35 protein-coding genes and 1 pseudogene are annotated in these 42765 nt (G+C 54.7%); 30 read left to right on the top strand and 6 right to left on the bottom strand.

Annotated features, from left to right (window positions below; translation table 11 throughout):
- Window positions 1–204: 204 nt before the first annotated feature.
- Window positions 205–1407 carry an MGDG synthase family glycosyltransferase gene (locus DQX05_RS26620; RefSeq protein ID WP_119796324.1) on the bottom strand — a complete coding sequence of 401 codons (1203 nt, stop codon included), beginning with the start codon at window positions 1405–1407 and terminating at the stop codon, window positions 205–207.
- 351 nt (window positions 1408–1758) lie between these two features.
- Complete coding sequence (locus tag DQX05_RS26615) at window positions 1759–2331, bottom strand: hypothetical protein (protein WP_259392247.1); 573 nt, start codon at window positions 2329–2331, stop codon at window positions 1759–1761.
- Window positions 2332–2787: 456 nt separating this feature from the next.
- Between DQX05_RS26615 and DQX05_RS26610 the strand changes: the two genes are divergently transcribed.
- From DQX05_RS26610 to DQX05_RS26580, 7 genes are all read left to right on the top strand, one after another.
- Window positions 2788–3771 carry a helix-turn-helix domain-containing protein gene (locus tag DQX05_RS26610; protein WP_119796323.1) on the top strand — a complete coding sequence of 328 codons (984 nt, stop codon included), beginning with the start codon at window positions 2788–2790 and terminating at the stop codon, window positions 3769–3771.
- Between the two features lie 110 nt (window positions 3772–3881).
- Window positions 3882–5192, top strand: a complete 1311-nt coding sequence (locus tag DQX05_RS26605) for an ABC transporter substrate-binding protein (protein ID WP_397336107.1) — start codon at window positions 3882–3884, stop codon at window positions 5190–5192.
- Between the two features lie 145 nt (window positions 5193–5337).
- Window positions 5338–6291: a carbohydrate ABC transporter permease gene (locus DQX05_RS26600; RefSeq protein ID WP_119796321.1), complete on the top strand. Its 954-nt coding sequence runs from the start codon at window positions 5338–5340 to the stop codon at window positions 6289–6291.
- A gap of 1 nt (window position 6292) precedes the next feature.
- Window positions 6293–7120: a carbohydrate ABC transporter permease gene (locus tag DQX05_RS26595; RefSeq protein WP_119796320.1), complete on the top strand. Its 828-nt coding sequence runs from the start codon at window positions 6293–6295 to the stop codon at window positions 7118–7120.
- Between the two features lie 16 nt (window positions 7121–7136).
- A complete protein-coding gene (locus tag DQX05_RS26590; protein ID WP_119796319.1) occupies window positions 7137–8216 on the top strand; it encodes a Gfo/Idh/MocA family protein in 1080 nt (359 codons plus the stop codon).
- Entirely contained in the window at window positions 8213–9049 is an 837-nt protein-coding gene (locus tag DQX05_RS26585) for a Gfo/Idh/MocA family oxidoreductase (RefSeq protein WP_119796318.1), read from the top strand. The genes DQX05_RS26590 and DQX05_RS26585 overlap by 4 nt, the downstream gene beginning before the upstream one ends.
- Window positions 9050–9096: 47 nt before the next feature.
- On the top strand, window positions 9097–10599 hold the full coding sequence (locus DQX05_RS26580; RefSeq protein ID WP_119796317.1) for an N-acyl-D-glucosamine 2-epimerase: 1503 nt from the start codon (window positions 9097–9099) through the stop codon (window positions 10597–10599).
- A gap of 330 nt (window positions 10600–10929) precedes the next feature.
- On the opposite strand, the gene DQX05_RS26575 is transcribed toward DQX05_RS26580, so the two are convergent.
- Window positions 10930–12243 carry a helix-turn-helix domain-containing protein gene (locus tag DQX05_RS26575; RefSeq protein WP_119796316.1) on the bottom strand — a complete coding sequence of 438 codons (1314 nt, stop codon included), beginning with the start codon at window positions 12241–12243 and terminating at the stop codon, window positions 10930–10932.
- A gap of 139 nt (window positions 12244–12382) precedes the next feature.
- Here DQX05_RS26575 and DQX05_RS33470 point away from each other — a divergent pair.
- From DQX05_RS33470 to DQX05_RS31155, 8 genes and pseudogenes are all read left to right on the top strand, one after another.
- A pseudogene (locus tag DQX05_RS33470) lies at window positions 12383–12646 on the top strand (IS4 family transposase); the annotation flags it as partial.
- Window positions 12647–12782: 136 nt separating this feature from the next.
- Window positions 12783–13478 carry a hypothetical protein gene (locus DQX05_RS26565; RefSeq protein ID WP_119796315.1) on the top strand — a complete coding sequence of 232 codons (696 nt, stop codon included), beginning with the start codon at window positions 12783–12785 and terminating at the stop codon, window positions 13476–13478.
- Window positions 13479–13583: 105 nt separating this feature from the next.
- Entirely contained in the window at window positions 13584–13817 is a 234-nt protein-coding gene (locus tag DQX05_RS26560; RefSeq protein WP_119796314.1) for a hypothetical protein, read from the top strand.
- A 535-nt stretch (window positions 13818–14352) separates the two neighbouring features.
- A complete protein-coding gene (locus DQX05_RS26555) occupies window positions 14353–15756 on the top strand; it encodes a cytochrome ubiquinol oxidase subunit I (RefSeq protein WP_119796313.1) in 1404 nt (467 codons plus the stop codon).
- Complete coding sequence (gene cydB, locus DQX05_RS26550) at window positions 15740–16756, top strand: cytochrome d ubiquinol oxidase subunit II (protein ID WP_119796312.1); 1017 nt, start codon at window positions 15740–15742, stop codon at window positions 16754–16756. Before DQX05_RS26555 ends, cydB begins: the two co-directional genes overlap by 17 nt.
- Window positions 16756–18483: a thiol reductant ABC exporter subunit CydD gene (cydD, locus tag DQX05_RS26545; protein WP_119796311.1), complete on the top strand. Its 1728-nt coding sequence runs from the start codon at window positions 16756–16758 to the stop codon at window positions 18481–18483. Before cydB ends, cydD begins: the two co-directional genes overlap by 1 nt.
- Window positions 18480–20237, top strand: a complete 1758-nt coding sequence (cydC, locus tag DQX05_RS26540) for a thiol reductant ABC exporter subunit CydC (protein WP_119796310.1) — start codon at window positions 18480–18482, stop codon at window positions 20235–20237. Before cydD ends, cydC begins: the two co-directional genes overlap by 4 nt.
- A gap of 125 nt (window positions 20238–20362) precedes the next feature.
- Window positions 20363–20500: a hypothetical protein gene (locus DQX05_RS31155; protein WP_182914914.1), complete on the top strand. Its 138-nt coding sequence runs from the start codon at window positions 20363–20365 to the stop codon at window positions 20498–20500.
- Between the two features lie 825 nt (window positions 20501–21325).
- On the opposite strand, the gene DQX05_RS26535 is transcribed toward DQX05_RS31155, so the two are convergent.
- On the bottom strand, window positions 21326–21904 hold the full coding sequence (locus DQX05_RS26535; RefSeq protein WP_119796309.1) for a GNAT family N-acetyltransferase: 579 nt from the start codon (window positions 21902–21904) through the stop codon (window positions 21326–21328).
- A 248-nt stretch (window positions 21905–22152) separates the two neighbouring features.
- On the opposite strand from DQX05_RS26535, the gene DQX05_RS26530 reads away from it, so the two are divergent.
- On the top strand, window positions 22153–23370 hold the full coding sequence (locus tag DQX05_RS26530) for a multidrug effflux MFS transporter (RefSeq protein ID WP_119796308.1): 1218 nt from the start codon (window positions 22153–22155) through the stop codon (window positions 23368–23370).
- Window positions 23371–23645: 275 nt separating this feature from the next.
- Here DQX05_RS26530 and DQX05_RS32590 read toward each other — a convergent pair whose 3' ends face one another.
- Entirely contained in the window at window positions 23646–23855 is a 210-nt protein-coding gene (locus DQX05_RS32590) for an amidase (protein ID WP_259392245.1), read from the bottom strand.
- A 174-nt stretch (window positions 23856–24029) separates the two neighbouring features.
- Between DQX05_RS32590 and DQX05_RS31145 the strand changes: the two genes are divergently transcribed.
- The 12 genes from DQX05_RS31145 (at window position 24030) to DQX05_RS26465 (ending at window position 39495) form a co-directional block, all read left to right on the top strand.
- Window positions 24030–24170 (top strand): hypothetical protein, encoded by a 141-nt coding sequence (locus DQX05_RS31145; RefSeq protein ID WP_182914913.1) that lies wholly within the window; start codon window positions 24030–24032, stop codon window positions 24168–24170.
- Window positions 24171–24242: 72 nt separating this feature from the next.
- Window positions 24243–24488 (top strand): hypothetical protein, encoded by a 246-nt coding sequence (locus tag DQX05_RS26520; RefSeq protein WP_119796307.1) that lies wholly within the window; start codon window positions 24243–24245, stop codon window positions 24486–24488.
- Window positions 24489–26219 carry an ABC transporter ATP-binding protein gene (locus DQX05_RS26515; RefSeq protein WP_119796306.1) on the top strand — a complete coding sequence of 577 codons (1731 nt, stop codon included), beginning with the start codon at window positions 24489–24491 and terminating at the stop codon, window positions 26217–26219.
- Window positions 26213–28054: an ABC transporter ATP-binding protein gene (locus DQX05_RS26510; protein ID WP_119796305.1), complete on the top strand. Its 1842-nt coding sequence runs from the start codon at window positions 26213–26215 to the stop codon at window positions 28052–28054. Before DQX05_RS26515 ends, DQX05_RS26510 begins: the two co-directional genes overlap by 7 nt.
- 182 nt (window positions 28055–28236) lie before the next feature.
- The gene (locus tag DQX05_RS26505; RefSeq protein WP_147385234.1) at window positions 28237–28614 is read left to right on the top strand and encodes a hypothetical protein; all 378 of its coding nucleotides are present in this window, start codon (window positions 28237–28239) and stop codon (window positions 28612–28614) included.
- 317 nt (window positions 28615–28931) lie between these two features.
- The gene (locus tag DQX05_RS26495; protein WP_147385233.1) at window positions 28932–29960 is read left to right on the top strand and encodes an aminotransferase-like domain-containing protein; all 1029 of its coding nucleotides are present in this window, start codon (window positions 28932–28934) and stop codon (window positions 29958–29960) included.
- A 236-nt stretch (window positions 29961–30196) separates the two neighbouring features.
- On the top strand, window positions 30197–31015 hold the full coding sequence (locus DQX05_RS26490) for an MIP/aquaporin family protein (RefSeq protein WP_119796301.1): 819 nt from the start codon (window positions 30197–30199) through the stop codon (window positions 31013–31015).
- Window positions 31016–31069: 54 nt separating this feature from the next.
- The gene (gene glpK / locus DQX05_RS26485; protein ID WP_119796300.1) at window positions 31070–32560 is read left to right on the top strand and encodes a glycerol kinase GlpK; all 1491 of its coding nucleotides are present in this window, start codon (window positions 31070–31072) and stop codon (window positions 32558–32560) included.
- A gap of 270 nt (window positions 32561–32830) precedes the next feature.
- Window positions 32831–34513, top strand: coding sequence for a glycerol-3-phosphate dehydrogenase/oxidase (locus DQX05_RS26480; protein WP_119796299.1), 1683 nt, complete (start codon window positions 32831–32833; stop codon window positions 34511–34513).
- Between the two features lie 1090 nt (window positions 34514–35603).
- Window positions 35604–36338 carry an MBL fold metallo-hydrolase gene (locus tag DQX05_RS26475; protein ID WP_119796298.1) on the top strand — a complete coding sequence of 245 codons (735 nt, stop codon included), beginning with the start codon at window positions 35604–35606 and terminating at the stop codon, window positions 36336–36338.
- Complete coding sequence (locus DQX05_RS26470; protein WP_119796297.1) at window positions 36319–36894, top strand: TetR/AcrR family transcriptional regulator; 576 nt, start codon at window positions 36319–36321, stop codon at window positions 36892–36894. The genes DQX05_RS26475 and DQX05_RS26470 overlap by 20 nt, the downstream gene beginning before the upstream one ends.
- A 288-nt stretch (window positions 36895–37182) precedes the next feature.
- Entirely contained in the window at window positions 37183–39495 is a 2313-nt protein-coding gene (locus DQX05_RS26465) for an ATP-dependent DNA helicase (protein WP_119796296.1), read from the top strand.
- A 70-nt stretch (window positions 39496–39565) separates the two neighbouring features.
- On the opposite strand, the gene DQX05_RS26460 is transcribed toward DQX05_RS26465, so the two are convergent.
- Window positions 39566–40273, bottom strand: coding sequence for an SGNH/GDSL hydrolase family protein (locus tag DQX05_RS26460; RefSeq protein ID WP_119796295.1), 708 nt, complete (start codon window positions 40271–40273; stop codon window positions 39566–39568).
- Window positions 40274–40543: 270 nt separating this feature from the next.
- Here DQX05_RS26460 and DQX05_RS26455 point away from each other — a divergent pair, with 270 nt between their 5' ends.
- Window positions 40544–41155, top strand: a complete 612-nt coding sequence (locus DQX05_RS26455) for a DUF1836 domain-containing protein (protein WP_119796294.1) — start codon at window positions 40544–40546, stop codon at window positions 41153–41155.
- A gap of 71 nt (window positions 41156–41226) precedes the next feature.
- Window positions 41227–42327: an AI-2E family transporter gene (locus DQX05_RS26450; RefSeq protein ID WP_119796293.1), complete on the top strand. Its 1101-nt coding sequence runs from the start codon at window positions 41227–41229 to the stop codon at window positions 42325–42327.
- Window positions 42328–42765: the final 438 nt, after the last annotated feature.

The raw sequence follows: 42765 nt of genomic DNA, 5'->3' as shown, positions 1-42765 counted from the left end.
AGCAGACACCCGCCACACCAGCGAACACCAGCAGACCGTATCAAACACTAGAAATAGCTAGTTCAAACGAGACCCGACTACTCCCAACAACTCCACACGACGCCCGACTAGCCCACTTTGAACCGCCTCAACCCGCGCGAAAAACCGCCAGGGCGAGGAGCCCTGACGGCTGTTTTTTACTTACTAGGTTGTTACACGTAGTTATTACACGTAATTGCGGCGGAAGCGGAGTCTTGCCGTCTTGCGCGGCACAATCGGGTGCCGTTCAACCTGCAGAATCGCTTCCAGCACGCGGGCTTGCGTATGCTGGCGTTCCGCCTGGGCACGGACGCTCATCCATTGCAGCGCTTCAGGCCGGGAAGCGAAGGACGAGAGCTGGGACACGAGATCCTCCGGGTCCTCGGCTTGGCAGGCCAGTCCCTTGCGGACGAGATAGCGGATGTTGTCCTGCTCTTGGCCCGGCAGCGGCTTGTAGACGAGCAGCGGCAGCCGCTGGACAACCGCCTCGGTCGTCGTCACTCCGCCTGGCTTCGTAATCAGCAGATCGGACATCGCCATATATTCATGGACCGGCTGCACGTAGCCTTCCACCCGGATTTGAAGCGGGGACGAGGCCGCCCATTCCTCGAGGTGGCGCTGCAGCCGCTCGTTCCGCCCGCAGATGACGATGAACTGCATGTCGGCCGCCCAGTCGGCTTCTTCCATAGCGCGGAAGAAATCGGGATCGAGCAGGCCGCAGCCGCCGCCCATCAGCAATACGGTCATGCGATTCGGATCCAGACCGTAGCGGCTGCGAAGCGCTGCTTTGTCATAGCTTCCGTAGAACTCCGGACGAACCGGAATGCCGGATACTTCGATCCGGCAGGCGGGAATGCCCTGTCCGGCCAGCTTGGCCCGGGCTTCCTCCGAGCCGACGAGATAGCGGTCGGTATGTGGGTGAATCCAGAAGCTGTGATCGGTATGGTCGGTAATGACCGTCACCAGGCCGCATTGCACAGCTCCGCGCTCCTTCAGGCGGGATACCGCCGCGCTAGCCGCCGGGAATGTGCTGACGATAATCGTCGGCTGCACCTCGCGAATCAGCTTGATGAGCGGACGCAGACTCGTCAGCGGCACATTTTTAATCAGCTGGGAGAAGCGATGATCCCGGCGTGTCATCTCGAACAGAAAGCCGTACATATTCGGGAACATTTTCAACCATTGCACGAAGCAGTACGAACCGACCGTGTGCAGATGCGGCGACACCTGTTCCAAGTAATCGACGACATGCACTTCTGCTTCCTGCGGGCACCAGGTGCGGGCCGCTTCCCGAATCGCGTGAGCCGCCTGCAGATGGCCGTGGCCGAGCGATCCTGCGAGAACGAGCACCTTCTCCTTCGGCTGTTTACCGTAACCCCGATCATACATGTTTCCTAACATCTCCCTTTATTTATAACTTCACCATCTCTGGCTACTTCTTCTCTCTGAATTTGTTACTCTTATCGTATCCGAAAAGGGACGGACTGGAAATGGACTGGAGTGCGGTTGTGATCCTAGACCTTTGGCGGGTCTTGGACCTAGCTATAATGCAAACAAACTCCATCATAGAATAAAAATGATGAGAAAAGGTTGAAAATTCATAAATATTTTCAAAGGAGATCATCAAAAGGACCGTAAGCCCGCCTATTTTATACTATATAAAGATGATTGGGACATCTCCCTAGATAACTATATTCGATGTAGTAGAGACGTATGCAGCCACTAGTGCCACGAGTTCTCTCAATCCATCCCAACTGTTCGCTCCCCCTGTACGGCGCGTCGCCGCTTCGCAGGGCCGAACAGCTGCTCGCTCCATCGCGAGAGCAGGACCAGCGTCTTGGCATCGACGAACCGCTCGAAGAGATGAGATGGGCCGCAGCGAAGATGAACGGCAGCGTAATCAGCACTGTCAGCAGGACGCTCATCCCGTAAGGCAGTACAGAATGGAGCTGGAAGAAGATATAGCTGCCGAGGGAACAAATAATAGTAAAATGCATGAGATACAGCGAGAACGATATTTTGCCCAAATAGGCTGAATGGCTTGCGCTTCCCAAGCAGCAGCAGGAATGCAAAGATCAAAAAGGACCCGAACAACTCGTACGTCATCGTCCAGAGCACGGGATTGTATTGCGAACCATAGGTGAAGAAGGTATGGAACAGGCTCTCCTTAATCATCGCCCATACGCCGGTATCGGCCGCGAACGGATCGGGCATGGAGGATAAGGTGATTCCCTGAATGTCGTCATAGAATTCGAATCCGCCAATGATGGCCAGATAAGCCAGGGCAACGGACAGAACAGCGGGTATGGCCAAGCGGAAGTATCTTCGAACCGCAGAAAAGTATACATGCAGACGGTCTTTGGTCTGAAAATAACGATAGCTCAGTACTTAACCGCTCAGCACGAAGAACAGGCATACAGAAAAGTTACCGTTAAACAGAAGATTAATCGGCGTCCGCGCGGCTGCGCCCTCGAAGGCGAAATGCGCCATCTCCGACCCTCAAAGACAGCGGAAGAAACACCTGAAAGAAGTGGCATACCACCACGATGCAAGCCGCCAATCCCCTTACGCCATCCAAGTATACGATTTTCGGCTTCATGGGCATCTCCACTTTTCCATCGGCATTCCTCCTCTTCCTTACTTTCATTGTAATCCTATATTGGAGGGAGATGTTTAAATTTTTCATGAGATCATAGGAAAACGGTTCCAAGGAGGAGAAGTAGTCGAGAGGCAGAGCATATATGGCGGGATACGAAGGAGTGAATAGCATTGGCACTTCAATGGAACATCGCTGATATTGATGAATTGACTCGTTCCGGCATTATTTATTTTAATTCCAGGATGGAAATGTTGGAGGGCTTGCCCTGCAAAATGTATCGATTGACGGCCCAACCGAGCTTAATGACCCATTGCCATGATTATTTTCAGATCTGGTATGTGGCCAAAGGAGCCTTCCATCATACGGTGAGCGGCGAGCGGTTCGCGATTGCTGCGGGAGATATTTTTATCGTCTCTCCGTTTACATTGCATAGCGTAGAGATACTGCCGGAGCAGGAGCTTGAGATCTATGGTTGTGAATTTATGCCTTCCTTTATCAACGAACGGTTGGAAGAGAAGCCGGTGGATCGTTCCTTTTTTGATGTAGCCTATGTAGAGTATTTTTTGCGAAGGGAGAGCAGCATTCAGTCCAAGCTTACGCTGGAGAACGTGATCGAGGTCCGGGTTCGAAATCTGATGAGGGAGATGCTGGCGGAGTATGAGAGGCGATCTCCCTTTTATCAGATCTTATTGAAAGCGAACCTGCTTCTGCTGCTGTCCATCCTGGTTCGGCAGGTGAACCGGGAGTTGGTCGATGCGGGATTCGAGAAATCGGAAAAATATAAAAAAATTATGACCGGGGTAATCGAGTACATCCATATGAATTATCATGAAAATTTGAAGCTCGATACGCTGTGCTCTCTCGCGAATCTGTCACGGTCAACCTTCTGCGGACTGTTCAAGGAATGGACAGGCAAGACGTTCAACCGCTATGTCACCGATCTTCGCATTTTTCATGCCATCGGCATGTTAATGCGGCCGGAGCTATCCGTAACGGATGTGTGCTATTCTACGAGCTTCAACGAGCTCTCTTATTTTTGCAGGATCTTCAAAAAATATACGGGTATCTCTCCTACCTATTTCCGCAAGCAAGCGGTGCAGCCAAAGAATGACAATCATACGATAATCCCACTTATACAGACAAAAGTGAAATGAAATAAAGCGTTTACATGCTACCATATGGGTACTTGTTAGCCTAACAGGGTCGCAGTCGGTTGTTCGATTCAACCATTACGGGGGGATGAAGTGTGAGAAGAAAATCGGTGATGTGGTGTCTTGCTCTCGTTCTTATGATCTCGATTGTATCGGGATGCTCTGGCGGCAATCCGCAAAATGCGGACGGCAGCTCCCGCAACAAGGGGAGCGAAGCCGGCGCGACAGACAACAGTTCTTCCGCAGACGCGGTAGAGCTCAGCTTCTGGTACGGATGGACCGGGCCGGAGGGCGAAGCGATTGAGAAGCTGATCGCCAAGTGGAATGCGGCCAATCCCGGCATCCAGGTGAAGGGGCTGTCCCAGAGCGATTATCAGAAGCAGCTTACGGCGATTACTGGCGGCAATCCTCCGGACATCGCCTCGCAATTTGGCCAGAACGTCGTGCCTTGGGGTCTGCGCGGCGCCATGATGACGCTGGATGATTATATTGCGCAGGATGGCGTCGATCTGCAAGATTTCGTTCCGGCTGCATTAAGCACGTCGCAGTATGAAGACAAGACCTACGCCATCCCGGTTGCGATGCATGTATCGATGTTGTTCTATAACAAAGATATATTGGCCGAGGCAGGCTTCGACGGTCCTCCGGCCACGATCGGCGAGCTGAAGGAGTGTCTCAAGGCGCTGAGCATCGTGGAGGATGGAGGACGTCTCCAGCGTCTCGGATTATGGCCGGGAATGGATGCGTACACCTTCGCCTATGCTTACAACGGTTCGTTCTATGATGCCGAAGCGAAGCAGGTGACGCCGGATCATGCGGGCGTGAAAGCGGCCATTGAGCTGTCCAAGAGCATCTGGGATCAATACGGCTCAGACAATCTGGATCGGTTCTCTTCGGGTCTTGGCCAATATATGTCCGCGCAGAATCCGTTCTTCTCCGGCAAGTATGCGATGACGATCGACGGCGAATGGCTGCCGACCTTCATTAAGCAGTTCGCGCCGAATCTGAATTACGGCATTGCGCCGATTCCGTATGATGAAAATAACCCGGATCTGAAGAATCCGGGGAATGTCGCGACGAGCGTGTTCTATATTCCGAAGGGCGCGAAGCATCCGGATACCTCCTGGAAGTTCCTGAAGTGGATGACCGAGCCGGAGCAAATGGCTGAATTCACGGGGGCGATCGGGAATCTCCCGACGAGAGCATCCGCGTTCACGAATCCGGTCTATGCCGAAGTGCCGGGCTTCAAGGAGTTCCTCGATTACTCGTCCAGCAGCAATCTGAAGTCCTTCCCTGCCACTTCCTTCGCGAATGAGTATATGACCGAGTTCGGCGTCCAGTATGACGCCATTCTGCGAGGCAGCATCAGCCTGGAGGAAGGCTTGAAGAAGGTCAAGGACAAGATTCAGCCGCTGGTAAAATAGATTCCGCTTGCATGGCTCCGATCCGCTGCAGCAATCCGTCGGGTTCATATCGGATCGGAGTCTGCCCGGGCTGCCTAAGCCTGGCGAGACATGCTGCGAGACATGCTGATGAGAAGACATGCTTGACGAAAGGAGAGCCGCGAAGATGAGAGTCTCCACGCCCGTTATGCGACAAGGGAAGAGAGCCGGTTGGTCGAAGAAGGAGCGTCATTATGTCTATCTTGGCCTGGCATTCGCTTCCCCTTGGATTATCGGATTTCTCGTATTTACCGTCTACCCGTTCTTCGGATCTCTTTATTTCAGTCTGACCGATTACGATCTGTTCAGTCCGCCGAGATGGGTCGGTCTGGACAATTATAAGCACATCATTGCTGACAGCGGCTTCTACAAGTCGCTGGGCAACACATTGTTCATGGCGTTTATTTCCGTGCCGATTACGTTAACGTGCTCCCTGCTGATCGCGCTGCTCCTGAATACGAAGGTGAAGGGCATCAACTATTACCGGACGATTTTTTATTTGCCGTCGGTCATTCCGATCGTCGCCAGCGCGCTGCTGTGGACGTGGATGCTCAATCCGGACTTCGGCCTGATCAATATGGTGCTGCGCTCGCTTGGTCTCCCCGATCCCGCTTGGCTGCTCGATCCGCGGTATACGAAGCCGTCACTGATTCTGATGAGCTTGTGGGGCTCCGGGGCAGGCGCCTTGATATTCCTGGCGGCCCTACAAGGGGTTCCGAAGCAATATTATGAAGCGGCGCAAGTGGACGGCGCCAACTGGTGGCACCGGTTTTGGAGAATCACCATTCCCGCCCTGTCGCCGATTATTCTGTTCCAGCTCATTATGGGCCTGATTGGCGCATTCCAGATCTTTACCGAGTCATATATTTTGGCCGGGGGCAAGGTGGACGGAGGCAAATCGCTGGGCGGACCGGATCAGTCCTTGCTGTTCTACGCGGTCAATCTGTATCAGGAAGCGTTCATTTATCTCAAGATGGGCTACGCTTCGGCGCTTGCCTGGATTTTATTCCTGATCGTATTGCTGATTACATTCGTGCTTTTGAAGACATCGGGCCGCTGGGTCTATTACGGAGGTGATTAAGATGGCGATCCGGTTGCGGAAGCATATTTTGCCTCATGCCGTGCTGATTCTGTTCTCCATCCTCTTTCTGTTTCCGTTTTTGTGGCTGGTGATGACCTCGTTGAAGACGCCGGACGAGATCTTTCAACTTCCTCCGCGCATTTTACCGGAGACCTTTCAATGGTCCAATTATAAAGCGGCATTCGAGGCGATTCCGTTCACCCGCTATATGATGAACACGTTCCTCATCTGCGCCCTGAATATTATCGGGCAATTGTTCTCGGCCCCGCTGGTGGCGTATTCGATATCCCGGATCCCGTGGCGCGGGCGGAACATCATTTTCTCGATCGTGGTCGCCACGATGATTTTGCCGGCACAGGTGCAGATGATTCCGCAGTATATCATTTTTACGAAGCTGGGCTGGGTGAATACGATTCTCCCGCTTACGATCGGAGCGTTCTTCGGGGCGCCGTTCTTCATCTTCCTGCTCCGCCAGTTCCTGATGGGGGTGCCGGCGGAGCTGTCCGAGGCGGCGAAGATTGACGGGGCTTCCGAACTTCGCATTTACGCGAGGATTATCCTGCCGATCCTGAAGCCAGCCCTGGTCACCGTGGCCTTGTTTTCCTTTGTCTGGTCCTATATTGATTTTATGGGGCCGCTCATCTATCTGAATGACTCTGCCAAATGGACGATTACCGTCGGATTGCAGAGCTTCCAGCAGGATCACGGGGCCCAGTGGGAGAAGCTGATGGCGGCTTCCACGATTATGGCGGTGCCGATGATTCTTCTCTATTTCTTCGGCCAGAAATACTTCATGCAATCCGGTTCAGCCTTAACCGGCTTCAAATAATAGGAGGGATGTCGAAATGAGTAAAACCATCGTCGCGATCATCGGCTGCGGAACGATTGCCAACAGCGCCCATATTCCGGCGTATCTTGCCAACCCGGTCGCCGAGATCAAATATTTTTGCGATATTCGCAAAGAACGGGCGGAGCAAGCGGTCGAGAAATACGGCTGCGGCATCGCAATTGAAGATTACCGCGTTATCCTGGACGATCCGGATGTCGAAGCCGTCTCCATATGTACCCCGAACCATTGCCACGCCCCGATCGCGATCGACTGTATGCGTGCAGGGAAGCATGTGCTCTGCGAGAAGCCGGCCGCCCGCACGTACGAGGAGGCGCTGGAGATGCAGAAGGCGCAGCATGAGACCGGGATGACGCTGAATATCGGCGTCGTGAATCGGTTCAACACGGGAGTAAATATAGTTAAGCAAATGATCGAGGACGGAGAACTGGGCGAACTGTACCATGTGTACGTCAGCTTCCGTGCGCAGCGCTCGATTCCCGGACTGGGGGGCGACTTCACGACCAAGGCTGTGGCCGGCGGGGGCGCGCTGATTGACTGGGGCGTCCACTTTCTCGACATCGTCATGTATTGCGCAGGAGATCCGGAGCCGCAGACGGTAACGGGGCAGACCTATTGCAAGCTGGGCAAGGATATGAAAAATTACGCCTACCTCAACATGTGGGCAGGGCCGCCCAATTATGAGGGGACATACGACGTCGATGATTTCGTCACGGCGATGATCCGGACAGCGGGGCCTTCGATTACGGTCAACGGCGCCTGGGCGCAAAATATCGGGGTCGACGAGATGTATATCGACTTCCTGGGGGACAAGGCGGGAATTCGGCTGCAGTATGGCGCCGAGTTCACGATCTACAGCGCCAAGCATGGCGCTCTGCTGGAGAGCACCCCGAAGTTCACGAAGACCGATCATTTCCGGAACGAGATCAACAGCTTCCTTTCTTGCGTCAAGTCGGGCGAGCGGCTGCCGTCCCATATTGATACGGTCATCCTGACGGCCAAAATGATTCAGGCCATCTATGATTCTTCGGAGCAAGGGCGAGAGATTTCATTCGTGAAAGAGGGAGCGCGGGCATGAAGAAGATCGGGTTCATCGATTATTATTTGGACGAATGGCATGCGAACAAATACCCGGACTGGATTCGAGCCGCTTCCGGCGGAACGATGGAGGTTGCTTATGCCTACGGCATGAAGGATGCCGAACGCGGGTTGAGCAACGCGGCATGGTGCGAGAAGCACGGCATGGCCTTGCGCCATACGGTGGAGGAGGTCGTGGCGGAGAGCGATTATCTCATCGTGCTGTCGCCCGACAACCCGGAGCATCACGAAGCGCTCGCCCAGCAGCCGCTGGCCTCGGGGAAGCCGACGTACATCGACAAGACCTTCGCCCCGGATCGGGCGACGGCGCTGCGCCTGTTCGAGCGCGCGGCCCGGCACGGGACGCCGATGTACTCCTCGTCGGCCTTGCGGTTCGCGACGGAATACCGCGAAGCCGAGCGCTCGGGAATCGAGACAATCTGCAGCTGGGGTCCCGGCATGTTCGAGAATTATTCCATTCACCAGATCGAACCGATCGTCTCGCTGATGGGAACGGAAGCGAAGCGCATCATGTTCATCGGGACCGGGCTTGCCCCCGCGCTCTTGATCGAATTCAAGGATGGCCGGCAGGCGACGATGCATCATCTGGGCGGCGATTGTCCGTTCACGACCGCGGTTGCATACGATTCGGGGAACTGCCGAATCCTAAAGCCGGAATCGGATTTCTTCCAGCTGTTCATTCAAGATCTGGTTGCCTTCTTCGAGTCGGGGCAGGTCACAGTTCCTTCTGCCCAGACCGTCGCCGTCATCACCATCATCGAGCATGGATTGCTGGCGGCCAAGCGGCCTAATGAGTGGGTCGAACTGCCATAGTTGCAGAACAGGGAGCAGCTGGAGATCCGTTAGAGGAGGTGTTCAATATGTTCCGGTTTCGCCAGCGGGGATGGCATCGCCAAGCGGGTATTTGCTTGGCCGCTCTAACTGTTCTCTTTTATGTGCTCCCTTCCGGCAGCGGGCAGGCCGCCGAGCAAGGGGAACAGGGGGCAGGAGCAGCTCTCGGCACAGGCAAGGCCTCAGCTTTATCGGGCCCGACCATTCAGGTCGATCCGGGGTTCCGTTATTATCAAAATCGCTCGGCAGCGAGCATCGCCGATGAGATTGTGCAGAACGGGTACAAGTCCGTCCGCTATTTCGTCGTCAATGAGAACCAAGTCAACCGCGAGCTTGTCGAGGCTTTTCAGGAGAGAGGCTTGTTCGTCTGGGCGCTGGTCCTCGGCAACGGATCATACTCTGTCGAAGGCTTTCCCGCCGATTGGCCGAGCTGGCAGATGGAGCTGTTGACCCCGGTCAATGACGGGTATTACCGCTTCTCCCCGCATAGCGAAGCTTATGTTCAGTGGAAAAAAGAGAAGCTGGCCGGCCTGGTCCGGGATATCCCGTTCGACGGCATTGAAGTCGCAGAGCCATACTTTCCGGAATGGGACGGCATCGATCGCGGCGTGTACGGCGATGTCGGTCCGCTGGCCCAAGCGGCTTTTCGCGAACAGTATGGACATGACCGCATTCCGAATTTCACCGATCCGGATGATCCGGACTTCTATCTGACGAATGTCGAGCTGTACGAGGATTGGATCGAGTTCCGGGTCGAGGCCGTCAACCGCTTCCTCGATGAACTGATGAACGGGACAGGCGGGGTGCGGGACGCGAGAAAGGATATTCTCGTCGCGACCTGGTCGCTCGCAATCGATGCTGGCCCGGATTCCGTGGATACGCTGCGCGAGATGCAGGGCCTCGATGCCGCAGAGATGATAGCGGCGGCCCGGCCGGATCTGCATATCCTGCAGACGCATTGGCCCGACTGGATTAAGCCCCAGGACGCGCTTCCGCCGCCGTATATCCGCAGCTATCAGCGCTTCGTCGATCAGATTCGCGCCGTTCATCCGAACATTCCGCTTGGCGTGCAGGCCGACATCGGATCGTCGCTGGCCATGGTGAAGGACCGGGCTTGGTACGACTCGTTCGGCCACGAGGCCGCGAAGATGGGATTCCGTACGTGGACGGCCTATGAATATCATATCGGCAAGTATATGTATGAGGAAGCGCCCGTTCCGGTCACCGTTGCCCGTCCGCGGCATGATAAGACAGTCATTTCGTTCCAGAAGCGAATCGACGAGTCCTCCGCCAAGCTTCCCGGCAGCCTGCATATGATGACCGAAGAGGGGGAGACGCCCGTTCCTCCGGAGCATATTGCCGTCGATGGCAATATGCTTACTATCGAATGGGATCAACTGCCGAAGAAGGAATTCCGCCTGCGGATTGAACAAGTGGCGGATACGCCGTCCTACTGGCTGTATCACAAGGATCAGCCGGCCAATGCAATCAAGAGCGGCACGGTTGTGGAGGTCGGCAAGAAAAGTCATTAACGTCTATGGGGAGATGGCGCGTTAGCTGCTCGATTGTGTATGAAGATGGAAGTTCGATGTTTTCGAAAGTGGTTATCAAGACCAAAAAGGAAGCATTCTGATGTATGCTTCCTTTATTACATTTCATATTTATGAAATACTTCATTCAGACAAAGCTCGAATCCAATATCTTTCCCAAATAGAAAGAGGATTGCTACAGTGAGCCTATTTTCCTAATCATCATATTTACTTACCAAGGATTAATCGTACCACCAAGCATCGCTATATTTTGGCCTGTAATGACAAGAGTCAAAGCTGTACTAACAATAATCTGTGCAACATATTTTTTTCTCACGCTACATCTCCCTTTCTGAATTTATCTTTGTGACTCTTTAGATAAGCAGCTACCATTTTAAGCTTGTCTAAAATCTCACTGTCTTCATTCAGAACATTTGCATGATTACATATTTTGTCGATTAACATTCCGACACATTTAGTGGCTTCACGATATCGGTCAACAGAAATGAACATCATAATGCTTTTTAGCAAATAGTGAAAGGATTGTTTGTGATCTTGTGTTAATTCGAAATACTCACTCTTTTTCGCAAAATAATTCGCATATTCTGCAATAAGTGCAGGATTATTATTTTGTTCCACATCCACAAAATCGGCTTCCCATTGAAATAGTTTTTCTATTGCATTTAGGTTCTTTTGTTTTAGATACAACTCAAGAAGATCATCCATTATGGTTACTTTATAGGAGTGATTTTCTAAACATTTTTCTAATTGTTGAACAGCTAAGTCTACATTCCCCTTTTTTTCGTTTAATTTTGCTGTCATAAAATCTATCTTTTCCTTAATAAAAGGAAATTTGAACTTGCTTAACATTTGGATATATTTTTCCGCCATGTCAAACTGACCTATGAAATAATAACAGAAGGAAATGAAATCTGTCGCATATGCCTTCAAAGCACTATCCGACTTTTCCAGAGATACAACTTCTTTGCAATAGTCAATGCATTCACTGTATTTTCCTAAGTGGTAAGCGTGAGCACCGAGCTTGTAATAGAAGGTAAGTTGTTCTTCCGGGGAGAGAAAGCGAGCATGCGGCAAGGCCTCCTTACCTATCTCATATGTTTCGCGCAATTTTTCGAAATCATCACGTTTTAACAAGTAATACTGGAATAACGATTTTGCCCAAAATGGCCTAACACTATGGCTATCAGCAAACGCAATGATAATTTGAAGTAACGTTAGTTTATATGCAGTGTCGGTTAATCCGATGGTAAATGAATATAATCGCTCTACGGAGTCTTCTGTTGTTGCACGTTCTGATTCGAGGAATTTATTGGCGATTTTTTCAATCAATGAAGACGGTGATGATTTTGAGATGGCTTCCGTTAAAATTTCCATTAAAGCTTCGGGATTTGGGTTAATCTCAATATATTTCTCTACGATGTCTTGAAAAGAAATACCTAATTCTAATGAAATCGGCAAGATTTTGCTGAAACCAGGAACTTTTATTGCCCCGTTTTCAAGTTTCGAAATATATCCTTTATGAATACCAACTTTGTCGGATAGTTGATCTAATGTCATTGACTTTTCAAGTCGTCTAAAATGAATAAGTTCCCCCAATGAAGTTTCAATTGTGGAGATATTTCTCATTAGGAAAGCAAACCTCCTATTTACAAAAAATTCAATCACCTCCACTTTACCATTATTGAGTTTTGTTGTAAATAATTAGAACACAAGATTGGGCAACGTTGATTTGATGCTCCTGTTGAACCGGAATGAAAGCCTGCGTTACGCGATTGGCAGGGACATCGAAGTCTTCTTCAAGTGTATCAACTCGCTGCTTGGTTTGCAGAAAGAGTTTCAAGGCTCTTCTGATTGCTGATCAGCCATACCACGATGGTGTTCTCGCGATATATTCTTACTGGCTTGGCAGTATCGGTAAAAATACGGACGTGCGCTCCTGTGGCAGCCTGTTTTATTTGCTATGTGATGAGGAAGGAACGTAGACTGGGCAGCAGCTCTACAACAACTGTTGGAATCGATAAGCCAAATATGATAGATTTCAAGTTACTTTTGGTCATAGATTTTTCCAGAAAATAACGCAGGACTATATTCCTATAGATATTCACTACCTATATTTGCTAGTGTTGTATATGTAAGTATATATTATTAAAGGGAGTAGTTGGGTTATGAAAAAATTTTTATCAGTAATGTGCGTGTTTGTGTTTGTTTTTGCGTCTGTTTTATCTTCAGCTAGCGCTTCTCCATTAGAATATCGCAAAATTTCAGTGGATCAATATAAGGAGTATTTAAGAGAAAAATCTCGAAATGATAATCTAGCGAAAGAATCTCTCGATAAATTTAATGAACTTTCTCTGAGGGAGCAACAAAGGTTTATCGAGTTAATGAACAATCCTCAGGCCCAGTTGGAAGCTTTAGAAGCCCTGGCGACATTAGAAAATGGACAGACAAAATCTTTATACAATGGGGATATCATTGTTAGTAAATCAGTTGAAAAATTTTATGACAATAAGGCAAAAGCAGCAGCCCCTCAACTTCAACAAAGCAATGGGGTCTATCAAGAAACTTTGACTCTGTTAGGCTTACCGGTCACTATTTTTAAAATTCAAGTATGGTTCAAATATGACCCTTCTAATCATGTTGTTCATGAGACACTAAGATCTGAAGAATCCCATTGGAATATAAATTTAGGCACATTAGTAGATGATCTTGGTAGCGAACATTGGGTTTCTGGAACATTAGCATGTGCTATGGGTAAATTCAAAGTGTCTCTAACAATAGTTGGCGGCGCGATCTCAACAACGCATAAATTGTATATTCAGTGTGATGATATTGATGTTGGTGGTTGGATGGAAACGTTCTAGGAATTAGAACAAAAATTATACGGACAATGGCTCCTGGACCGTGCCCTTTCCATCAAATTACTTAAGTAAAACAGTACGAAGCAATTGCATTCAAAGAGGGATATTATGAACAAAAAGCCGCTTTGGTATCATGTAGCACTAGGAATTGTTCTTTTGCCTGCCATACAAGGACTGATCAGCAATACGCCTAGTTCACACTTCCGGGTTATGGTTTCGATTACGGCCGTGCTTTGGATCGTTGGCATGTTTGAGATCAGAAGAAATTTGAATGTAGCGATATGGATGTTAATCCTTTTTGCGTTGATGTTTATTTTGACCGTGGAAATTTCTAAAGTTTAACTTAGGTCGTTGGATTAAGAATGTTATATTTATTACTTGACTTGGCCGCGCTCTCCCGCGGCTATTTTTTTGTGTTCTTATCAACTTGATTCCGTGATTAGCTTTGGCCTCTCAAGGCTTCTTTTTATATGGTTTTTTGGATAGTATTTTATGGAAATAAATAAAGAAAAAGTCGAATTCAACCACTTCCACACCCGGAAAGCTATGCCTTTTCTCTTCCGCCCCAGCCTTGTTTTCAACGCTTTTGTGAACAATGGCACAAAGTTCGCAATTTGCTCATTCTATTATGATAAGATGTGATAAAAATCACATTAGCCAGCGTGTCCATCTGACAAAATAACACTGAGTCCTGTAACGTTTGTCATTGATCGAGCTGTTCCTCGTATCGCAGTCAACGGCTTATGCCATCCGCGTAGGGCGAAGACGGCTGCCCAAAGCGTACGGCAGGGCCTCAAAAGAGGATGCTCAAAAAGGCGCTGAAAACCGAACTGACCTTTTTGAACTCCCGCATAAGAAAGAAAGGTGGAACGAAAAAATGGATATGCTAATCTTATCACGCATCCAGTTTGCGTCGACGACGATTTTTCACTTCTTCTTCGTCCCGGTATCCATCGGGCTGGCGCTGCTTATCGCCATTATGGAGACGATGTACGTTGTCAAGGGCAATGAAGAGTATAAGAAAATGGCCAAGTTCTGGGGCAAACTGTTCCTTATCAACTTTGCCGTCGGCGTCGTGACCGGTATCATTCAGGAATTCCAGTTCGGCATGAACTGGTCGAATTACTCCCGCTTTGTCGGGGACGTGTTCGGCGCACCGCTTGCCATCGAAGCGCTGCTAGCCTTTTTCATGGAGTCTACGTTCATCGGGCTCTGGATCTTCGGTTGGGAGCGGCTGAGCAAGAAGGTGCACTTGCTGTGCATCTGGCTTGTGGCGATCGGGACGACGATGTCCGCCTTCTGGATTCTCGCCGCCAACTCGTTCATGCAGCGCCCGGTCGGCTTCGAAATTAACAATGGCCGGGCCGAGATGAATGATTTCCTCGCGCTGATTACGAACGGCCAGTTGCTGGTGGAATTCCCGCATACGGTGCTGGGTGCATTTGCGACAGGCGCCTTCCTTATTACGGGTGTCAGTGCATACAAAATGCTGCGGCGCCAAGACTTTGAGTTTTTCAAAAAATCCTTCAAGCTGGGTATCATTGTTGCCTTGATCTCATCGTTCCTGGTCGCGATCTTCGGCCACCAGCAAGCACAGTATCTGGTGCATACGCAGCCGATGAAGATGGCGGCAGCCGAGAGCTTGTGGGAGACGAGCCCGGACCCTGCGCCTTGGACGGTTATCGCGGCTATCGATCCGGCTAAGCAAGAGAACCGGATGGAAGTGAAGATTCCATACTTACTTAGCTTCCTGTCCTACAGCAAATTCTCCGGGGAAGTCCGTGGGATGAAGGAGCTGCAGGCTGAATATGAGCAAACATACGGACCTGGCGATTATATTCCGCCGGTGCGCACGACCTTCTGGAGCTTCCGCATCATGGTTGCTGCCGGCTCGCTGATGATTCTGCTCGGCCTGTACGGCGTATATCTGATGGCGCGCAAGAAGCTGGATCAGAAGAACACCTGGTTCATGCGCTTCATGCTGTATGCCATCTCGCTGCCGTTCATTGCCAATACGTCGGGCTGGATTATGACCGAGATCGGCCGTCAGCCGTGGACTGTATTCGGATTGATGACGACGGAAGACAGTATCTCGCCTAGCGTATCGGGAGGCTCGGTGCTGTTCTCCCTGATTGCCTTCTCCACCATTTACACGGTGTTGGCTATCGTGCTAGTCTACTTATTCGTACGCGTTATCAAAAAAGGACCGAACGAGGATGTTACTGTCCACGTGTCTCACGATCCATTCGATAAGGAGGAACGTCATGCTCTCACTCAATGAATTATGGTTCGTTCTTGTCGCTGTGTTGTTCGTCGGCTTTTTCTTCCTCGAAGGCTTCGACTTCGGGGTTGGCATGTCGACTCAATTCCTGGCGCGAACCGACGGAGAGCGCCGGGTGCTAATCAATTCCATTGGCCCGTTCTGGGATGCCAATGAAGTCTGGCTTCTGACCGCCGGCGGGGCGATGTTCGCCGCCTTCCCGAACTGGTACGCAACCTTGTTCAGCGGCTATTATGTACCGCTCGTCGCGTTACTGCTCGCGCTTATTGTGCGCGGCGTCGCCTTCGAATTCCGGGGCAAGGTGGACAGCGAGCGTTGGAAGAAAACATGGGATCTGGCTATTTTCGTAGGCAGCCTCCTGCCTCCGTTCCTGTTCGGCGTCGTGTTCGCCGGGCTGATTAAGGGTCTTCCAATCGATCAGCAGATGGAGATGAAAGCCGGTCTGTTCGACATGGTGAATCTCTATACATTAGTAGGCGGCATTACCGTCACGGTGCTCTGCCTCGTGCACGGCCTCATGTTCACGACGCTGCGGACGGAGGGCGATCTGCAGGCGCGCGCACGCCGTCTCGCCCGGAAGCTGATGATTCCGCTCGCCGCTCTGCTCGTCTTATTCGCTATCATGACCTATTTCATGACCGATGTGTTCGAGGTTCGTGGCGCCATCCTGGCTGTCGTGGCCGTCCTCGGCCTGATCGTCTTCCTGCTCGCCGGATACTTCATGAAGCAGAAGAAGGACGGCTGGGCGTTTGGCATGACCGGAGGCATCATATTGCTGTCGATCGCATCCGTCTTTATCGGCTTGTTCCCGCGGGTGATGATCAGCTCCATCAACAGTGCATTCGACCTGACGATTCATAATGCGGCTTCGGGCGCTTATTCGCTCAAAGTGATGACGATCGTAGCGGTAACCTTGCTGCCATTCGTGCTCGGCTACCAGATTTGGAGCTACTTCGTCTTCCATAAGCGCGTGAACGAGAAGCAGCATCTCGAATACTAATGGGCAAGAATCTGTTCGGCTACCAAGGGATCAAGCCGGTTCTTGCCAGTCTGACCGCCATTGCCCTAGTGCACACACTATCTATTATTATGCTGGCCATCTGGCTGGCAGAAGCAATATCCGCCCTGTTCGCCGGGGCGGCATGGCAGGAACAAGCCGGCAAGATCGGGCTGTTCCTGCTTGCTTTTCTCGTGCGCCAGTTGACGGCACTGCTGCAGCAGAAAGTGGCTTACCGATTCGCCGAGAAGACCGGCGCAAGCCTGCGGAGCCAGCTGCTGGAGGCGCTGTTCCGCCTCGGGCCGCGGCATACCCGGACAGAGGGAACGGGCACGACAGTGACGCTTGTGCTCGAAGGGGTCGGGAAGTTCCGCAAATATATGGAGCTGTTCCTTCCCCGCATGATCGGGACCGCAGTGACGCCGGTGCTTATCCTTGCGTACATTGCGACCCAGGATATCGTCGCCGCCCTGATTCTGGCGGTGACGATGCCGATTCTCATCGCGTTCCTTATTCTTGTCGGTCTGGCCGCGCGCAAGCAGACAGAGAAGCAGTGGGCGTCTTACCGGCAGCTGTCGAATCATTTCGTCGATTCGCTGCGCGGTCTGGAGACGCTCAAGTTCCTCGGACGCAGCCGCTCGCACGGGGCCACCGTCTCCAAGGTCAGCGACAGATATCGATCGGCCACGATGCGGACTCTGCGCGTCGCCTTCTTGTCCTCCTTCTCCCTGGACTTCTTCACGATGCTGTCCGTCGCATCCGTGGCGGTCAGCCTTGGGCTGCGCCTCGTGAACGGGGATATGATGCTCGTTACCGCGCTGACCATCCTTATCTTGGCGCCGGAATATTTCCTTCCGGTCCGCATGGTAGGGGCCGATTATCACGCGACGCTGGATGGTAAGGAAGCGGGCGAAGCGATGCAGTCCATTATCCTCGCGGGAGCGAAGTCGGAGGAGGTCCCTGCCTCGCAGGCGCTGCCGGCCTGGACGCAGGACAGCTTGCTGCGCTTAACCGGCATCGGGATGCGGCATGAGGAGGAGGGCCCATCCTCACTGCAGGAGATTGATCTGGAGATTCAAGGCTTCCGCAAGGTCGGCATCATTGGCGCAAGCGGCGCCGGGAAGTCGACGCTGATCGATATTATCGGTGGCTTCCTGCATCCGACCGCCGGGACGATCCGGGTGGACGGACAGGAGCGTACGTCGCTGACCGGCGAGGACTGGCGGAAGCAGACGACGTACATCCCGCAGCATCCGTATATTTTCAGCTCCTCGCTGGCGGATAATGTCCGCTTTTATTCTCCGGACGCGACCGATGACGAAGTCGAGCGGGCGATGACTGCCGCGGGGCTGCGCCCGTTGGCGGTTCAGCTGCCGAACGGGTTGGATGAACGCATCGGGAACGGCGGCCGCTCGCTGAGCGGCGGACAGGAGCAGCGGGTTGCGCTGGCGCGGGCATTTCTGAGCAGCCGGCCGGTTATGCTGCTCGATGAACCGACGGCGCATCTGGACATCGAGACCGAATATGAGCTGAAGTCGACGATGCTGGAGCTATTCCGGGATCGGCTCGTCTTCCTGGCCACGCACCGCCTGCACTGGATGCCTGATATGGACTGGATTATTGTCCTGCAGGACGGCAAGGTTGCGGAGACGGGAACCCACGATCAGCTGCTGGCCAAGCAAGGGGCCTACTATGACATGATTCGCATGGAAGGGGAGGAGACGCTATGAATCGCGAAGGCTGGATTATGCCGTATATGCGGCGCTATGCCGGACGCTTCGCTGTCATTATCGCCCTGGGCGTGCTGACGGTGCTGTGCGCCTCCTCCTTGACCTTCACGTCAGGCTATCTCATTTCGAAGTCGGCTTTGCGGCCGGAAAATATTTTGCTCGTCTACGTGCCTATCGTGCTTGTCCGGACGTTCGGCATCGGGCGGGCTGTCGTCCATTATGTCGAGCGTCTGGTCGGTCATGATGCGGTGCTGCGCATATTGTCCCAGATGCGCGAGCGGATGTACCGCATCCTGGAGCCGCAGGCGCTGTTCCTCCGCTCCCGCTTCCGGACGGGAGATCTGCTCAGCACGCTGGCCGATGATATCGAGCAGCTGCAAAATGTGTACTTGCGCACCGTGTTCCCGGGCGCGGTGGCGCTCGTCGCCTATGCCGCCTGCATCGCGGCACTCGGCTGGTTCGATCTGCCGTTCGCTCTCTTCATCGGCCTGCTGCTGCTCCTGCTGATCGCGGTGCTGCCCTGGGTGTCTCTGCTGATTACCCGCACCTGGCAGACCCGCATTAAGCAGGAGCGGAACGTGCTGTACCAGCGGTTGACCGATGCGGTGATTGGGATGAGCGATTGGGTCATTAGCGGGCGCACTTCCCGCTTCACGGCGGAATATGAAGAGGGCGAGCAATCCGTCGCCCGCATGGAGCGCCGCCTGAACGGCTGGGCCCGGCTTCGCATGCTGCTGGGGCAGTGCGTCGTCGCGGCCGTGCTGGTGCTCATGCTCTGCTGGGCAGGGGGCCAATATGCGGACGGGCGCATCGCCGCCACCTTGATCGCGGCGTTCACCTTGGTCGTATTCCCGCTGATGGACGGCTTTCTCCCGGTATCGGACGCGGTGGAGAAGCTGCCGCAGTACCAGGACTCACTGGAGCGGCTCGCGAAGCTGGACGCTCCGGCGGGCGAACAGCCCGTTCGTCCTGCGGCGGAGGCGGAGCTGCGGCCGGCCCTGGCGTCCGGAGAGGCGCATATCCGGCTGGAGCAGGTCCGCTACCGCTATGACAAAACGGCCGACTGGACGCTGGACGGCTTGTCGCTCGATGTCCCGCAAGGACGGCGCATCGCGGTCATCGGCCGCAGCGGAGCGGGGAAATCGACGCTGCTGAAGCTGGTGCAGGGAGCCTTGGCGCCGGACGAAGGCCAAGTGTTGCTGAACGGCATCCCGGCGGCGTCGTATGGGGAGCATATCCCCGAAATGATTGCGGTCTTGAACCAGAGCCCGCATCTGTTCGACACGACGGTGGCGAATAATATCCGGCTGGGCCGCCCGGATGCCTCCGACGAGGACATCCGTCGGGTCGTCCGCCAAGTCGGCCTGGAGACGCTCGTCGACTCGCTGCCGGACGGCTATGATACGCGGATGCTGGAGACCGGCGGGCGCTTCTCGGGCGGTGAGCGGCAGCGGATCGCCTTGGCCCGCATCCTGTTGCAGGATACGCCGGTCGTCATTCTCGACGAGCCGACCGTCGGGCTCGACCCGCAGACCGAGCGCGCTCTGCTCGCCACGATGTTCACCGCGCTGCAGGGCAAGTCGCTGCTGTGGATTACGCATCATCTCGTCGGCGTGGAGCAGATGGATGAAGTCATCTTCATCGAGAACGGCCGCATCGAGATGAGAGGGCCGCATGCGGAACTGCTGGAGCGGTATCCGCGCTACCGCAACCTGTATCATCTGGATCGGCCCGCGCTGTTGTCGCGGATATAGGGGGCTCCGTTATTGTTGCTGTGCCCCCGTACGGAAAGCCCTCGAGACTAGTCGTCTCGGGGGCTTTGTTCTTATCGGGCTGAGTGTGGAAGCGGGGAGGAAGGCAGCGGTGGGGAAAGTGGAGGATGATGGATGACGACGGCGAAGGCACGGCGATGGCGATGAATATGACGAGGCGGGGAAATCCTGCATTAGTGCAGCAATTTACGCGATATGAGTCGATATTGGCCGAAATTGCTGCAAAAGTCCATTATTTTGGCTGATTATTGCTCTAATTGAAGCGATACGGCTGAAATTACTGCAGTTTTGCAGGAATTTTTTTGGCGGACGAGATGCGAAACGAAAATGCTGTATTTCTGCAGTTTTGGGGAAGGCGAGCGGTGAGGAGCGGGATGAAAGCAGAAGGCTGGACAAGTAGAACGAGCAAACTGGTTAGTTACATTCAGACAAGCGAACAATGAGGTACATCGAACAATGGAATCAACAAGTTACATCAAACAATCGACCAAGCGGCAGATGAGCGATCCGAACCAACAAGTTACCTCGAACAATCGAACAAAGCAGTAGATGAACAATCAGGATCAACAAGGTACCTCGAACAACCGAACAAAGCAGTAGATGAACAATCCGAACCAACAAGTTGTTATGTCGAACAACTGAACATAGCAGTAGATGAGCAATGGAATGAACAAGTTAGATCGAACAACCCGGAATAAGCGGCAGATGAGCGATCCGAACCAACAAGTTACCTCGAACAACCGAACAAAGCAGTAGATGAACAATCCGGATCAACAAGTTACCTCGAACAACCGAACAAAGCAGCAGATGAGCAAACTAATCAACAAGTTAGATCGAACACCCGGACAGGCAGCAAATGAGCACACCGAACCAACAAGTTACCTCGAACAACCGAACAAGCACCAGATAAGCAATGGAATCAACGGATACATCGAAACAAGCGAATAAACGGCATATGAACAACCGACCCAACCAGTCATATCGACCAGTCGAGAAAGGCGGCATATCGAACGATAGAGGAAAAACCAACAAAACGCATTTACTGGCCCGCAGCGCAAAGAAAAACACCCTTAGCGGGTGTTCTGTATGTTATTGCGGGGGAGCTCCTTCTCGAACAGCAGATAGCCCTTCGAGATCTCGCCTTGAAAAGTGTAGCCCGCCGCGCGGTAGAAGGCGTTCAAGGCCGGAACATCCGCCCTGCAGTCCAGGCGGAGCCGCCGCTTACCCGGGAAGCGGATGCCGGTCTCGACCCAGTGGAGCACCGCATGTCCCAGCTGGCTGCCTGCGAAGGCGCGGTCGATCGCCAGGCGATGCAAATAAATGGACTCGCCATGGCCCGCTTCGCCCTTGTCGCCCAGACTGCTCCATAGCTCCCTGTCCCAGGCGCTTGGCTGCTGAAGCAGGATGATGACGGCGGCCGGGTCACTGCCGCGCTTGAAGACGAATACGTCTCCCTTGGCGATGGAGTCTGCCATCCCGTGAACATCAACGCCCTGCAGCAGCTCATTCCATTGCGTTGAGCCTTTGCTGTGCAGCCAGGCGGCTGTGCGGTGCAGCAAGGACATAATTGCTTCGGTATCCGCGGTCTCGGCTTGCGATACGTAGATATCGTCCTGAACCCGTTCCTCGGTGATTCGGAATGCTTTCATGTATGGCTGTCCCTCCAATCGTTCTATTCATTATTTATATTTTTTTCGCCACGAAGTTCCCGGGTTCCTGCTGCTCACGATCGGTTGGAGCGCCCGCCAGAGCGGCCGATAACCGTTCCTCCGCCAGACGGGGCTCAAGAATACAATGGATTCTATATGCAAAATATGAAATATTCAAGTCTTGATTCCCTTACAAGTTGTAACTATAATTGTTACAATTGCAATTTTATTGAGAAAGGTTGTCATACATGAATCCTGGAACAAATCTGAATACTTCCGTGGCGGCGGCTCCGCACAAGCGGAGACTCGCGATCGCGATCGTGCTCGGCTCGATGACGGCGATCGGACCGCTATCGATTGATATGTATTTGCCGTCGCTGCCGATGCTCGCCGCCGATCTGCAGGCAAGCACCTCCTTGACCCAGCTCAGCCTGACCGCGTGCCTGCTTGGCCTGGCCCTCGGCCAATTGGTCATGGGGCCGCTCAGTGACGCGCGGGGCCGCCGCGGCCCTCTGCTGGTGTCCTTGACGGTGTACGCCATCGTCTCTTTCTTGTGCGCTATCGTTCCTTCGATGTGGGGCTTGATCGCCCTGCGCTTCCTGCAGGGCATGGCCGGCGCAGGCGGGATCGTCATCGCGCGGGCAATGGTGCGCGATCTGTATTCCGGATCGGAGCTGACGAAGTTTTTCTCGCTGCTCATGCTCATTAATGGACTGGCGCCGATCGCCGCCCCAATCATCGGCAGCCAGCTGCTCAAATATACGTCATGGCATGGCGTATTCACGGTGCTCGGTGCACTGGGCCTGCTTATGATCGCTGCGGCTTACTTCGGGCTGGCGGAGACGCATCCGCAGGATCGGCGCTCGTCCGGCGGCGTCAGGACGACCTTGTCCACCTTCGGGGGACTGGCGAAGGATAAGGAATTTATGGGATATGCCTGCACGCAGGGGCTGGTCTCTGCCGCCATGTTCAGCTATATCTCCGGTTCGCCGTTCGTGCTGCAAAATATTTATGGCGCATCGCCCCAAGCGTTCAGCCTGTTCTTTGCGCTCAACGGGTTCGGCCTTATCGTGGCCACCCAGATTACGGGACGGCTGGCTGCGCGCTATGGCGAGATGCGGCTGTTCATCGCGGGGCTGTTCCTGTCCTGCGGCGGGGGCCTCGCGCTTCTTGTCGCGATTCTGCTGCACGGGCCGCTCTGGTCGGTTCTGCTTCCGCTCTTCGTGTCGGTATCCAGCACAGGGGTAGTCAATACCGCCGGCTTCTCCCTCGCGATGCAGAACCAGGGCAAGACGGCCGGCAGCGCCTCGGCCATGCTCGGCTTGCTGCCCTTCATCGCCGGCTCGGCGGCGGCGCCGCTCGTTGGTATCGCAGGAAGCGACACAGCCGTGCCGATGGGCATCGTCATCGCCTGCTGCGGGCTTGGGGCGGCCGGCTGCTACCGGCTGCTGATTCGCCGCGGTTAATTATTCATCCCCGGTCCATCGTTGGACCGGGGATGTTGCGCATGCAGGGGATCATACTCAGGAACTGCAAGTTCCGGAGATGATTCGGTCCCGCTTGACATAATAGCCGCCCAGCTCGCTCTGCTCATACGTAGAGCCGGATCGGATCAGGCGTTACTCCCGGTGATGATTGGCGATGAGCTGCAATCCGACCGGAAGCCGCTCCTGCTCTGCAATGCCGCAAGGCAGAGTGAGGGCCGGCATCCCGGTCATATTGAAAATCTTCGTATAACGGGTCATCGCATCGAAGATGTTTTCGGTATAGGAGCCGAACGTGAGGGAGCGACCCCAATGCGGCGCGGCGGAATCGGGAGCGTCGGCGCGGCCAGCACGTCGACCTGCTTGAATATCCAGGTGAACGCCTTCGTATACTCTTCCTTCCTGTGCAGCGCGGTAATGTACTGGAGGGACGTACTTTCGAGCGACGATTCCAGTATCGTACGCACGTCGGCCCCCATTTCCGCCAGACAGCGGTAGCCCGAACAGCATCCCGGCCTTCTTGCTGCGGTTCCATTTGTTCTCCAGACGCTTCGCCTTCCGCAGCGCGTGTTCCTTCGTGACCGTAATATAGGCGTTGTATACCGAGTCGCAATTTTTGATTTCTCTTACATAGCAGGCCCATGAAGGACATCAGCAGCCACTGTGCCCCGGATACGCCGAAGGCGTCCATCATGCGGCTGGTCAAGCGGGGTACGATGGCCCCGCCGCTACCGCCGGCGGTCGTTGGTCCAATCCTCCAACTGCATCAAGTGAAAATCTAACCCAATCATATGCAATCCTTCACATATTGGCGAGCTAAATTCCGGATCTATGCTAGAATGAATTAAACCTAAGTGCACAACTTGTGCCCGGACACGGCTGTGCGGCATGCGGGCATCATCCTGCGCCCGGTATGGCGGCTTCATCGGGATCGGAAGGTGTTGGCAGGCCTCGGTGAAGGCCTGTCAGTTGCTGCGATGGAAGCGCTTCGCCGGCAGACGGGATACCGAATAATCGATTTATCTCCGGGCGAGGGACAGGTTCAGGACTGCCTTGCGCAGCATGGCGGTTCCGCCCTGGCTTGGGGAAGGAGAGTGTGAATGAGGAGAATACTATCATTTCTTCGGCCCTATCGGGGACCGTTGAGCTTCGCGCTGGCGCTCATGCTGATGGAGCTAGCCGTGGATTTGTGGCTCCCGCTTGTCATGGCTCGAATTATTAATGAAGGGATTGTCGCCCATCATCTTCCCGCGGTTGTGAAGTGGGGAGGGCTGATGGGCGGCTTGGCGCTGTTCGGCTTCGTATGCGGCATCGTCAACTCGTACTATGCGGCGCATGTCAGCCAGAACTTCGGCTATGACATCCGGAAGCACCTGTTCGGGAAGATTCAGTCCTTCTCGTTTGCCAATTTCAGCCGCTTCCCGACGGCGACGCTGATTACGCGGGTGACGTCGGACGTGACGACGATGCAGAACGTCGTGTTCATGGGATTGCGCATCATGATGAGGGCGCCGCTGATGATGATTGGCGGCCTCGTGATGGCGCTGCTGGTCAACTTCAGGCTGGCGCTGATTCTGGCCGTCGTCACGCCGGTGCTGTTCATCTTGCTCGTCTGGCTGATGAACAAGGCGTTCCTGCTGTTCCGCTCGGTCCAGGACCGTCTGGACCGGGTAAATGGGGTGCTGCGGGAGAACCTGTTCGGCATGCGGCTCATCAAGGCGTTCGTGCGAGACAAGCATGAAGTCGAACGGTTCGAGGAGGCGAACGGGCAGCTGATGGATCGGACGGTCGCCGCGCTGCGCCTGATAGAGTTCACAGTTCCGCTCCTCCTGGTGCTGATGAACGGCAGCATTCTGTTCGTGCTGTGGTATGGCGGGCTAGGCGTACAGAGCGGCAGCACCGACCTCGGCGAAGTCGTGGCGATCGTCAATTACACGACACGGATTACGGGAGCACTGTCGATGGTCTCCATGATTATGATGAATCTGTCGCGCGCCAAGGCGTCCGCCCAGCGGATAACCGAGGTGCTGCAGAGCGAGGTGGATGTGACGGATGCGGCCGATGCCGATCCGGATGCGGCGATTAGCGAAGGCCGCGTAGAATTCCAGCACGTCACCTTCCGCTATCCGGATACCGAGGCCCCTGTGCTGCAGGACGTGTCGTTCACGGTGCGGCCGGGGGAGACGATAGCGATAATGGGCGCGACCGGCTCCGGGAAATCATCCCTGTTCCAGCTGATTCCCCGGCTGTACGATGTCAGCAAGGGACGCGTCCTGCTGGACGGGATGGATGTTCGTTCTATGACGATGGATCAGCTCCGCCGCCACATTGGTTATGTGCCGCAGGAGGTCATGCTGTTCAGCGGCACGGTGCAGGACAATATCCGCTGGGGCAAGCAGGATGCCACCGATAATGAGGTCCGGGAGGCGGCACAACGCGCCCAGATTCATGAGACGATTATGAAGCTTCCCCGCCAATATGACACGATGCTCGGGCAGAAGGGGATCAATCTGTCCGGCGGACAGAAGCAGCGGCTGTCGATTGCCCGCGCGCTGATCCGGAAGCCGAAGCTGCTCCTGCTGGATGACAGCACGAGCGCGCTGGATGTGAAGACCGAGGCCCGGCTGCTGGAGGCATTGGGGGCTTCTCCTTGCACGACATTGATTATTACGCAGAAAATCAGCACGGCCCTCCAGGCGGATGCCGTTATTCTTGTCGATGACGGACGCATATTGGATCAGGGAAGCCATGACGATCTGATGCGCCGCAGCGACCTGTATCGGCGCATCGTGCAGTCCCAGTTCGAGCGAGGGGAGGGGATTCCATGCTGAGGCTGAAGCTGCCGGAGAAGCCCGGCATGGCTGCTGCCGACCGGGCCGGAGGCGGAGCGGCGGCCGGCGGCCCTTCGAAGAAGAAGCCGCGGGCCAAGGACTGGTCAGGCACGCTGATCCGCATATGGCGTTACATGTCCGGCCACACAGGATTGCTGGCCCTTATTTTCCTTATGGTATTGCTGACGTCCGGGCTTGGCTTGCTCGGTCCCTTCCTGGTCGGGTATGCGATCGACCATTATATCAAGACGCAGGAAGGCGGCAACTTCCTGCTGCTCCTCGTCCTGCTCGGCGTCGTGTACTTGCTGTATTCGGCCGCTCTCTTCCTGCAGAACTACTGGATGATCGGCGTGGCGCAGAAGGCGGTCTACGCCATGCGCTCCGATCTGTTCGGGAAGCTCCACACGCTGCCGGTCCAGTTCTATACGAAGCGGCAGCATGGCGAGCTGATGAGCCGGATTACGAACGATATCGACAATGTGAGCCAGACGCTGAACAGCTCGTTCATTCAGCTGTCCTCCAGCATTCTGACCTTCGTCGGCATGCTAACGCTTATGCTGTGGCTGAGCCCGCTGCTGACGCTGATCACGTTGACAATCGTGCCGCTTATGTTCCTCGGCATGAGATGGATTACGCGGCGGACCGGACGCTTCTTCAAGGAGCAGCAGCGCAATCTCGGGGATATTAACGGTTTCATCGAGGAGACATTCTCGGGGCAGAAGATCGTGAAGAGCTTCTCGCAGGAGCAGAAGGTCATTCAGGAGTTCGCCGAGAAGAGCGAACGCTTGAAGGCTTCCGGGTACTGGGCCCAGACATATTCGGGCTTCATTCCGAAGCTGATGAACGTGCTGAACAATATGAGCTTCGCCATCATCGCCGGAGCGGGCGGCGTGCTGGCGATCCAGGGGCTCATCTCGATCGGGGTCATCGTGACCTTCTCCGAGTACGCGCGGCAATTCACCCGGCCGCTGAACGATCTGGCGAACCAGTTCAATACGTTTCTGTCCGCCATTGCCGGGGCCGAGCGGGTATTTGAAGTGCTGGAGGAGCGCGAGGAGGGACAGGATGAGCGGGATGCGATCCGGCTGGAGCGGGTGCGAGGCGAGATCGAGTTCGTGGATGTCTCGTTCGCCTACGAGAAGGAAGGTCGCACCTTGAGGGACGTCTCCTTCCGGGCGGAGCCTGGCCAGGCGATTGCCCTGGTCGGACCGACCGGAGCGGGCAAGACGACGATTACCCAACTGCTCAGCCGCTTCTATGACTATGACAGCGGCCAGATCTATCTTGACGGCGTCGAGCTGTCCACCATAGACCGCAAAAATCTGCGCAGCCATATGGGCTTCGTACTGCAGGATTCCTTCCTGTTCCAGGGCACCATTCGCGACAATATCCGCTATGGGCGGCTGGACGCCGCCGACGAGGAGGTCGAGCAGGCCGCGCGGCTGGCGAATGCCCATTCATTCATTATGAAGCTGCCGCAGGGGTACGAGACGGAGCTGAGCCAGGACGGCAGCGGCATCAGTCAGGGCCAAAAGCAGCTGTTGTCGATCGCGCGGGCGGTGCTGGCGGATCCGGCGATTCTCATCCTGGACGAAGCGACCAGCAGCATCGACACGATTACGGAGATGAAGATACAGGAGGCGCTGTACCGGCTGATGGAGGGGCGAACGAGCATCGTCATCGCGCACCGCCTCAATACGATTCAGCAGGCGGACTGCATCCTCGTGCTGGAGGACGGATGCATCATCGAGCAGGGAAGCCACGACTCGCTGCTGCGGCAGCAGGGCTTCTACCACGGCTTGGTGCAGAGCCAGTTCCGGCGGCAATCGGGATAGTCGCCGCTGTTTCACCGACTTTCCTATCCTTATGCAAGGGAGGTCCTGTCACTCGACATGAATTCAACAATCGCGATTCGGTTGGCTATCATTATTATCGCGTGCTACTCGATTGTCACCATCGTGGATTTTATCGAAAAAGACAGGTACGAGGAATAACGGAGTCTCGGATTCGGGATATCGTGGCGGCCGAGGAAATCACAGTATTGGTGGAGAAGCGGTTAAATGACCGGGAGAAACCGGCCGCTCTTATCTTTTTTGAAAAAGGAATCTATATCGGTTCATATAGTATCTACAACAGAAACGGGAAAACAGAGTATGCCAAGACGCTGACCACACATAAAAGAAGAGAGAAGCCGGTAGAGGTGATCGGTGCTCATGGGAGATTTTCCTATGTAATGCTCAAGGTCAATGATGACCGCATACGGGAAAACATGAGCAGAATCGTAGTTACGTTTGATGATGAGGCGGAGATCGCCACAGAAGCAAGCCCTCATCGCAGCAGTTATATTATCGTCTACGATCCGCCCGAAGGGGGCCGACTAGCGAACAGAAGCTGAGACATTCGGATTAATGACTCAGATGGGGAGCAGCTGTTCCATTCGGATTGATAAGCACAGCGGCAATAGGGGGCAGGAAGATGTTCGAGCGGGGATGGCCTCAAATCGTCAGAATCTTACGAGGCGGCGCATGATGCGGTCCGGGCGTTGAACAAGACGTACACGGAGCTGAGCAGTACCCGTATCCCGGGGCTTCTCCCCGGGATTGCAACAGAATAATTAAAGGCGCAGCCGCAGATGGCCGAGAATGCGGAAGGTTATGACTTTGCCGCCTCCGCGCCCAATGTGCGGCAGTTTCCGTATGTTCATTTTCAGCATTGCATCAATCAGGCGATCCATCTGTATCAGGAGGAATTGTTCGTATACGGCACGCCGAACGGGCTGCCGTCTCTCATACGGGCGGTGCGGCCCAACTGGAGTCGTATCAGGTCTTTGCGAACGAGCGTAATATCGCCATTACGTCCGGAATGCAGCAGGCGCTGGCGCTGCTGAATGCGATGCCTTTGCCGAACGGGAAGACGAAGGTCGTCGTCGAGCAGCCCGGATATCATCTGTTCCTGGCGCATCTGAAGCTTCACAACACGCCGGCCCTCGGCGTGGAGCGGACGGCACGGGGAGTCAACCTTGCTCGTCTGGAGGCGTTGTTCAAGCGAGAGGATGTCCGCTATTTTTACACGATGCCCCGCTTCCACAATCCGTTGGGGACCTCATTGAGCAATGCCGACAAGCAGCGGATTGTCGAGCTGGCCAACCGGTACGACGTCTATATTATCGAGGACGATTATTTGGCTGATTTCGAGCAGGATGCGGGTCAGATGCCGATGTACTACGACGATACGAATCAGCGGGTCATCTACTTGAAAAGCTACTCCAAAATCATGCTCCCCGGGCTTCGCGTCGGGGTCGCCGTGCTGCCGGATGCGCTTGTCGGCGCCTTTCAGCAGCACAAGCGGACTACCGATTTCGACAGCTCGATGATCTCTCAAGCCGCCCTGGAGCTCTATATTACGAGCGGCATGTTCCAGCGGCATCGCGACGAGGTGAGGGAATCGTATATCAGCAACTCGAGACGGCTGTATACTTCCTTAAGCAAGCATGCCGAGCCGTTCCTGAAGCCGGGGACGTTCGTGCATCCCGCGTCTGTCTGCATGAAGGCTCATATCGTGCTGCCGAACCGGATCACGCAAGCTTCGGCAGCGGCATGTCTATGTGGGGGACATGAAGGAGCATTATCTGGAGAGCTACTACCCCGAGAAAATCATGAAATTGAATGTCTCCAAAGTGGCGGAGGAACGGATCGAGGAGGGCGTCGCGCTCTGATTACCGATGAATTGAGCCGGGCCTAGCATGGTCCTGGAACGAAAAATGTGCCTAAAATGTGAAAAAACCATTTGACACCGCTTCCAAAATAGAATAAACTGTGAACTAAGTTAATGATGTTGCGGAGACATGGAGATCTACTTGCAGACACGCTGATTGCTCTCTAAATTTGGAGAGTTATCGCGTGGATGGATAGGTAGGTCTTTTTTGCGTTCCCGTCGAATAATGCTATTTATTGACTCAAAATCAAGGGGGACTTGGGATGTCAGCATTTTTGGGGGAACTGATTGGGACGATGATTTTGATTGCGCTAGGAGGAGGTGTATGCGCGGGCGTATCCTTGAAGCGTTCCTATGCGGCGAATTCGGGCTGGATCGTCATCGCGATGGGCTGGGGGCTGGCCGTCGCGATGGCGGCCTATGCGGTCGGTCCGATCAGCGGGGCGCATCTGAATCCGGCGCTGACGGTAGGAATGGCTCTGATTGGGACATTTCCTTGGGCGGATGTGCCCGCCTATATCGCGGCGCAGCTTCTCGGCGCCATGGCGGGAGCCGCCCTCGTGTATTTGCATTATTTGCCGCACTGGAAGTTGACGGAGGACGCGGCTGCCAAGCTGGGCGTATTTGCGACAGGGCCGGCAGTTCCGCATCTTTTTGGTAATCTGATGAGTGAGATCATTGGGACATTCATTCTCGTGCTCGGCATTTTGGCGATTGGCGCTAATGAGCTTACCGCCGGGATCGGCCCGTTCATTGTTGGCTTTCTTATTGTCAGCATCGGCTTGTCGCTGGGCGGAACGACCGGGTACGCGATCAATCCCGCGCGCGACCTCGGCCCCAGAATTATGCATATGCTGCTTCCCATTCCAGGCAAAGGCGGTTCCAATTGGGGATATGCCTGGGTCCCTGTCGCAGGCCCGATGATTGGGGGCGCGTTGGGCGGGCTATTCTACAAAACGGTGTTCCTCGGGCAAGCGGACACCCTCATCTGGGTCGTATCCGGGATCGTTCTCGTCATCTTGGTCATCGCATTGCTCACTTCCCGGCGAGGCGGCAAAGTATCCACGCGCGCAAGAGGATAGGGGCTTCAGTGCAGACCATGGTGCAGTTAATTATATGAAGTGGAGGAATCGGTAATGGAGAAGTATATTTTATCGATTGATCAGGGGACGACCAGTTCCAGGGCGATTTTGTTCAACAGATCCGGTGAAATTATTCATATGGCCAAAAAAGAGTTTACGCAAATTTTCCCTGAACCGGGGTGGGTAGAGCATAACGCGCAGGAGATCTGGGGAACCGTGCTCGCCGTCATTGCGACTTGTCTGATTGAATCGGGCGTGAAGCCGATCCAGATCGCCGGCATCGGCATTACGAATCAGCGCGAGACGGCCGTCGTCTGGGATAAGGAGTCAGGCCGCCCAATCTATAATGCGATCGTATGGCAATCACGGCAGACGAAGGCGATCTGCGACGAACTCCAAGCGGCGGGACATAGCGAGCTGTTCCGCGCCAAGACCGGGCTGCTGATCGATTCTTATTTTTCCGGTACGAAGGTGAAGTGGATACTTGATCATGTTCCGGGCGCCCGAGAGAGAGCGGAACGCGGGGAGCTGCTGTTCGGCACGATCGATACGTGGCTGATCTGGAAGCTGACCGACGGGGAAGCGCATGTGACGGACTACAGCAACGCGTCCCGTACGCTGATGTACAACATCTATGAACTGAAATGGGACGATGAGCTGCTGGAGATTCTGGACATTCCGAAGCAGATGCTGCCTGAGGTGCGCTCATCCTCCGAGATCTACGGAGAGACGGCCGACTATCATTTCTTCGGCGAGCGGGTTCCGATTGCCGGCATCGCCGGAGACCAGCAGGCCGCCCTGTTCGGGCAAGCCTGCTTCACCCCGGGAATGGCCAAAAACACTTACGGAACCGGGTGCTTCATGCTTATGAATACAGGCGAGCAGGCCGTACAATCCTCTCATGGATTGCTGACGACGATTGCGTGGGGTATCGACGGCAAGGTGGAATATGCGCTTGAAGGCAGCGTATTCGTGGCCGGTTCTGCGATACAGTGGCTGCGCGATGGCCTGCGCATGTTCAAAGATGCTGCCGACAGCGAGCAATATGCGAGCCGCGTCGATTCGACCGATGGCGTATACGTCGTGCCGGCTTTCGTCGGGCTAGGGACGCCATATTGGGACAGCGAAGTGAAGGGCGCCGTCTTCGGCTTGACGCGCGGCACGTCGAAGGAACATCTGATTCGGGCGACGCTGGAGTCTCTCGCGTATCAGACGCTGGATGTGCTTCAGGCGATGGAGGCGGATTCTTCAATTGAATTGACGACGCTGCGCGTGGACGGGGGAGCGGTGCACAATAATTTCCTGATGCAGTTCCAGAGCGATATGCTGGGCGTGCCGGTGGAACGACCGCAAGTCAGCGAGACGACCGCGCTGGGAGCAGCCTATCTGGCCGGTCTTGCGGTCGGCTACTGGGAGAGCTGTGAGGAGATTTCCTCGCTCTGGAGCATCGAACGCGACTTCCGGCCGGCGCTGCCGAAGGAGCGGCGGGAAGCCTTGTACGAAGGATGGAAGACCGCCATTGCGGCTACCAAAGCATTCAAATAAGCCGGAACACCAGGGACAACGGATATGCTAGGGACACCGGGATTCCTGAGATCATGGCGAAGCCGTGGAATGATGGATCTCGGCCGGGAACTGAGCTATCGCGTGCAGGTAGGATTCAAGGGTATCATGACGCACAAGTTAATAAAATCATTCAGTTGGAGAACGTGGAGAACTGCAATCACATTACAGTCTATGGCTGTGATGTTGTTGCAGTTTTTTGTCGGATAGACAACCTATATTTTACAGTAACTGCAACGAGGAGGTTCACCTATGGCAACGACAATATTCTCTTCTGCACATCGCGAGCAGATCGCGCAGGCTATGGGCTTGGAGACGCTGGACGTTATTGTAATCGGCGGCGGCATTACTGGAGCGGGCATCGCGCTCGATGCGGCGACCCGCGGTTTGACGACGGCCTTGTTCGAGATGCAGGATTTCGCGGCCGGAACATCCAGCCGTTCGACGAAGTTGGTGCATGGCGGGCTCCGGTACTTGAAGCAGTTCGATATAAGCACGGTAGCCGAGGTCGGTAAGGAACGGGCCATCGTCTATGAGAACGGTCCTCATGTGACGACTCCGGAATGGATGCTGCTGCCGATTCACCGCGGCGGGACCTTCGGCAAGTTCAGCACAAGCATTGGCTTGCGCGTCTATGACTTCCTCGCCGGTGTCAAGCATAGCGAGCGCCGGCGCATGCTGTCCGGGCAGCAGACGATAGAGCGTGAACCGCTGCTGAAGCGAGAAGGCTTGCTGGGCGGCGGTTATTATGTGGAGTACCGGACGGATGATGCGCGCTTGACGATCGAAGTCATGAAGGAAGCCGTGCGTCACGGCGCGATGGCGCTCAACTATATGAAGGCCGACTCCTTCCTCTATCAAAATGGGAAGCTGCACGGCGTGCGCGTCGTGGATCAAGTGGACGGCAAGGAGTATGAGTTCTATGCCAAGACCATCATTAATGCGGCGGGCCCATGGGTGGATGAGCTTCGCGACCGGGATCATTCCAAGACGGGCAAGCATCTGCAATTGTCCAAAGGGGTGCATCTCGTCATCGACCAGACGAAGTTCCCGCTCAAGCAAGCGATCTATTTCGATACGTCCGACGGGCGGATGGTCTTCGCGATTCCGCGTGACGGCAAGACGTATGTCGGCACTACCGACACGTTCTACAAGGGCGATCCCGCCCATCCTGTCATGACCAAGGAAGACCGCGATTATATTATGGATGCTATCTCCTTCATGTTCCCGTCAGTGCGGCTGACCGCCGACGATATCGAATCGAGCTGGGCCGGGGTCAGACCGCTCATCTTTGAAGAAGGCAAGAGTGCCTCCGAGATCTCGCGCCGGGATGAAATCTGGCAGTCTCCTTCCGGTCTGATCACGATCGCAGGCGGCAAGCTGACCGGATACCGCAAGATGGCGGAGACGGTCGTCGATCTTGTCATGCAGCGGCTGTTGAAGGAAGACGGCCGCCCGTTCGTGCCGGTCAAGACGAAGCGGATGCCGATCTCGGGCGGCGATGTCGGCGGCTCTTCCTCCTTCCCGGGCTTCGTGGAGGCGAAGATGGAGGAGGGCGTCCGCCGCGGTCTGGATGCCGCGCTGGCCCAGCGGTGGGCTCGCATGTACGGCTCGAATGCGGACCGTCTCTTCGCGCTGGCGGAGCGGTATCGCGACCAAGCCGCATCCGGCGGCCTTCCACTCGAAGTCCTCGTTCCGCTCGCTTACGCGGTGGAGGAAGAGATGGCGCTCAGGCCGGCAGACTTTTTCATTCGAAGAACTGGCGCCCTGTTCTTCGACATCGAATGGGTCCGGCAATGGAAGCAGCCGGCCATCGAGTGGATGGCCGCTCACCTCGGCTGGACGCCGGAGCAACAGGCGAGCGGTGCCGCAGAGCTGGACCGCTTTCTGCATGAAGCGGTCATTCCGCAAGTGGAAGCGGCCGCGGATCAATGAGGGATCATATGGGGACGGGCAGGGGGACTTTGGGGAACCCGGGAACTCGGGGGAACCCAGAGGAACTCGAAGAAACTTAGGGGAACCAAGGAAAATCAGGGGAACCTGCGAACTCAGGGGAAACCCGGGATGACCTAGGGAAACCATGGGGCATAAATGGAAATCCAGGGGAACTCGGGATATCCAGGGAAACCAAGGGGATAGGGGGATCGGCGGACGTATCCGGGGACCGCGAGATCCCCCGACTACCCCAAGGTGCATCGAACGGCCCGGAAACGACGAGGCAAAGCTGTAAAAGTGCAGTATTTGCAGGTCGGCGTCTCTGCCGTGAACGGAATGCTGCAAAAGTGCAGGAATTTCGACCTTATCGACTGAAAAGTAGACAAAATAGGGAAAAAAGCTGTAATTTTACAGGAATTGCATCGAAAATATGACTATCCGGCGTAAATTGATGCAGCTATGCAGGATTTTTACTTAACTGGGGCAATCGGACGTGCTGAAACGTCTGAAGTAACCGGACTAGCCGAACGTTACACTACCCAAACTAGATAAATAACTAAATTGACTACATTAACTGACGAACTAAACTAGCTGAAAAGATGGACTCTGAGTAACTTACTAACTGAACCAACCGAACTTACTGAATTAACTGAACCAACTAAACCAACTAAACCAACTAACTCAACTATGCTAACCAACCTATGCTAACCAAACTAAGCTAACCAAACTAAGCTACCAAACCAAACTAACCAAATTAAACTAACCAAACAAACTAAACCAACTGGCCCCCTGGACTAATTGAACCTCCGGGCGAACCTGTCCAGCCGGATAGATCAGGGCAACCTCGCCAAGTCGAACAATGGAAGCCATGCCGGTGCGCAGCGTCAAGTTATACCCGTGAAGGGTGTTTCTTTCTTGTTCGGCCTTGCATGAATCCCACCGTTCAAAGCCTGCAATGCCTCACTAATGTCACTTCCCGGAGAAGGCATTTTACTCAAAATATATGAGGAGGAAAAATAAATAATTGCATAAACTAATACCATTAGTTATTATACTAATATAATTAGTTAAGCAATCGGAGGTGATCGCCATGCGCGTAACCCGCCATGAGCATGTCTATCAATTAACGTGGTTCCCGGGACTATTCCCTGTAAATGTTTATCTGGTCGAAGAAGAGAAGGAGCTCACCTTGATCGATGCTGGGCTGCCCCTTAGTCTGAAGGGCATCCTGAGAACGGCCGCGAAGCTGGGCAAGCCGATTACCCGGATCGTCTTGACGCATGCCCATGACGACCATGTCGGTTCACTGGATGCGTTGAAGGGGGCCTTGCCGCAAGCCGAGGTATCTATCTCGCAGCGGGATGCCAAGCTGCTGCGCGGCGACCGCTCGCTGGAGCCGGGGGAGCCCGAGACGCCGATTCGCGGCGGGGTGCCGGCTTCGGTCAAGACGGTGCCGGATCGGCTGCTGCGCGATGGCGATCGCATCGGCTCCTTGCTTGCCGTCGCCGCGCCGGGACATACGCCAGGGCTGATGGCTTTCCTCGACACGCGCAGCCGAGCACTTATTGCCGGTGATGCCTTCCAAACGCAGGGCGGCGTGGCTGTGTCCGGGAAGTTGAAGCTGCGGTTCCCGTTCCCGGCGTTCGCCACCTGGAACTTGGGGGAATCGATTGCGAGCGCGCGCAAGCTGCGCGCATTGGAGCCGACCTTGCTGGCGGCCGGCCATGGGCCGATGCTGCCGCACCCAGCGGCAGCAATCGACAAGGCGATTCAAGAGGCAGAACATGTATGGAGGAATCAGCATCATGCCAAGGAAATCCATTGATCGATCACTAATTGTGCACACCGCCGCAGAGATTGCAGATGCGGACGGCCTCAGCCAAGTGACGCTGGCCGCGGTTGCGGAGCGGCTCGGCATCAAGTCGCCTTCGCTGTACAATCATGTTCAGGGGCTACCGGGGCTGCGCACCGGGCTGGCGTATTACGGCCTGCTGCAACTGAGAGAGTCGCTGGCGCGCGCGGCGGTCGGGAAATCGGGCGAGGCAGCCATCGACGCAATCGGGTTCGCATACGTCAACTTCGTCCGCCAGCATCCGGGAGTATACGAAGCGACGATATCGCCGCCTGATTTCAATAACCCGGATATTCAAGCCGCATCTGACTCGATATTAGAGCTGCTGCTCGATGTGCTTGGCGAATACAAGTATGAGCAGGCCGATGCCTTCCATGTCGTGCGCGGTCTGCGCAGCCTGCTGCATGGCTTCGCTACGCTCGAGATGAAACAGGGCTTCCGCATGGAGCTGGAGCGGGATGAGAGCTTGAAGCGGATGCTTCATACGTATGTGCGTGGGCTGGAAGCAGCAGGTCCGGGATTGAAGTGAGCTGCTCGTCCAGTTCGCTGAAGACGGGCTGCCTGAAGAAGAGCTGCCTGCAGAAAAACTGCAGAAGAGCTCGCTGCAGAAGGGCTTGCTGGAGACGGCTTTCTGCACGCCGCTGGATACAGGAGGACTAGCTGCAAGCGGCTGCAGGCGGCTGGGGGGGCTACGGGGGAGACGCGGCATCTGCCGCGCGATCGGGAACGCTGCGCATCCGGCACTGCGGCCTGAATTGCGTTATAATCGGGATAATGAGTTACAGATTCAGGCAATGACAGGAATCGGGAGAATGCGATGACGTATACGATACAATTATCCGTACGTTCGCTGGTAGAGCATGTGTTCCTGAGCGGCAGCATCGACAGCGGCTTCCGGGCCGCCAGCTCGATGACGGACGGGACGAAGGCCCATCAGCGGGTGCAGGGAAGCTACGGAGAGACGGACCAAAAGGAAGTGTATTTGCAGGCCGACATCCGGTACGGCGATCTGTGCTTCAAGATTGACGGCCGCTGTGACGGCCTGCTTCTGTCCGGCGAGGAGACGATAGACGAGATTAAGTCGACATCGGGGGATGTCAGCCTGATTACGGAGGATGCGCATCCCGTGCATTGGGCGCAGGCTTGCTGTTACGCCTATATGTATGCGAAGGAGCATGGCCGCGATCGGATGGCGGTGCAGCTGACCTATGTCCATGTCCGCACGGAAGAGGCGAAGCGATTCAAGCGGGAGCTGACCTTCGCCGAGCTGGAGGCCTTCGTGCTGGACGTTATCGGACGGTATGCGCCGTACGCGGCGATGCGGCGGGGACACGAGCAGCGGCGGCAGGAGAGCATCCGGGAGCTGCCGTTCCCGTTCGACACGTACCGGGCAGGGCAGCGGAAGCTGGCCGGCGCCGTATATACGTCGATCGCACAGGGAAGCGGCCTGTTCGCCATGGCGCCGACTGGCATCGGCAAGACGATGTCGACCTTGTACCCTGCGGTCAAGGCGATGGGAGAAGGGCTGATCCGGCGGATTCTCTATATTACGGCCAAGACGACGACGCGCGCGGCTGCCGAGGATGCCTGCGCGCGGCTGGCATCGAAGGGACTCTGCATGCAATCGGTTACGTTGACGGCCAAGGATAAGATCTGCTTCCAGGAGGAGACCCGCTGCCAGCCGGATTATTGCGAATATGCCGACGGCTATTATGACCGGATTAACGGCGCAATCATGGATATTTTGACACATGAGACGCAGATGACCCGTCCGGTCATTGAAGAGTACGCCCGCAAGCACCGGGTATGCCCGTTTGAATTTTCGCTCGATCTCGCGTATGCGGCTGATGCGGTCATTTGCGATTATAATTATGTGTTCGATCCGCGCGTCTCGATGAAGCGGTGGGCGGAAGAGCAGAAGAAGGAGACGGCGCTCCTGATCGATGAGGCGCATAATCTCGTCGACCGGGCGCGGGACATGTACTCGGCCGAGCTGGTCAAGTCCGCGTTCCTGCAGCTGAAGCGCGAGTTCAAGGGAGTGAATCGAGCGATCCACGACGCAGCCGATGCAGTGAATGCCTATTTCATCGCCTTGCGGAAGCGGTGTGCGGATCAGGGCAGCCTGATGGACATGGAGCTGCCCGAAGAGCTGCTGGCGCTGCTGGACGGATTCGTCGCTCAAGCCGAACCGGTGCTGCTGGGCGGCAGCAGCTCGCCGGCCCACACGATGCTTCTCGACGCCTATTTCGCCGCATCAACCTTCATCCGCATCGCGAAGATCTACGATGAGCGATTCACGACGTACGCCGAAGTCGAGCGCAATGAGGTTCGGATCAAGCTATTCTGTCTCGATCCGTCCTTCCTGCTCGCTCAGTCGGGCAAGCGGTACCGATCGATTGTCCGCTTCTCCGCGACCTTGACGCCGATGTCGTATTATATGGACCTGCTGGGCAGCAATCGGGAAAAGGACTACACGCTCTCCCTTCCTTCCCCGTTCGCCCAGGAGCAGTGGGATGTGCGGCTGCACCCGCTCTCGACCCGGTACCGGGATCGGGAACGGACGAAGCTGCCGCTCGTGCAGACGATTCGTCGCGTGGTCGAGGAGCGGAGCGGCAATTATTTGGTGTTCTTCCCTTCGTATCCGTACTTGCAGGAGGTGTACGAAGCCTTCCTGACGGAAGGAAGCCCGGTTGATACGTTGGTGCAGGAGGCGCGCATGACAGAGGAGGAACGGGAGCGGTTCCTGGATGCTTTCCAGCCGGATCGGGCAGGCACCCTGGTCGGGTTCGCCGTGCTCGGCGGCGTATTCTCGGAGGGGGTCGACTTGCAGGGAGACCGGCTGACAGGCGTCATCGTCGTTGGCGTCGGCCTGCCTCAGCTCGGCCTGGAGCGGAACATTATTCGGGAATACGTCAATCGTACGGGAAAAAACGGGTACAACTATGCCTATGTCTATCCCGGGATGAACAAGGTGCTGCAGGCCGGAGGAAGGCTGATCCGTTCGGAGCGGGATACCGGGACGCTGGTGCTGATCGACGACCGGTTCTTGCAGCCGCCCTACTGTCAGCTGCTGCCGCAGGAGTGGACGACTTACCGGCTTCCCGGCACGGATAAGCCGGATATCGAGTAAACCAAGCAAGCCGGGTGATCGCCTTGCATAGACGTTCATCCGGCTTATTTCCCGTGGTAAGCGATACATTTCATTTCAACAAATGGCAGTAACGGCTTTCCAAATAGCTCATCAGCTCCTGGGCAATCACCTGGTGGCCTTGCTCGTTCGGGTGAATTCCATCGGCGCACAGGTAGGTCCGGTAATCGAAGGCCCGCAGGAACGCGCCTCTCACGTCGATCCAGCGCGTATTCATCTCCTCTGCGACGCGGATGATAGCGGCATTGTAGCGTTCATGCCACCAATAAATCCGGCTGACACTGCCCAGCCAGGATAGGATGTTGGCGGCGGCGGAGTCGTCGTTCTTGCTGACCCACCGGAAATACCGATCCGCGTCCAGCGGCGGCAAGGACATCAGCACTGGAACGATCCCGTGGTCCTTCAAGGTGCGGATCATGTCCTTCAACGTCTGCGTGTAGCGCTCCAGATCCGTGTTCGGCTCATGAAAATCCCCAGGCTGCCGGGCGATCTTTTCCCAATCGAAGTCGCAATCATTGCCCCCGAATTCAAGCAGCACGATATCCGGGCGCCGGCTCAGGACATCCTGCTTCAGCTTCTCGGCTCCCTTCGTAATGACGCAGCCGAATCGCCCTGCGTTCGTCACGATCCCGTTCAGGCGGCGCTGAACGAGCTGCCCGAAGCTATCCGTCAGCTTCGCGTATCTGCCCTTCTCTTCATCGTACACGATCCCTTTCGCAATCGAATCGCCGTACAAGACGATATTGCATGGCTTTTCCATATCCAATCGAACCTCCCATGAAATAGTATCCGAATACCTTGCTTTATTTATGATGGCCGCGTGTCCGCGCATCGAATGAGCTAACGAAAGATGCCTATGTAGTAATGAAAACTACATCATGTTATATATGAATTATAACATGTGATTTGTAGAAGTAAATAGAAGAGTCTTTTGCATTGTAGCCTCTTGTCTTTTTCATATGGTAGTATGGAGAAATGAACGGGACAGCATCATTTCCGCTGGGCCCCCATGCATGAAGGAGAGGAAGACATGGAAGACGCAACCGCGAAGGAGCATATCGAAGCCTTGTACCGGGGCATCGCGGGCATGCCGGACATCGAGCCGGCGGAAATCCCGAAGCTCGATCTATATATGGACCAGGTCATCACGTTGTTCGAAAGCGTGCTGGAGCCGACGAAGCGGCATCCCGAGGACAAGCTGCTGACCAAGACGATGATCAACAATTACACCAAGGACAAACTGCTGCTTCCGGCGAAGAATAAGAAGTATTCTCCCGAGCATATCATTCAAATGGCGTTGATTTATCATTTGAAGCAGACGCTGTCCATCGGTGACATCAAAACGTTGTTCCAGGGCACGCTTCACCGGGAGGACGTGGACGGATGGAAGGTGTACGAGCAGTTCCTGCGGTTGAAGGAGGAGCAGGTTCCTCAGTTGGAGAGTGCCGTGTCGGCTCAGACCGAAGCGGTGGCTTCGGCCGGAGAGAACCAAGCCTTCACGCTGCTGGCCGTATTAACCTTTATTCATCAGGCGAATACGTATAAGCGTCTGGCCGAGAAGCTGATTGACGATCTGGAGAAGCGCATGGCGAAGGACAAGGACAAGGATAAAGACAAAGAGAAGAGCAAAAAGTCCTCTTGATTCGCTACTATACCGGCCTGCCGTCCGGAACATACGGCAACCTACACCACGAAGAAGTTCAGGAGGGAACGATGTTCAAGGATCGCAAAACATTGTACTATTTGGGCCTGTTCACCGCGGGTCTGCTGCTGTATAAGCTGGTGGACAATATTGGGGGCGTCCTGCAATTTTTCTCTACGCTGATGTCCATGATGACGCCTTTTTTCATTGCGTTTTTTATCGCTTATTTGCTCCGGCCGCTGGTCAACGCGCTGGAGGCGAGGCTGTTCTCCCGGCAGCGGCTGCGCAGGCTGTACAGCATTCTGATTGTCTATACGCTGTTCCTCGGGCTGATCTTCATCGTAATTACGGTCATCACCCCGAGAATTATTGACAGCGTAAGCACGCTGCTCGCGGGCTTGCCCCAATATATCGCGGGGACAGAGCAGTGGGTACGCGGCCACGTACTGGAGCAGGAATGGTTCGCCCAATCCGGAATCGATGCCAGAGTCGGGGAGTTCCTCTCGTCCGCTTCCAGCCAGATCAGCGAGTTCGTCCGGCTCATTCTGAACAATTTGCTGTCTGGTCTGCTGTCGATCACGACGACGCTGCTGAATCTCGTCATCGGCTTCATCGTCTCTATCTATCTGCTGAAGGACAAGGAAGCGATTGGCCGTGGCACGCAGAAGATTCTGGTCGCCCTGTTGGGACAGAGCCGGGCGGCATCGATAGTTGACTTCGTCAAACGAATTGATACGACCTTTTCTCAATACTTTGTGGGAGTCATTTTGGATGCGATGATTATCGGTTCTATCGTATTTGTGGGGCTGCTGATTCTACAATCGCCGTTTGCGCTGCTAGCCGCGCTCGTCGTGGGCGTCACGAATGTCATTCCTTATTTCGGACCGTTCATCGGCATGCTGTTTGTCGGTCTGATCACCTTGTTCGTATCCCCGATGCAGGCGCTGTGGAATGTGCTGTTTATATTCATTATCCAGCAGCTGGACGGCTATTATATCGGCCCGAAGGTCATCGGGAACAAGGTGGGCATTGGCCCGCTGTGGATTATTTTCGCGATTATTATCGGGGGCGGCTTCTTCGGGCTCATCGGGATGTTCATCGCGGTGCCTGTGGTGGCGGTCATCAAGACCGCGTTCGACTCCTATATCGAGCGCCGCTTGTCGTCGAAGTAATCCGGCTGTTCTTGCAGATGGGCTGCGGTTTCGCAAGCAGGATGAGTTGGGCTTCTATGCAGGTTCTTCAAACTGAGAGGTAGGATAGTTTTTCTAGGCAAAACGAGCTGGTCGAGGGTTTTCCAAGACAGGCTCGTTTTTTAGTTCGTTGATGCTTTTCGAACAGAATAGACACCGAAGCAAGCTATACTAAACTTGATAAGGCAACTGTTCCTTGACACTATCGTCCATGATTGTAATTGAACCGACGGGCCATCGGGTGGTCTTATTCTCCGCTTTTTAGACAAATACCCATTTTTTATAAATAATATACTCCTTGAAGAAAAAATAATTAATCGATCCTTGATATTTACATTGATTGGGATTGGTGATAATATAAGGTTGAATGATACATACGATCTCTTTATTACCTCTAAATTCAAACACTTATAAAATCCC

The organism is Paenibacillus thiaminolyticus, assembly GCF_003591545.1.
Lineage (GTDB): Bacteria > Bacillota > Bacilli > Paenibacillales > Paenibacillaceae > Paenibacillus_B > Paenibacillus_B thiaminolyticus_A.
This window is presented reverse-complemented; position numbering and strand designations above follow the sequence as displayed.

Bases quoted from the DNA above. Each gene is read 5' to 3' on its own strand.
- DQX05_RS26490 (WP_119796301.1), top strand. From the start codon at position 30,197: ATGTCAGCATTTTTGGGGGAACTGATTGGGACGATGATTTTGATTGCG.
- DQX05_RS26580 (WP_119796317.1), top strand. From the start codon at position 9,097: ATGTTCCGGTTTCGCCAGCGGGGATGGCATCGCCAAGCGGGTATTTGC.
- DQX05_RS26535 (WP_119796309.1), bottom strand. From the start codon at position 21,904: ATGAAAGCATTCCGAATCACCGAGGAACGGGTTCAGGACGATATCTAC.
- DQX05_RS26560 (WP_119796314.1), top strand. From the start codon at position 13,584: ATGAACAAAAAGCCGCTTTGGTATCATGTAGCACTAGGAATTGTTCTT.
- DQX05_RS26555 (WP_119796313.1), top strand. From the start codon at position 14,353: ATGGATATGCTAATCTTATCACGCATCCAGTTTGCGTCGACGACGATT.
- DQX05_RS26595 (WP_119796320.1), top strand. From the start codon at position 6,293: ATGGCGATCCGGTTGCGGAAGCATATTTTGCCTCATGCCGTGCTGATT.
- DQX05_RS26565 (WP_119796315.1), top strand. From the start codon at position 12,783: ATGAAAAAATTTTTATCAGTAATGTGCGTGTTTGTGTTTGTTTTTGCG.
- DQX05_RS26575 (WP_119796316.1), bottom strand. From the start codon at position 12,243: ATGAGAAATATCTCCACAATTGAAACTTCATTGGGGGAACTTATTCAT.
- DQX05_RS26530 (WP_119796308.1), top strand. From the start codon at position 22,153: ATGAATCCTGGAACAAATCTGAATACTTCCGTGGCGGCGGCTCCGCAC.
- DQX05_RS26460 (WP_119796295.1), bottom strand. From the start codon at position 40,273: ATGGAAAAGCCATGCAATATCGTCTTGTACGGCGATTCGATTGCGAAA.
- DQX05_RS26470 (WP_119796297.1), top strand. From the start codon at position 36,319: ATGCCAAGGAAATCCATTGATCGATCACTAATTGTGCACACCGCCGCA.
- DQX05_RS26590 (WP_119796319.1), top strand. From the start codon at position 7,137: ATGAGTAAAACCATCGTCGCGATCATCGGCTGCGGAACGATTGCCAAC.
- DQX05_RS31155 (WP_182914914.1), top strand. From the start codon at position 20,363: ATGATGGATGACGACGGCGAAGGCACGGCGATGGCGATGAATATGACG.
- DQX05_RS26450 (WP_119796293.1), top strand. From the start codon at position 41,227: ATGTTCAAGGATCGCAAAACATTGTACTATTTGGGCCTGTTCACCGCG.
- DQX05_RS26515 (WP_119796306.1), top strand. From the start codon at position 24,489: ATGAGGAGAATACTATCATTTCTTCGGCCCTATCGGGGACCGTTGAGC.
- DQX05_RS26465 (WP_119796296.1), top strand. From the start codon at position 37,183: ATGACGTATACGATACAATTATCCGTACGTTCGCTGGTAGAGCATGTG.
- DQX05_RS31145 (WP_182914913.1), top strand. From the start codon at position 24,030: ATGAAGGACATCAGCAGCCACTGTGCCCCGGATACGCCGAAGGCGTCC.
- DQX05_RS26475 (WP_119796298.1), top strand. From the start codon at position 35,604: ATGCGCGTAACCCGCCATGAGCATGTCTATCAATTAACGTGGTTCCCG.
- glpK (WP_119796300.1), top strand. From the start codon at position 31,070: ATGGAGAAGTATATTTTATCGATTGATCAGGGGACGACCAGTTCCAGG.
- DQX05_RS26510 (WP_119796305.1), top strand. From the start codon at position 26,213: ATGCTGAGGCTGAAGCTGCCGGAGAAGCCCGGCATGGCTGCTGCCGAC.
- DQX05_RS26605 (WP_397336107.1), top strand. From the start codon at position 3,882: ATGTGGTGTCTTGCTCTCGTTCTTATGATCTCGATTGTATCGGGATGC.
- DQX05_RS26480 (WP_119796299.1), top strand. From the start codon at position 32,831: ATGGCAACGACAATATTCTCTTCTGCACATCGCGAGCAGATCGCGCAG.
- cydC (WP_119796310.1), top strand. From the start codon at position 18,480: ATGAATCGCGAAGGCTGGATTATGCCGTATATGCGGCGCTATGCCGGA.
- DQX05_RS26455 (WP_119796294.1), top strand. From the start codon at position 40,544: ATGGAAGACGCAACCGCGAAGGAGCATATCGAAGCCTTGTACCGGGGC.
- cydD (WP_119796311.1), top strand. From the start codon at position 16,756: ATGGGCAAGAATCTGTTCGGCTACCAAGGGATCAAGCCGGTTCTTGCC.
- DQX05_RS26600 (WP_119796321.1), top strand. From the start codon at position 5,338: ATGAGAGTCTCCACGCCCGTTATGCGACAAGGGAAGAGAGCCGGTTGG.
- cydB (WP_119796312.1), top strand. From the start codon at position 15,740: ATGCTCTCACTCAATGAATTATGGTTCGTTCTTGTCGCTGTGTTGTTC.
- DQX05_RS26585 (WP_119796318.1), top strand. From the start codon at position 8,213: ATGAAGAAGATCGGGTTCATCGATTATTATTTGGACGAATGGCATGCG.
- DQX05_RS26620 (WP_119796324.1), bottom strand. From the start codon at position 1,407: ATGTATGATCGGGGTTACGGTAAACAGCCGAAGGAGAAGGTGCTCGTT.